At 72.6% G+C, this 57,671-nt stretch carries 48 protein-coding genes and 1 riboswitch (1 of these 49 cut by a window edge); of the genes, 17 read left to right on the forward strand and 31 right to left on the reverse strand.

Annotation, left to right across the window (positions count from 1 at the left end; translation table 11 throughout):
* Positions 1 to 244 carry the 5' portion of a hypothetical protein gene (locus QSK22_RS11710; RefSeq protein ID WP_285494115.1) on the reverse strand. 101 nt of this gene lie to the left of the window's left edge, so the window shows 244 of its 345 coding nt (coding positions 1–244); its start codon is at positions 242 to 244; the stop codon falls past the left edge of the window.
* 166 nt (positions 245 to 410) lie between these two features.
* Here QSK22_RS11710 and QSK22_RS11715 point away from each other — a divergent pair, with 166 nt between their 5' ends.
* Both QSK22_RS11715 and QSK22_RS11720 read left to right on the forward strand, forming a co-directional pair.
* Complete coding sequence (locus QSK22_RS11715; protein ID WP_285494116.1) at positions 411 to 908, forward strand: GntR family transcriptional regulator; 498 nt, start codon at positions 411 to 413, stop codon at positions 906 to 908.
* A gap of 82 nt (positions 909 to 990) precedes the next feature.
* The gene (locus QSK22_RS11720; protein ID WP_285494117.1) at positions 991 to 1,569 is read left to right on the forward strand and encodes a helix-turn-helix domain-containing protein; all 579 of its coding nucleotides are present in this window, start codon (positions 991 to 993) and stop codon (positions 1,567 to 1,569) included.
* Between the two features lie 178 nt (positions 1,570 to 1,747).
* On the opposite strand, the gene QSK22_RS11725 is transcribed toward QSK22_RS11720, so the two are convergent.
* The 3 genes from QSK22_RS11725 to QSK22_RS11735 all read right to left on the reverse strand — a co-directional run bounded on the left by QSK22_RS11725 (position 1,748) and on the right by QSK22_RS11735 (position 3,873).
* Positions 1,748 to 2,086, reverse strand: coding sequence for a hypothetical protein (locus tag QSK22_RS11725; RefSeq protein WP_285494118.1), 339 nt, complete (start codon positions 2,084 to 2,086; stop codon positions 1,748 to 1,750).
* Complete coding sequence (locus tag QSK22_RS11730; protein WP_285494119.1) at positions 2,083 to 3,255, reverse strand: Shedu anti-phage system protein SduA domain-containing protein; 1,173 nt, start codon at positions 3,253 to 3,255, stop codon at positions 2,083 to 2,085. The genes QSK22_RS11725 and QSK22_RS11730 overlap by 4 nt, the downstream gene beginning before the upstream one ends.
* Positions 3,256 to 3,345: 90 nt before the next feature.
* On the reverse strand, positions 3,346 to 3,873 hold the full coding sequence (locus QSK22_RS11735; protein WP_285494120.1) for a hypothetical protein: 528 nt from the start codon (positions 3,871 to 3,873) through the stop codon (positions 3,346 to 3,348).
* A 550-nt stretch (positions 3,874 to 4,423) separates the two neighbouring features.
* Between QSK22_RS11735 and QSK22_RS11740 the strand changes: the two genes are divergently transcribed.
* The 3 genes from QSK22_RS11740 (at position 4,424) to QSK22_RS11750 (ending at position 8,102) form a co-directional block, all read left to right on the forward strand.
* Positions 4,424 to 6,193, forward strand: a complete 1,770-nt coding sequence (locus QSK22_RS11740; RefSeq protein WP_285494121.1) for an acetyl/propionyl/methylcrotonyl-CoA carboxylase subunit alpha — start codon at positions 4,424 to 4,426, stop codon at positions 6,191 to 6,193.
* A 181-nt stretch (positions 6,194 to 6,374) separates the two neighbouring features.
* Positions 6,375 to 7,694 (forward strand): hypothetical protein, encoded by a 1,320-nt coding sequence (locus QSK22_RS11745; RefSeq protein WP_285494122.1) that lies wholly within the window; start codon positions 6,375 to 6,377, stop codon positions 7,692 to 7,694.
* A gap of 90 nt (positions 7,695 to 7,784) precedes the next feature.
* Positions 7,785 to 8,102 (forward strand): DUF5313 family protein, encoded by a 318-nt coding sequence (locus QSK22_RS11750; protein ID WP_285494123.1) that lies wholly within the window; start codon positions 7,785 to 7,787, stop codon positions 8,100 to 8,102.
* A gap of 25 nt (positions 8,103 to 8,127) precedes the next feature.
* Here QSK22_RS11750 and QSK22_RS11755 read toward each other — a convergent pair whose 3' ends face one another.
* Positions 8,128 to 9,513 carry an NAD(P)H-quinone dehydrogenase gene (locus tag QSK22_RS11755; RefSeq protein WP_285494124.1) on the reverse strand — a complete coding sequence of 462 codons (1,386 nt, stop codon included), beginning with the start codon at positions 9,511 to 9,513 and terminating at the stop codon, positions 8,128 to 8,130.
* A gap of 81 nt (positions 9,514 to 9,594) precedes the next feature.
* Between QSK22_RS11755 and QSK22_RS11760 the strand changes: the two genes are divergently transcribed.
* The 3 genes from QSK22_RS11760 (at position 9,595) to QSK22_RS11770 (ending at position 12,596) form a co-directional block, all read left to right on the forward strand.
* The gene (locus QSK22_RS11760; protein ID WP_285494125.1) at positions 9,595 to 10,047 is read left to right on the forward strand and encodes a gamma-glutamylcyclotransferase family protein; all 453 of its coding nucleotides are present in this window, start codon (positions 9,595 to 9,597) and stop codon (positions 10,045 to 10,047) included.
* A 64-nt stretch (positions 10,048 to 10,111) separates the two neighbouring features.
* On the forward strand, positions 10,112 to 10,912 hold the full coding sequence (locus QSK22_RS11765; RefSeq protein ID WP_285494126.1) for a purine-nucleoside phosphorylase: 801 nt from the start codon (positions 10,112 to 10,114) through the stop codon (positions 10,910 to 10,912).
* Positions 10,913 to 10,931: 19 nt separating this feature from the next.
* Positions 10,932 to 12,596 carry a phospho-sugar mutase gene (locus tag QSK22_RS11770; RefSeq protein WP_285494127.1) on the forward strand — a complete coding sequence of 555 codons (1,665 nt, stop codon included), beginning with the start codon at positions 10,932 to 10,934 and terminating at the stop codon, positions 12,594 to 12,596.
* Here QSK22_RS11770 and QSK22_RS11775 read toward each other — a convergent pair.
* Genes QSK22_RS11775 through QSK22_RS11795 form a run of 5 tightly spaced genes read right to left on the reverse strand, consistent with a single transcriptional unit; the run spans position 12,589 to position 19,194 of the window.
* On the reverse strand, positions 12,589 to 13,212 hold the full coding sequence (locus QSK22_RS11775) for a PH domain-containing protein (RefSeq protein WP_285494128.1): 624 nt from the start codon (positions 13,210 to 13,212) through the stop codon (positions 12,589 to 12,591). The two genes, QSK22_RS11770 and QSK22_RS11775, sit on opposite strands and share 8 nt — an antisense overlap.
* Positions 13,209 to 14,303: an adenosine deaminase gene (locus QSK22_RS11780; protein WP_285494129.1), complete on the reverse strand. Its 1,095-nt coding sequence runs from the start codon at positions 14,301 to 14,303 to the stop codon at positions 13,209 to 13,211. Before QSK22_RS11780 ends, QSK22_RS11775 begins: the two co-directional genes overlap by 4 nt.
* 50 nt (positions 14,304 to 14,353) lie before the next feature.
* Positions 14,354 to 17,233, reverse strand: a complete 2,880-nt coding sequence (locus QSK22_RS11785; RefSeq protein ID WP_285494130.1) for a hypothetical protein — start codon at positions 17,231 to 17,233, stop codon at positions 14,354 to 14,356.
* A gap of 32 nt (positions 17,234 to 17,265) precedes the next feature.
* On the reverse strand, positions 17,266 to 17,496 hold the full coding sequence (locus QSK22_RS11790) for a hypothetical protein (protein WP_285494131.1): 231 nt from the start codon (positions 17,494 to 17,496) through the stop codon (positions 17,266 to 17,268).
* Between the two features lie 24 nt (positions 17,497 to 17,520).
* Positions 17,521 to 19,194, reverse strand: coding sequence for an FAD-binding dehydrogenase (locus tag QSK22_RS11795; protein ID WP_285494132.1), 1,674 nt, complete (start codon positions 19,192 to 19,194; stop codon positions 17,521 to 17,523).
* Positions 19,195 to 19,558: 364 nt separating this feature from the next.
* Between QSK22_RS11795 and QSK22_RS11800 the strand changes: the two genes are divergently transcribed.
* The 5 genes from QSK22_RS11800 (at position 19,559) to QSK22_RS11820 (ending at position 25,012) form a co-directional block, all read left to right on the forward strand.
* Complete coding sequence (locus tag QSK22_RS11800) at positions 19,559 to 20,236, forward strand: TetR/AcrR family transcriptional regulator (RefSeq protein WP_285494133.1); 678 nt, start codon at positions 19,559 to 19,561, stop codon at positions 20,234 to 20,236.
* A 518-nt stretch (positions 20,237 to 20,754) separates the two neighbouring features.
* The gene (locus QSK22_RS11805; protein ID WP_285494134.1) at positions 20,755 to 20,973 is read left to right on the forward strand and encodes a hypothetical protein; all 219 of its coding nucleotides are present in this window, start codon (positions 20,755 to 20,757) and stop codon (positions 20,971 to 20,973) included.
* 47 nt (positions 20,974 to 21,020) lie between these two features.
* The gene (locus tag QSK22_RS11810; RefSeq protein WP_285494135.1) at positions 21,021 to 22,166 is read left to right on the forward strand and encodes a C2 family cysteine protease; all 1,146 of its coding nucleotides are present in this window, start codon (positions 21,021 to 21,023) and stop codon (positions 22,164 to 22,166) included.
* Between the two features lie 111 nt (positions 22,167 to 22,277).
* A complete protein-coding gene (locus QSK22_RS11815; RefSeq protein ID WP_285494136.1) occupies positions 22,278 to 22,625 on the forward strand; it encodes a hypothetical protein in 348 nt (115 codons plus the stop codon).
* Between the two features lie 167 nt (positions 22,626 to 22,792).
* Entirely contained in the window at positions 22,793 to 25,012 is a 2,220-nt protein-coding gene (locus QSK22_RS11820) for a serine/threonine-protein kinase (protein ID WP_285494137.1), read from the forward strand.
* A 54-nt stretch (positions 25,013 to 25,066) separates the two neighbouring features.
* On the opposite strand, the gene QSK22_RS11825 is transcribed toward QSK22_RS11820, so the two are convergent.
* The 9 genes from QSK22_RS11825 to QSK22_RS11865 form a co-directional block, all read right to left on the reverse strand.
* Positions 25,067 to 27,520, reverse strand: coding sequence for a M16 family metallopeptidase (locus QSK22_RS11825; protein ID WP_285494138.1), 2,454 nt, complete (start codon positions 27,518 to 27,520; stop codon positions 25,067 to 25,069).
* A gap of 289 nt (positions 27,521 to 27,809) precedes the next feature.
* Positions 27,810 to 29,087: a thymidine phosphorylase gene (locus tag QSK22_RS11830; RefSeq protein ID WP_285494140.1), complete on the reverse strand. Its 1,278-nt coding sequence runs from the start codon at positions 29,085 to 29,087 to the stop codon at positions 27,810 to 27,812.
* A 26-nt stretch (positions 29,088 to 29,113) separates the two neighbouring features.
* Positions 29,114 to 29,515, reverse strand: a complete 402-nt coding sequence (locus tag QSK22_RS11835) for a cytidine deaminase (protein ID WP_285494141.1) — start codon at positions 29,513 to 29,515, stop codon at positions 29,114 to 29,116.
* The gene (locus QSK22_RS11840) at positions 29,512 to 30,831 is read right to left on the reverse strand and encodes an ABC transporter permease (protein ID WP_502872296.1); all 1,320 of its coding nucleotides are present in this window, start codon (positions 30,829 to 30,831) and stop codon (positions 29,512 to 29,514) included. The genes QSK22_RS11835 and QSK22_RS11840 overlap by 4 nt, the downstream gene beginning before the upstream one ends.
* A complete protein-coding gene (locus tag QSK22_RS11845) occupies positions 30,828 to 31,940 on the reverse strand; it encodes an ABC transporter permease (protein ID WP_502872297.1) in 1,113 nt (370 codons plus the stop codon). The genes QSK22_RS11840 and QSK22_RS11845 overlap by 4 nt, the downstream gene beginning before the upstream one ends.
* Positions 31,937 to 33,490 (reverse strand): ABC transporter ATP-binding protein, encoded by a 1,554-nt coding sequence (locus tag QSK22_RS11850; RefSeq protein WP_285494142.1) that lies wholly within the window; start codon positions 33,488 to 33,490, stop codon positions 31,937 to 31,939. Before QSK22_RS11850 ends, QSK22_RS11845 begins: the two co-directional genes overlap by 4 nt.
* 69 nt (positions 33,491 to 33,559) lie before the next feature.
* The gene (locus QSK22_RS11855) at positions 33,560 to 34,606 is read right to left on the reverse strand and encodes a BMP family lipoprotein (RefSeq protein WP_285494143.1); all 1,047 of its coding nucleotides are present in this window, start codon (positions 34,604 to 34,606) and stop codon (positions 33,560 to 33,562) included.
* A gap of 260 nt (positions 34,607 to 34,866) precedes the next feature.
* On the reverse strand, positions 34,867 to 36,108 hold the full coding sequence (locus tag QSK22_RS11860) for a M20 family metallopeptidase (RefSeq protein ID WP_285494351.1): 1,242 nt from the start codon (positions 36,106 to 36,108) through the stop codon (positions 34,867 to 34,869).
* Between the two features lie 352 nt (positions 36,109 to 36,460).
* Complete coding sequence (locus QSK22_RS11865; RefSeq protein ID WP_285494144.1) at positions 36,461 to 37,627, reverse strand: glutamate--cysteine ligase; 1,167 nt, start codon at positions 37,625 to 37,627, stop codon at positions 36,461 to 36,463.
* A 533-nt stretch (positions 37,628 to 38,160) separates the two neighbouring features.
* On the opposite strand from QSK22_RS11865, the gene QSK22_RS11870 reads away from it, so the two are divergent.
* Positions 38,161 to 39,369, forward strand: coding sequence for a D-alanyl-D-alanine carboxypeptidase family protein (locus tag QSK22_RS11870; protein WP_285494145.1), 1,209 nt, complete (start codon positions 38,161 to 38,163; stop codon positions 39,367 to 39,369).
* 17 nt (positions 39,370 to 39,386) lie between these two features.
* Here the strand turns inward: QSK22_RS11870 and QSK22_RS11875 are convergent, their stop codons facing one another.
* From QSK22_RS11875 to QSK22_RS11885, 3 genes are read right to left on the reverse strand one after another with little or no spacing between them, the layout of a single operon-like run.
* Complete coding sequence (locus QSK22_RS11875) at positions 39,387 to 40,034, reverse strand: 2'-5' RNA ligase family protein (protein WP_285494146.1); 648 nt, start codon at positions 40,032 to 40,034, stop codon at positions 39,387 to 39,389.
* On the reverse strand, positions 40,024 to 41,106 hold the full coding sequence (gene trpS / locus QSK22_RS11880) for a tryptophan--tRNA ligase (protein ID WP_285494352.1): 1,083 nt from the start codon (positions 41,104 to 41,106) through the stop codon (positions 40,024 to 40,026). Before trpS ends, QSK22_RS11875 begins: the two co-directional genes overlap by 11 nt.
* 18 nt (positions 41,107 to 41,124) lie before the next feature.
* Entirely contained in the window at positions 41,125 to 42,288 is a 1,164-nt protein-coding gene (locus tag QSK22_RS11885) for a hemolysin family protein (RefSeq protein ID WP_285494147.1), read from the reverse strand.
* 200 nt (positions 42,289 to 42,488) lie between these two features.
* Between QSK22_RS11885 and galE the strand changes: the two genes are divergently transcribed.
* Both galE and galK read left to right on the forward strand, forming a co-directional pair.
* Complete coding sequence (gene galE / locus QSK22_RS11890; RefSeq protein ID WP_285494149.1) at positions 42,489 to 43,457, forward strand: UDP-glucose 4-epimerase GalE; 969 nt, start codon at positions 42,489 to 42,491, stop codon at positions 43,455 to 43,457.
* Entirely contained in the window at positions 43,454 to 44,656 is a 1,203-nt protein-coding gene (gene galK, locus QSK22_RS11895; protein WP_285494353.1) for a galactokinase, read from the forward strand. The genes galE and galK overlap by 4 nt, the downstream gene beginning before the upstream one ends.
* On the opposite strand, the gene QSK22_RS11900 is transcribed toward galK, so the two are convergent.
* The 5 genes from QSK22_RS11900 to QSK22_RS11920 all read right to left on the reverse strand — a co-directional run bounded on the left by QSK22_RS11900 (position 44,653) and on the right by QSK22_RS11920 (position 52,343).
* Complete coding sequence (locus tag QSK22_RS11900) at positions 44,653 to 47,319, reverse strand: hypothetical protein (RefSeq protein WP_285494150.1); 2,667 nt, start codon at positions 47,317 to 47,319, stop codon at positions 44,653 to 44,655. The genes galK and QSK22_RS11900 overlap by 4 nt on opposite strands.
* On the reverse strand, positions 47,316 to 49,088 hold the full coding sequence (locus QSK22_RS11905) for an HSP90 family protein (RefSeq protein ID WP_285494152.1): 1,773 nt from the start codon (positions 49,086 to 49,088) through the stop codon (positions 47,316 to 47,318). The genes QSK22_RS11900 and QSK22_RS11905 overlap by 4 nt, the downstream gene beginning before the upstream one ends.
* A 214-nt stretch (positions 49,089 to 49,302) precedes the next feature.
* Complete coding sequence (locus QSK22_RS11910; protein ID WP_285494153.1) at positions 49,303 to 50,292, reverse strand: malate dehydrogenase; 990 nt, start codon at positions 50,290 to 50,292, stop codon at positions 49,303 to 49,305.
* A gap of 256 nt (positions 50,293 to 50,548) precedes the next feature.
* Positions 50,549 to 51,763 (reverse strand): NADP-dependent isocitrate dehydrogenase, encoded by a 1,215-nt coding sequence (locus tag QSK22_RS11915; protein WP_285494154.1) that lies wholly within the window; start codon positions 51,761 to 51,763, stop codon positions 50,549 to 50,551.
* 112 nt (positions 51,764 to 51,875) lie between these two features.
* Positions 51,876 to 52,343, reverse strand: a complete 468-nt coding sequence (locus QSK22_RS11920; protein WP_285494155.1) for a DUF3017 domain-containing protein — start codon at positions 52,341 to 52,343, stop codon at positions 51,876 to 51,878.
* A 312-nt stretch (positions 52,344 to 52,655) separates the two neighbouring features.
* Here QSK22_RS11920 and QSK22_RS11925 point away from each other — a divergent pair, with 312 nt between their 5' ends.
* On the forward strand, positions 52,656 to 53,381 hold the full coding sequence (locus tag QSK22_RS11925; RefSeq protein WP_285494156.1) for an FHA domain-containing protein: 726 nt from the start codon (positions 52,656 to 52,658) through the stop codon (positions 53,379 to 53,381).
* 507 nt (positions 53,382 to 53,888) lie between these two features.
* On the opposite strand, the gene QSK22_RS11930 is transcribed toward QSK22_RS11925, so the two are convergent.
* The 4 genes from QSK22_RS11930 to purN form a co-directional block, all read right to left on the reverse strand.
* Positions 53,889 to 54,740 (reverse strand): bifunctional methylenetetrahydrofolate dehydrogenase/methenyltetrahydrofolate cyclohydrolase, encoded by an 852-nt coding sequence (locus tag QSK22_RS11930; protein ID WP_285494157.1) that lies wholly within the window; start codon positions 54,738 to 54,740, stop codon positions 53,889 to 53,891.
* Between the two features lie 71 nt (positions 54,741 to 54,811).
* A riboswitch (ZMP/ZTP riboswitch) is annotated at positions 54,812 to 54,897 on the reverse strand.
* 36 nt (positions 54,898 to 54,933) lie between these two features.
* Positions 54,934 to 55,113, reverse strand: coding sequence for a hypothetical protein (locus QSK22_RS11935; protein WP_285494158.1), 180 nt, complete (start codon positions 55,111 to 55,113; stop codon positions 54,934 to 54,936).
* Positions 55,114 to 55,316: 203 nt separating this feature from the next.
* Positions 55,317 to 56,897 carry a bifunctional phosphoribosylaminoimidazolecarboxamide formyltransferase/IMP cyclohydrolase gene (purH, locus tag QSK22_RS11940; protein WP_502872298.1) on the reverse strand — a complete coding sequence of 527 codons (1,581 nt, stop codon included), beginning with the start codon at positions 56,895 to 56,897 and terminating at the stop codon, positions 55,317 to 55,319.
* The gene (purN, locus tag QSK22_RS11945; protein WP_285494160.1) at positions 56,860 to 57,537 is read right to left on the reverse strand and encodes a phosphoribosylglycinamide formyltransferase; all 678 of its coding nucleotides are present in this window, start codon (positions 57,535 to 57,537) and stop codon (positions 56,860 to 56,862) included. The genes purH and purN overlap by 38 nt, the downstream gene beginning before the upstream one ends.
* Between the last annotated feature and the right edge of the window lie 134 nt (positions 57,538 to 57,671).

A 57,671-nucleotide genomic window follows, 5' to 3' on the forward strand; every position in this document is an offset into this window, starting at 1 on the left:
ACGCCTGGCAGCCGACCCGCATCTGCTCCGCGCCGAGCGGCCCCCGCGTCGCCCACCACCGCCCGCGGTCGCTCACGAACACGCGCCAGCCCGGGTACGCCCGCCTGATCACCTCCAAGCACGACGCCCGGGCGCTCTCACTCAGCTCGTTCGTGTCCCCGTCGGGCCACCACACCGGCCCGCGCCCCAGCTCACTCGGGACGATCTCCCGGCCAACACGCACCTCTCCGATCCGAGACCCCACGCCTCCTCCTCTCACGACGTTCGCCGGCATCGACCGGCGTCGAGGGACGGCCAAGGAAAGCTCTGCCGAGGATAGTGGCCATGTATTAATCACGTCTAGTAATTCCACGTATTTAATACGTACCTGTACGTCCGGATACGTATCTATACGTCTACAGTTCAAGATCGTGGATCCCGATCATGAACTCGTCGCGCCGATCTACCAGCAGATCGGAAAGATCATCAGGCACCGGATCGAGTCCGGGGAGTTGCGCCCTGGGCAGCCGATTCCCAGCGAGCAGGCGCTGGTGAAAGAGTTCGGCGTCGCACGCGAAACCGTGCGACGCGCCGTGGCCTGGCTGCGAGAACAGGGAATCGTCCACACGGTGCCGCAACGCGGGAGCTTTGTGACGGTGGACGGAGCCGCCGTGGACCCGCCGGTCTGGTCGACCGGTGATGAGGCACCCGCGTATTTGCGCATAGCCACTCACGTCAAGAAGCGCATCGACGCGGGGCTGCTCAAGCCGGGACGGCCGATCCCCAGCGAAAAGCAGCTGTGTCAGGAGTTCGAGGTATCGCGAGTCACCGCGCGCAAGGCCGTGGAGTACCTGCGCGAGCTCGGCCTCGTCCATACCGTTCCGCGACGCGGGTCGTACGTCGCACCGCGCCAGGACGAGACAGGCTGATCTATCCCCGTCCCGCTGACCCCCGGCGAGCTGGACGCCCGCACGGCTGACGACCGGGCCGACCACCCGGCTGATCGACCGGTTGGAGGCGGCGGATTACGTCCGGCGGGTGCCCGAGCCGGGCGACCGGCGCAAGGTGCTCGTCGAGCCGATCGGCAGGCCCGCCGGGCTAAACGAGGCCATGGCGCCCGCGCGGCAGCGGATCAAAGGAGATTTTCGCCGGGTACTCGCCCGAGCAGCTCGACGTCCTGTGCGACTACTTCACCAGGGCCGCGCAGGCGTACCAGCAGGCCGCCGACCGGCTGCGGGAGTGAGCGTCAGCGTCCAACGACACCTGGCAGTCCGCCCCACATCCGCGCCCCCGTGTCGCCGACCATCGCCTGCGAGTCGCTCACAAGAGACACGCCGGGGTGGGCACTCCCGATTGAGCCTCACTCACAGCGGCCGGGCGCTCCATCTCGGTTCGTTTCCCGTCGGGCTCCGGCTCCCTCGGACGTTCTTTCTGCCGGCACGCACCGCACCGATCCGAGTCCTTGGGCCTCCTCCTCGCTCGGTGTCGACCGGCCTCGATGGACGGCCATTGGAAGCCCCGTCAGGGAGCCCTGCCCGGCTTCAGGGTGCCGATCTGTCCAGCTTCGGCGACCCGTTCGCCGGCACCTGACCGGGTCGTCGGGGCTGCAGGAAGCTGGTCGTCGGCAGCGACGCCCGCACACTCATCAGCGACACGTCGGGCTATCCGACGCTGTGCGTCTATGTCGGCGTCGGGTTGGAGCACCCGCTCACCGTTCGGGTCTGGAGCGGATCGACGGTTTCGGACTGGTTGGGTAGCTCTCTCGCGGTCAGCCGGGGGTCGCTCGACCGCGGGCGGGGCGCAGGTGGCGGGAAGCGGCCAGGCAGGCGGACAACCATGTCGCCTCCTGACGATTGATGGTCAGGTCGGCGACAGTGATCAGTCCGGCCATCGGGCCGTCGAGGCGTATCGAATAGTCATCGACGCGGAACATTCGCCAGTTCACGTCGCTGTGCCACAGCCGGGCGGTCTTCTCGCCCCGGCGCTGGGCGAAGACGAGCTCTTCCCCGTACTCGTTCCGGAAGTATCCGACGTAGTCTTGTGCGGTGACCTCGCCTCCGCAGAGACGGGCCAGAAGCGGTTCGATCGCAGCGCGGGTTTCGTTCATGCTCCGGCTTCTTCCTCCAAGTCGCAGTCCTGCCGTGCCGACGACAGGGCCAGCATCCGAGTGGCCGACTCCAGCAGCGTCTCGTAGGTGATCACTTCTATCCGCGCCATGTGCGCATTGTAGGTGCGCAGTGTTTCCGTGATTTCCTGGCGCGTGATGCTCTTGTTCACGTACTGCGGATGTCCGATCACAACCGTCGCCGAGGCCCTGCGGGTGTCGACGCCGTAGTTCGCAAGGATGGTCTGGCGGTTTTCGTCCAGGGTCCGCAGGTAGTTCTGCACCTGGGATACCGCGCGATGCACCGGGGCACCCAGCATGAGGTGGCCGCTGCGCCGGATGACCAGATCACCGATGTTGGCGCGTTTGAGTTCGACCACGTTCAGGGATCCGTCACCACGCAGGAGCGGAATGTCGAGAATGGTGTCCGGCGTGTATTGGCGACGGGCCAACTCAGCCACATAGACCCCGCCGAAGATCCACTCCTGATCCTTCAAACAGTCGTGCAGGGCGCCTTCGGAGCTGTCCGGGTCATCCACCGCAGCGCGCAGGGCGTCGAGGCCGATCCGCCTGGCCTTCAGTTCAAGCACCTGCGCCAGCAGCCCCGCGTCACCGCCCTCCAGGACATCACCTATCAGCCGCGCGGCCTCGGCGGAGGCCGGTCGGGGCAGGTTCTTGAGAACCAACTCCATGCGTCCGAACTGCTGAAGCAGCCTCAGCTCCCGAACGGGCAGCCGGGTTCCGCCTTCACCCGCTCCGATGCTCAGATAGTCGACAGACCGCGCGATCCCGCGGAACAGATCACGGGCATCGGCAGCGGTCGCATCGGGCTTGTCACGGCATAGGACGTCAAGCGCGGCGACCGCCCGCTCGGCCCCCATGGCGGCCAATCGCCGCATCAATCGCTCGTGATGTTGCCGCGCCCTTTCGTCATAGAGATTCTCCAGAACATCGAGATACAGGTCCCCTCGGGCGTAGCCGGCGAAATGCTGGAAGCGTCGAGCGAGATCGAAGTCTTCGTGGAGGATCGCTTCTTGGGCTACGTCCTCCAAGGCGTCGACGAGCGGCCTGCCCTTGCCGTAAGCGCCGCCTAATCCAATGATGCGCAACACCGCATCGACACGCTCCCGCACACGCGCGTGATCAGTGAGCTCCCGCGCCTCTTTCACCATGCGTAAGAGAGTGAAGCTTGACCGGAACCCCATGCGGGCCACCTTAGGAGCAGGCCCTGACAATCCCCTCTGAGGTGATGCTCGGTGGGGTCAGCGCTCGGGGCGGGGGTCGTTGAGGGGGCGGGCCTGCGGGTCGCGGACGTGTTCGGCGACGAGGGTGAACTGGGGGCCGTCGACGGTGAAGTCGAAGCGGCGGCGCACCGACTGGGTGACCTTGCCCGTGTCGTAGCGGACCTCGGTGTGCTCGGTGGCGTCCAGGGTGATGCGGTCGCCGGTGCGGACGGCGCGCTCGGGCTCCAGGCTGGTGCGGGCGCCGGTGTACGGGGGACCGCCCTCGACCGGGGCGCGGCTGCGGTTCTGCAGTTCGCGGGCGGCCCGGTGCTGCTGGCGGGCGATGTCCGGGGAGATCCGCACGCCCAGCACCTCGGTCGGCATTTCTTCCGGGCGGGCGCTCTGCACGAGGGCCTCGGTGCGGTACTCGAGCATCGCCCGGGCGGCGACGGTGAGCTGGTGCGTGATGTCGGCGTCCACGAACGGGCGGTCGTCGACGACGGCGGACGAGGGCAGCGTCACGCACGCGGCCAGCACGGCCGTCGCAAGACCCAGACGGCGAACCATCAGTCTCCCTGGGAACCAGCCGAAAACAGAGCGAAGATACACCCCGTGCGGCGGGCCCGGGAGTGCACTCGGACATCGCCCGGCGGTCAGCCCGGGACGGCGGCGAAGGGCCCCGGCCGCGCCATTACCCGTCGGTGAGCAGGCCCGCCGCGGACTCGATCCGCCGGGCCCGGCGGCGGCCGTCCAACCGAGCAATCCGGAAGGCAGCGGATCCACCCGAATTTCGGCTGGTCGTGTGCCGTGACCGGGGCGTCGATGTCGTGTTCGTCACATGGTCCGCGAGCGTCGCCGGCCGAGCGGTCGGGTGGCCGGGCCGCAGCGCATATCCGCTGGTCAGCGCGGTGGATCGCCCGTTCGGCCGCGGCCCTCGGACGCCACCGGCGCAGTGAAAGGGTCGAACCGCCGCCACACGCGGTGGACACGCCGGGTGGGACGCGGTCCGCGGCGTCCCGATTCGGATGGGCGCGGGGCCGCTATAAGGAGGGCCTTACGAAGTCGGCCGAGAGTGATTATCTAGACTGCGTGCGTTGGTTGAGGGAGGAGACCCAACGTGCGCAAGGTCCTGATCGCCAACCGCGGCGAGATCGCGGTCCGCATCGCCCGCGCCTGTCGTGACGCCGGCCTGGCCAGTGTGGCGGTGTACGCCGAGCCGGATCTGGACGCGCTGCACGTTCGGGTGGCCGACGAGGCGTACGCCCTGGGCGGGCAGACCGCCGCCGACAGCTACCTGGACTTCGAGAAGATACTGAAGATCGCCGACATGGCGGGCGCCGACGCGGTGCATCCCGGCTACGGGTTCCTGGCCGAGAACGCCGACTTCGCCGCCGCCGTGGAGGCCGCCGGGCTGACCTGGATCGGCCCTCCGCCGGCCGCGATCACCGCGCTCGGTGACAAGGTGCAGGCCCGGCACATCGCGCAGAAGGTCGGCGCGCCGCTGGTGGCGGGCACCAAGGACCCGGTCTCGGGCGCCGACGAGGTGGTCGCGTTCGCGCGCGAGCACGGGCTGCCGATCGCGATCAAGGCCGCGTACGGCGGCGGCGGGCGCGGCCTGAAGGTGGCGCGCACGCTGGAGGAGGTCCCCGAGCTGTACGAGTCGGCGGTGCGCGAGGCCGTGTCCGCCTTCGGCCGCGGCGAGTGCTTCGTCGAGCGCTACCTCGACCGGCCCCGGCACGTCGAGACGCAGTGCCTGGCCGACCGGCACGGCAACGTGGTGGTCGTGTCCACCCGCGACTGCTCGCTGCAGCGCCGCCACCAGAAGCTGGTCGAGGAGGCGCCCGCGCCGTTCCTGACCGACGAGCAGGTGCAGGTGCTGTACGGCTCGTCCAAGGCCATCCTCAAGAAGGCCGGGTACGTGGGCGCCGGGACGTGCGAGTTCCTGGTCGGCCAGGACGGCACGATCTCGTTCCTGGAGGTCAACACCCGGCTGCAGGTGGAGCACCCGGTCACCGAGGAGGTGGCCGGCATCGACCTGGTGCGGGAGATGTTCCGCATCGCCGCCGGCGAGGAACTGGGCTACGACGACCCGCCGCTGCGCGGCCACTCGATCGAGTTCCGGATCAACGCCGAGGACCCGGGCCGCAACTTCCTGCCCGCCGTCGGCACGCTGACGACCTGGCGTCCGCCGTCCGGTCCGGGCGTGCGGCTGGACTCCGGCTACGTCGAGGGCCAGACGGTGCCGCAGGCGTTCGACTCCCTGGTCGCCAAGCTGATCGTGACCGGCGCGACGCGGCGGCAGGCGGTGGAGCGGGCCCGGCGGGCGCTGGCGGAGTTCGAGATCGCGGGCATGCCGACCGTGCTGCCCTTCCACCGGGCGGTGCTGGACGACCCCGCGTTCGTCCCCGAGGCCGACGACCAGGCGTTCACCGTGCACACCCGGTGGATCGAGACCGAGTTCGACAACCGGATCGCGCCCTACGACGGGGCGCCCGAGGCCGCCGAGCCGGGCGAACGCGAGCGGGTGACGGTCGAGGTCGGCGGCAAGCGGCTGGAGGTCGTGCTGCCCGCCGGGCTGGGCGCCGCGGCGTCCGGCGGTGCCGCCGCGGGCTCGGCCGCCCCCGCGCGCCGGCGCGGCGGCAAGAAGGGCGGCGCGGCTCAGGCGTCCGGGGACGCGCTGGTCAGCCCCATGCAGGGCACCATCGTCAAGGTCGTCGCCGAGGAGGGGGCGAGCGTCGCGGCCGGGGACACCATCGTGGTGCTGGAGGCCATGAAGATGGAGCAGCCGCTGACCGCGCACAAGGCGGGCACGGTGTCCGGATTGTCCGCCGAGGTGGGCGCGACGGTTTCGTCCGGCGCGGTGATCTGCGAGATCAAGGACGCCTGAGCGTAAGAGCAAGGCGACACCCCCACCCCGGCGGGGGTGTCGTGCTCTCCCACCGGGTATTGCCTCCAGGGCACACCGACGCACGACTTCGGGATGATCGCGGCGAAACGCCCACCCGGCACGGAACGGAGCGCGCCGCCCGCTCGTCGTACAAGGTGACGTGAGGAGGCACACTGTCATCATGACATCGCAGCTTCGGCGAGGGAGCGCGGGCCAGGGGCGAGGCGTCCGCCGCGGCGCCCTTGCGGCCGTTGCCGCCGCGGTGTTCCTGTTGCTGTTCGGTTTCGCCGTCCCCGCCCAGGCGGACGACGTCTCGCAGATCGCCAACGGGCTCACCGGGTCCCGCCTGTATGTGACCACTGACGCCCGCGCGGCGGTACCGGAGGCCGACCAGGCCGCCATCCGCGCCGCCCTCGACCGCAATGGGGACGCCGACGTGCGCGCCGTCGTCGTGCAGAGCGGGGTGGGCAAGAGCCGGCTCGGCCCGATGCTGGAGGCGGTCGCCCAGCGCGTCGGCGAGGGCAAGACGTACGTCGCCATCACCGCCGACGGCAAGATGATGGGGATCTCCAAGGAGCTGTCCGGCCAGGAGATCAACCAGCTGATCGCCCGGACCGCCGGCGGCGACATCAAGACGCGGCTGATCGGGTTCGCCGACCGGGCCGAGGCCAAGGCCGACGAGAAGTCCCGCTCCAGCATGGTCGGCGCGTTCGTGACGCTGGGTCTGCTGATCTTCGTGGTGGCCGGGGCGTCGGGCGTGTTCCTGGTCGCGCGCAGGCGGCGCCGCGAGCGGCTGGCCCGCGAGATGGCCGAGCTCAAGCGGGGCGTGGAGGAGGACGTCACGCTGCTCGGCGAGGACATCGCCCGCCTGGACCTCAACGTCATGGACCCCGATCTCGACCCCGCCGCGCGCGAGGACTACGAGAAGGCCATGAACTCCTACGACCGGGCCAAGACCGCCACCGAGCGGGCCGCCCGTCCGGAGGACATGCGCGCCGTCACCGAGGCGCTGGAGGACGGCCGCTACCACATGACGGCGGTGCGGGCGCGGCTGGCGGGCGAGCCGGTGCCGGAACGGCGCGCGCCGTGCTTCTTCAACCCGCAGCACGGGCCGTCGGTGCAGGACGTCACCTGGGCGCCGCCCGGCGGGGTCGCCCGGTCCGTCCCGGCGTGCGCGGCCGACGCGCAGCGGGTGCTGAACGGCGAGACGCCCGACGTGCGCATGGTGCCCTACGGCGACGGGCGCCGCCCCTACTGGGACGCCGGGCCGGCCTACGCCCCCTACGCGGGCGGCTACTACGCCTCCTACGGCGGCATGGACCTGCTCAGCGGCATGATGATCGGCACCATGCTCGGCTCGATGATGTCCGGCGGCTTCGGGGGAGGCTTCGCCGGCGCCGACATCGGCGGCTTCAGCGGTGACGCCGGTGATATCGGCGGCGGCTGGGACTTCGGCGGCGGCGACTTCGGAGGCGGAGGCGACTTCGGCGGAGGCTTCTGATCCCTCGCCGCCTCGATGCCGCACCGTCCGGGCGCGTTCCCTCGGGGACGCGCCCGGCGCGCGTTTTCACGCAGGTCGCCGGGGGAGGGCATGACGATGACGCGGTTGCCGGGAGATCCGGGCCCGCTGCGGCGCGTCCGCTACGCGCTGGGGTTCCGGCTGCCGCCGGAGAACCGCGAATGGGTGCGGCACGACCTCACCGACGCGGGCTGGCGCGGCCGTATGCTGCGCCGCCATGTGGTGCTGATGGTCCCGGTCTGCCTGGTGTTCATGCTGCTGCCCGGCGCGTGGTGGTTCGGCGCGGCGGCGGGGCTGCTGGCGCTGGCCGCCAGCGCGCTGACCGTGGTGATCGGCGCGGAGGACCTGCGCCGCTCCCGGCTGCACCGGCACGGCCTGCCCGAGCCCTGACGGCGCCTGAACGGCGGCGCGGCGGCTAGAAGGCGTGCTCGGCCATCAGGCGGCGCGCCGCCTCGGTGATGCTGCCCGACAGCGACGGGTAGACCGCGAAGGTGTGCGCGACCTGGTCGACGGTCAGGTGCTGCTGGACGGCCATCGACACGCCGAGGATCAGCTCGCTGGCGCGCGGCGCGACGATCACGCCGCCGAGCACGATACTGGTGGCCGGGCGGCAGAACAGCTTGACGAACCCGTCCTGGAACCCCTGCATCTTGGCGCGCGCGTTGCTGAACAGCGGCAGCATGACCGTGCGGGCGTCGACCTCGCCGGAGTCGACCATGGACTGGGTGACGCCGACGGAGGCGACCTCCGGCTCGGTGAAGATGTTGGAGGCCACCCAGCCGAGCTTGAGGGGCTGCACGGCCTCGCCGAGGGCGTGCCACATGGCGATGCGGCCCTGCATGCCCGCCACCGAGGCCAGCATGAGGACGCCGGTGCAGTCGCCGGCGGCGTAGATGTGCGGGACGCTCGTCCGCGACACCTTGTCGACCTTGACGAACCCGCGCCGGTCGAGCTCGACGCCGACCTCCTCCAGGCCGATGCCGCGGGTGTTGGGCACCATGCCGACCGTCATCAGGCAGTGCGAGCCCTCGACCTTGCCGCCGTCCTCCAGGGTGACGATCACCCGGTCGCCGGAACGCTCCACCCCGGCGGCCCGCGACCGCGACATGACCTTCATGCCGCGCCGCAGGAACACCTCCTGCAGCACGGACGCGGCGTCGGCGTCCTCGGTGGGCAGGATGCGGTCGCGCGAGGACACCAGGGTGACCCGCGACCCGAGCGACAGGTACGCCCCGGCCAGCTCCACGCCGGTGACGCCGGAGCCGACCACGATCAGCTCCTCGGGCAGCTCGGGCAGGTCGTACAGCTGCCGCCAGTTGAGGATGCGCTCGCCGTCCGGCTCGGCCCCGGGCAGCACGCGCGGGGTGGCGCCGGTGGCCACCAGGACGATGTCGGCCCTGATGTGCCGGTCGCCGACCGCGACGACGTGCGGCTCAACCAGCCGCCCCTCGCCGCGCACGATCTTGACCTCCTCGTAGGCGAGCCGTTCGGCGATGTCGAACGACTGCGCCCGGGCCAGGTCCTTGACCCGTTTGTTGACGGTGGCCATGTCGGCCTCCAGGGCGCCGACCACCCCGTCCGGGCCGCCGTTGTAGCGCAGCCCCAGGTCGGCGGACTCGGACATGACCGCCATGCGGACCGAGGTGGCGATCAACGTCTTGGACGGCACGCAGTCGGTCAGCACGCACGCGCCGCCGGGACCGTCGCGCTCCACCACGGTCACGTCGGCGCCGAGCTGCGCCGCGACGAGAGCGGCCTCGTAGCCGCCGGGGCCTCCACCGAGGATCACGATGCGGGTCACGTATCCCATTGTTTCGCATAACGGGCAGTGACCTGTCCCGACCCGGAGTCGGCGGCCGCATGCTGGGTACGCTTGGCTGCCGTGGCACTGTACGCGGCGTACGCCTCCAACATGGACCCCGACCAGATGGCCGAGCGGGCCCCGCACTCGCCGATGCGCGGCACCGGCTGGCTGGCGGACTGGCGGTTGACGTTCGGCGGGCAGGACGTCGGCTGGGAAGGCGCTCTGGCGACGGTCGTCGAGGAGCCCGGCGAGCAGGTGTTCGTCGTGCTCTACGACGTGCCCGCCTGGGACGAGAAGGAGCTGGACGCGTGGGAGGGCGCCGCGCTCGGCGTCTACCGCAAGATCCGGGTCCGGGTGCAGACGCTGGACGGCGACGTGCTGGCCTGGATGTACGTGCTCGACGACTACGAGGGCGGCCTGCCGTCCGCCCGCTACCTCGGCATCCTGGCCGACGCGGCGGAGAAGGCGGGGGCGCCCGACGACTATGTCAAGGACCTGCGCAACCGGCCGTGCAAGTCGCTCGGCGACTGACCGGCGCCCGGCCGGCGGCCGACCGGAGTCGCCCGCGGGCTGACCTCCAAGGTAGCGTCGCGGCGTGAGCAATGACGCTTTCGATCTGGCCCGGGCGGCGGCCGAGCGGCTGCGCGCCCGGACGTGCCTGGACTCCTTCGACGTCGCCCTGGTGATGGGTTCGGGGTGGGTGCCGGCCGCCGACGCCCTGGGCGAGCCGGTGGCCGAGCTGGCGGTCACCGAGCTGCCCGGGTTCGCGCCGCCCGCCGTGGAGGGCCACGCGGGCCGGATCCGCGCGGTGGAGGTCGCCGGGCGCCGCGCCCTGGTGTTCCTGGGCCGCACCCACCTGTACGAGGGACGCGGCGTGGAGCCCGTGGTGCACGGCGTGCGCACCGCGCTGGCCGCCGGGGTGGGCACGGTGGTGCTGACGAACGCGGCGGGCGGGCTGCGGCCCGAGCACCAGCGGGTCGGCGACCCGGTGCTGATCGCCGACCATCTCAACCTCACCGGCGCCAACCCGCTGACGGGCGCGGCGTTCCTGGACATGACCGAGGCGTACTCGGCGCGGCTGCGGGCCCTGGCCCGCGAGGTGGATCCGACGCTCGGCGAGGGCGTGTACGCGGCGCTGCGCGGCCCGACGTACGAGACCCCGGCGGAGATCCGCATGCTGCGGACGCTGGGCGCCGACATGGTGGGCATGTCCACGGTGCTGGAGGCGATCGCGGCGCGCGAGGGCGGCGCGGAGGTGCTGGGGATCTCCCTGGTCACCAATATCGCGGCCGGGCTGACCGACGAGCCGCTGGACCACGAGGAGGTGCTGGCGGCCGGCCGGGCCGCCGCCGCCCGCATGGGCGCGCTGCTGGGCACCGTGCTGTCGAAGCTGTGACAAGCTGCAAGAGGCCAGCATGAGCGACTACCGCCGCCGGGCCGAGGACTGGCTGGCCCAGGACCCCGACCCGGCCACCCGCGCCGAGCTGCGCGCGATCCTGGACGCCGGCGACGAGGCGGCGCTGGCCGACCGGTTCGGGGCGCGGCTGGAGTTCGGCACCGCCGGGCTGCGCGGCGAGCTGGGCGCGGGCCCCAATCGGATGAACCGGGTCACGGTCATGCGCGCCGCCGCCGGGATCGCCGCCCGGCTGCGGCAGGACCCGCCGCCCGACGACGAGGGCGCGGGCGTGGTGATCGGGTACGACGCGCGGCACGGTTCGCAGCAGTTCGCCCTGGACAGCGCCGCGGTGCTGACCGGGGCGGGGCTGCGGGTGCAGCTGCTGCCGCGTCCGCTGCCGACACCGGTGCTGGCGTTCGCCGTCCGGCACCTGGGCGCCGCGGCGGGGATCATGGTGACGGCCAGCCACAACCCGCCGCGCGACAACGGCTACAAGGTGTACTGGGGCGACGGCGTGCAGATCACGCCGCCGGTGGACGCGCAGATCTCGGCGGCGATCGACGCGGTCGGCCGGGTCGACGAGCTGCCGCTGGGCGAGGGCTGGACGGTGCTCGGCGACGAGATCGTCGAGGCGTACCTGCACGCCCTGTCGCATCTGCCGCTCGGCGACGCCCGCGAGGTGTCGGTGGCCTACACGCCGCTGCACGGCGTCGGGCGGGAGGTGCTGGAGCGCGCCTTCGCCTGGACGGGCTTCCCCGCGCCCGCCGTCGTGCCCGAGCAGGCCGACCCGGACCCCGACTTCCCCACCGTCGCGTTCCCCAACCCCGAGGAGCCGGGGGTGATGGACCGGGTGATCGCCCTGGCGGCGTCCTCGGGCGCCGACCTGGTGATCGCCAACGACCCGGACGCGGACCGCTGCGCCGTGGCCGTGCCGGGCCGCGACGGGGGCTGGCGGACGCTGACCGGCGACGAGATCGGCGGGCTGCTGGCCGAGCACGTGCTGCGCCACACCGCGGGCCGGGACCGGCTGGTCGTCACCACGATCGTGTCGTCGTCCCTGCTCGGCGCGCTGGCCCGCGAGCACGGGGTGCGGTTCGCCGAGACCCTCACCGGATTCAAGTGGATCATGAAGGCGGAGCGGCCCGGCGACCGGCTCGTCTACGGGTACGAGGAGGCGTTCGGCTACAGCGCGGGCGGCGACGACGGCGTGGTCGTGCTCGACAAGGACGGCATCGGCGCGGCGCTCACCGCGGCGGCGCTGGCCGCCGAGGCCGCGCGCGACGGCCGCACGCTGCTGGACCTGCTGGACGACCAGGCCCGCCGGCACGGCGTGTACGCCACCGCCCCGCTCACGATCCGCGTCACCGACCTGGATCTGATCGGCGCGGCGATGGCCCGGCTGCGCGCGGCTCCCCCGTCCCGGCTGGGCGGCCGCGACGTGGCGGCCGTCGAGGACCTGTCGGAGGGGGCCGGGGGGCTGCCGCCGACGGACGCGCTGCGGTTCCGGCTGGGGTCGGCACGGGTGGTGGTCCGCCCGTCGGGCACCGAGCCGAAGCTCAAGTGCTACCTGCAGGTGGTGCACCCGGTCGCGGACGGCGAGGACGTGGACGCCGTGCGCGCCCGCGCGGCCGCCGACCTGGACCGGCTGCGCGACGACCTGGCGGCCGCCATCGGCCTCAGCTGAGCCAGGCGGCCAGGATCAGCGCGGCGAACGCCGCCGCGGGCACGGCCACGCTCGCCACGGCGGGCCACGCCCAGCCCACCGCCTCCCCGGCCGCCCGTTCGCCGGTCTGCGGGCCGCTCTGCGTGCCGCGGTGGCGGGTCCTCAGCTCGTTGAGCTGCTGCGCCACGAACATCGTCGGCGTCCGCCCGGCGGCGTCGGGCAGTTTGCCGGCTCCGCCGCCGGACTGCACGCGCCGGGCGGCGCGCTCGGCCTTGGCCTGGGCGCGCGGCGAGGTCTGCAGGGCCCAGGCGCGGACGGTGCGCTCGGCTCCGCCGTCGCCGGTGTACGTGATCGTCACGGCGGTGGCCGCCTCGATCTTCTTGATCGCGGGCCACGGCATCCGGGTGTCGCGCAGCGGGTTGCGGACGGTGACGCCCCGCTCGTCGGCGACGATCACGGGCCGCAGCCCCACCACGTAGGCGATGCCGCAGCCCAGCAGCAGCACGGCGGCCGTCGCCGCCGACGCCAGGTCGCGGCCGCGCAGCGCGATGTCCGCCAGGTTCAGCGCGGCGAACGCCATCCACAGCCAGGCGCCGACCTGCGCGGGCGTGGAGCGGAACCGTTGCGGAGCGGTCATGCCAGCGGACGGGTGCCGCGCCACTTGAGCTGCGCGAACCCCGGCTTGATCACACCGTTGATCAGTTCCAGCCGCTCACCGAACCCGATGAACGCCGACTTCATCGCGTTGACGGTGAACCACTGCAGGTCGTCCCAGCCGTAGTCGAACGCCTCCACCAGCTTGTGGAACTCGGCGGACAGGCTGGTGCCGCTCATCAGCCGGTTGTCGGTGTTGACCGTCACCCGAAAGTGCAGCCGGCGCAGCAGCCCGATCGGGTGCTCGGCGATCGACTTGGCCGCGCCGGTCTGGATGTTGGACGTCGGGCACATCTCCAGCGGGATCCGCTTGTCGCGCACGTAGGCGGCCAGCCGGCCCAGCTCCGGGGCGTCGTCGCCGGCCGTGTCGATGTCGTCGATGATCCGCACGCCGTGGCCGAGCCGGTCTGCGCCGCACCACTGGATCGCCTGCCAGATCGACGGCAGCCCGAACGCCTCGCCCGCATGGATGGTGAAGTGGGCGTTCTCCCGCTGCAGGTACTCGAAGGCGTCCAGGTGGCGGGTGGGCGGGTACCCGGCCTCGGCGCCGGCGATGTCGAACCCGACCACGCCCTCGTCGCGGTACCGGACGGCCAGTTCGGCGATCTCCATGCTGCGCGCCTGGTGCCGCATCGCCGTCACCAGGGTGCCGATGCGGATGCCGTGGTCGCGCTCCCCCGCTCTGAAGCCCTCCAGGACCGCCTCGACGACCTGCGGCAGCGTCAGCCCGTTGCGGAGGTGCTGCTCGGGGGCGTACCGCACCTCCGCGTACACCACGCCGTCGGCGGCCAGGTCCTCGGCGCACTCGTAGGCCACCCGGGTCAGCGCCTCGGCCGACTGCATGACCCCGACGGTGTGGGAGAAGGTCTCCAGGTACCGCTCCAGCGACCCGGAGTCGGACGCCTCCTCGAACCAGGTCCGCAGGTTGTCGGGGTCCGTGGTGGGCAGCGCGTCGTACCCCCCGTCGCGGGCCAGGTCCACGATGGTCTCCGGGCGCAGCCCGCCGTCGAGGTGGTCGTGCAGCAGCACCTTCGGCGCACGCCGGATCGCGTCAAGAGTCGGCCGATCGTCCATGACGGCCAACCTACCCCCAGGTTTGCGCGGAGCTCTTCGTCAACTGCCGCCTATACCGGCGCGTCGCGCAGCTCCAGGTAACGGGCGGCGGCGCGGGCGATGTCCGGGCCGTGCCCCCACAGGTCGGCGGGGTCGTCCGGCATGAGGCACTCGGTGACGGCGTCCTGCAGCGAGTAGGGCACCTCATGCCGGCCGCCCTCGGGGTAGAAGGCGAGGATCTCGGCGGGGAACGCCTCGCGCGGGAGGTAGTGGGTGAAGGTGTAGTAGCGGATCCCGAAAACGATCATGGCGGCGTCGGTCGTGCGCATGCCGGTGCGTTCGGCCAGCTCGTGCACCCAGGCGGGGTCGGGGTGGAGGGGGCCGCGTTCGCCGAGCAGCCGCCGCAGGGCCGAGACGCGGTCGGCGCCGCCCCACCCCTGCGGCACGGGCGTCCGCAGCTCGCGCCATCCCGGCAGTTCCACGGGGTCGAACACGCCGTCGGGCGCGTACTCCCACACGCCCATCATTTTGTCGTGGCGGCTGTAGTGGCCGAAGAACAGGACGCCGCGCGGCGTCCGCCACACCTCGCCGGACGCGTCCTCCCGGTGCATTCCGTCCTCGGGGGTGAGACGCAGCAGCCGCCAGCGTCCCGACCCGTCGCCGCGCATGGTGTTCGCCCACGCGTTGAGGCCCTCCAGCACGGGCCTGCGGGTGCGTTCGGTCTTCCACGGCCAGACGGTGTCCAGCGCGGCCACACCCGTCGCGCCGAACGACACCGACAGCCCGGGAAGCGGGTCGGGAAGAGGCACGACACGCACCGGACGGGGCTCGGACGGCGCCGGGATCTCCATGGCGTCCCGCACGACGCCCTCCACCCACCGCAGGGCCGGCAGGGCAGCCAGCGCGCCGCCGGCGGGCAGGTCGGGGCGCGTCCGCAGCGGCGTCGGCGGCTGCGCGGGCTGCGGCAGGCCGAGCCGTTCGCGCAGGCGCACGATGTTCAGCACGCACTGGGCGGCGTCGCGGGCGTGCCCGATCACGCCGTCGCGCAGGGCGGGCTCGGAGATCTCGGGTACCGGCTTCGGCCACGCGTCGCGGGCCGGACCGCGCCCGGCGAGCGCCGCCTCCACCAGCCGCTCGGCCCGCTCGCGGTCGAGGTCGCGCAGCGCGGCCGAGCCGTCGGGGTCGACCGGCCGCAGGTGGGGCCACCAGCCGGGCGGGTAGACCGGTGCGGGCCGCTCGGGGGTCAGCTTCTGGCGCAGCTGGTACGGCAGCCGGGCGGTGACGGTGCCTCCGGGAGCGATCACGCTGATCACGCCGTCGCGGAACACGACGCGCGACGGTTCGTCCGCCCCCGGGAAGGTGACCTCGGACTCGGTGGGGCCGTCCGGACGCCGGTTCCGCGTCGCGGGGTCGAAGGTCAGGACGAGCCGGGGACCGTCGATCCGCGCGTGGAACGTCACCAGGGAGCCGCGCACGCGCAGCGAGTCGAGGAACTCCTCGCCGTCGTACCACAGCACGAAGTCCTCGGAGCCCTTCACCATGCGCAGGTCGGGGATCTGCCCGTCGGGGGTGTACACCCTGGCCCAGTGCCGGCCGACGACGGCCGTCAGATAGTCGCCGTGCTGGACGAGCTCCACGGTGCCGCGGGCTCGGGGGCCCCACGTGGCGTGCGGGAAGTGCAGCTCCTCCGGGATGCCGCGGCGCAGGGCGGTGCGCAGGGCGTCCACCGGGTCGGCGGGCTGCAGGCCGTCGGTGAACGCGGGGTCCAGCTCGGCGTAGTCGTGGTCGGCCAGCCGCAGCAGGCGGTGCACGGCTCGGGAGACGACGGGCAGCGACGGCGAGGCGGCCTCGGCCTTCCAGGCGGCGGCCTTTTCGCGCAGCGCGTTCCGGATCGCCGGTTCCTGCCACATCCTGTGCAGTGCGGCCGAGTAGTCGATGTTGGCGTAGTGGCCGAGGTCGACGACGAAGGCGTCCAGGAGCCGGGCGAACTCGGCCGGGTCCCGCTCCGCGAAGGCGGCGAGATCGGCCGTGTCGACGATCGAGGTAGCCCACAAGCTCGGGTCCTGCAGCCCGTGGGCCCGGCCGCCGCCCGGCCGGGCGTCGGACAGCAGGTCCGCGGCCGGACCGGTCTCGGCCCGCCCGTCCGGCACCAGCCGTACGCCCGCCTGCCCGGTCAGACGGGCCAGCACGCTCGGACGGCACCGGCCCGCGTACTCGACGAACCACTCCTCGGTCAGGTGGACACCCGCCTGCGCCCTGACCAGCGCATCCAGCCACATCCGCTGGATCTCCTCGGCGAGGTGAGGATCGTCCTCGGCGTCGGTGTCCGGCGCGGCCGCGATCAGCAGGCGCTGGAATTCCTCGTCGCCTTCGGTCAGCCGCGCCAGGGAGTCGTGGGCGGCGTTCCACACCGCGTGCGAGGCGTACCGCAGCGCCCCCGTGCGCAGCAGCCGCGCGGTGAGGTCGTCCTCGGCCCGGGCCTTCTTGATCTTCGCCGCCCGCGCCAGTTTCCGCGCGTCGGGATAGATCCGCGCGTACGGGACGAGGCCCACGGCGAACGCGGCGTCCAGGATCTCGTTGTACCTGCGGTACGCCTCCTCGGGCGCCAGCCGCTCGCCCATCAGCGCGACGTGGTTGCGCAGCGCCGTCGGCGCGACCACGCCCATGGGGGTGAACTCCAGGAAGACCTGGTGCAGCCGGTCCATGTCCACCAGCGACGGGTGGTTCTTGTCCGCCTTGCGCGCCTGGGTGAACGCCCACGTCGCCAGCTCATTTGCAGCTGCGGCGGCGAACCGGCGGCACGCCCGCTCGAAGAACGGCGCCAGCTTCTCGGCGGGCAGGGGCCGCGCGAGCCTGGTCACCCCCGCCCTGGCCTTGCGGGGCTCGTCCGCCGCCATCTCGACCAGCTCGGCCAACCGCGTGTCCCGCTCGGCCAACTGCGTGTCACTCACTCGCACACCCTCGGAAGCTCGACGACACTCCCTCAGACTCCCGAGGAAACGATCTGGTTCAGCCGGGCGCCGACCGGCTGCTCAGGGGGCGAGGAGGGCGTCGCCGACCGGCGCCGGCGGGGCATCGCGGACCGGCCGGGCTCGATGCCGATCGCCTGGACGGCGACGTGGTCGGCGACCGCCGTCAGATGCGCGTCGAGCTTGTCGACGACGGTGTCAAGGGCGATCGCGCGGGCCCTGCCGGGGTCGGTCTCGAACAGCACCGCGTGCTCGACGCCGCCGACGTGTCAGGACAGGTCGCGGGCCAAGGCGCGGCCGGCGGCGCGGCCGGAGAACAGGCAGCCGCCGAGGAAGGTGCCTTCGAGGGCGTTGTAGCCGTGCAGTCCGCCGCCGCCGAATCCGGCGACCTCGCCGGCCGCGTACAGCCCGTCGACGGGGCGCCCGTCCAGCCCGAGGGCGCGCGACTCCAGGTCGGTCTGGATGCCGCCGAGGGTCTTGCGGGTGAGGATGTGCAGCTTGACACCGATGAGCGGGCCGGCGGCCGGGTCCAGGATGCGGTGCGGGGCGGCGACGCGGCTGATCCGGTCGCCCAGGTAGCGGCGCGCGTTGTGGATGCCCTGGACCTGGGCGTCCTTGCTGTAGGGGTTGGCGATCTGCAGGTCTCGGGCCTCGATCTGGCGGCGCAGCAGCGCGGCGTCCAGTAGCGGCTCGTCGGTGAGGGCGTTCATCTTGTCCACCAGCTCCTCCAGGGTGGCGGCCACGACGAAGTCGGCGCCGTGGCGGACGAACGCCTCCACCGGGCCGGGCGCGCCCTTGGACAGCACCCGTTCGCGCAGCACCGCCTTGCGGTCGCCGCTGGTGATGTCGGGGTTCTGCTCCGACCCCGACAGCGCGAACTCCTTCTCGATGATCTGCCGGGTGAGGACGAACCAGGAGTGGTCGTACCCGGTCAGGTCGGGGGTGGTGCGCAGATACCGCAGGGTGGACAGGGTGTCGTAGCCGGGCAGGCAGGGGTCGGGCAGCCGCCGCCCGAGCGCGTCGAACCACATCGACGACGGGCCGGGCAGGATGCGGATGGCGTGGCCCGGCCAGATGGGGTCCCAGTTGCGCACGCCCTCGGTGTAGTGCCACATCCGGTCCCGGTTGACCAGCCGGGCCCCGGCCTTGGCGCTGATGTCGAGCATCCGCCCGTCGACGTAGGCGGGCACGCCGGTGATCATCTTGGCGGGGGCGGGGCCGAGCCGCTCGGGCCAGTACCGGCGCACCAGGTCGTGGTTGCCGCCGATCCCTCCGGTGGTGAGCACGACCGCCTGGGCCGTCAGCTCGAACTCGCCCACGGCCCGGCGGTTGGACGCCGCGCCGCGCGGGGCGTCGTCGGGGGCCAGCAGCGTGCCGCGCACTCCGGTGACGGCTCCGCCGTCCACGATGAGCTCGTCGACCCGGTGGCGGTGGTGGAAGGTCAGCAGCCCCTCCTCGGCGGCCCGCTGAGCGCTGCGCACGAACGGCCCGACCACGCCGGTGCCGGTGCCCCACGCCACGTGGAAGCGCGGCACCGAGTTGCCGTGCCCGTCGGCGCGCAGGCTGCCGCGTTCGGCCCATCCGACGATGGGGGTCAGCTTGATGCCGTGCTCGAGCAGCCAGGAGCGCTTCTCCCCGGCGGCGAACTCGACGTAGGCGCGGGCCCAGCGCACCGCCCAGGAGTCCTCGTCGTCCAGCCGGTCGAACTGGGCGCTGTTCTGCCAGTCGCTCCAGGCCAGTTCGAAGGAGTCGCGCACCCGCAGGCGGCGCTGCTCGGGCGAGTCGACCAGGAACAGGCCGCCGAACGACCAGTACGCCTGCCCGCCGAGGTTGGCGGCGTTCTCCTGGTCCAGCAGCGCCACCTTCCGGCCGCGGCGGGTCAGCTCGTGCGCCGCCACCAGACCGGCCAGCCCCGCCCCGACGATGATCACATCGGCGTCCATACCGTCTCCCTCTCCGACCGCCGCCGGGCCTCGCGCGGCGTCCCGGCGGGCGTGCCGGGCGCCTGGTCGCCGGCTCCCGCTTCTGGACACGCCGGTGATCACATGCTCCGCAGCCGACGGGCCGGGACGCGGGGCGTCTCCCCAGCGGCCGCGGAGCAGGGGTCTTCACCGACGCGCAAAGGCCGGAGCCTGCATTTCCGGCAAGTCTGAATACGACGATATTCAGACTTGCCGCTCGATGGTAGGCACATGCCACCCCGGCCACAAGACCCGATCGGCCGCACGGCCGTCCGCCGGAATCCACGGCGGTGCCGGAGCGGAGCCGATGGGCGACAATCGGTGCGGCACGAAAGCGGAGGACACGGTGGCGGGCAGGATCACACCGGCGGCGGGCCGGTACGCAGGCAGGTCGGCGGCCGAACGGCAGGCCGAACGCCGCAGACGCTTCCTGGAGGCGGGCCTGGACCTGTTCGGCGCGGGCCCCGGCTACCGCGCCACCAGGCTCACCGACGTGTGCCGGGCCGCCGGGCTGTCCACCCGCCAGTTCTACGAGGAGTTCCGCACCCTGGAGGACCTGCTCGCCGAGCTGCACCTGCACGTCAACGACGTCGCCGAGCGGGCCGTGCTGGCCGCGCTGCCGCAGGTGCGGCACCTGCCCGCCGCCGAGCGGTACGCGCAGCTGTTCCGCGCCTACGCCGCCGGAGCCACCGGCGACCCCCGCCACACCCGCATCGCCTACGTGGAGATCATCGGGGTGAGCCCCCGCCTGGACCGCCAGCGCCTGGACCGCCGCGCCCGCTGGATCGACTTCATCCACCGGCAGGCCCGGGAGGCCGTCGCCCGCGGCGAGATCCCCGACCGCGACTACCGGGTCACCGCGACGGCGTTCATCGGTGCCGTCAACGGCCTCATGCACGACTGGGCGGTCGGCTGGGTCGACGCCACCCTCGACGAGGTCGTCGAGGAGCTCGTGCAGATCCTGCTGAGCCGCCTGCACCTCGCCCCGCCGCCCCCGGCCGGCCCGCCCGCGCCGAACCGATAGCGCCGGACGCCCCGAGGGCTCACCGGACCTCGGCGCCACCGGGGTGGGACGGGGTGGCCGAAGTCACCATCCGTCCGCCCGCGACGAGCGCAACCTTCGACCGCCGCACCGCGTCAAAAGCGTCACCGCACGGTTCCGGGCCGACCGGAATCAGCCACTTTTCGAAATGTCATGCGAACCACTCCGACGACTGCTCACGTCAGCTGGAACACAGGCATGCGCAATTCACGGGCACCGTACCCGATTGCACGGCAAAGGGACTCCGCACGGGGCAAGGGCGACCATCTGGAGGTTAACAGACTCGCGCACACCGAGGGCGGTAATCCGCGGACTCCGGAAGATCGACTATTCGTTCTGCACTCTCCTGCACACACATGTTCGAGGCCCAGTATTTGAGCCCGGATTGGGGCCTGAGGGCCCATGCTCTCGCGACCGCCTGGCTGTTTGATAGGGCCCCTTCGCATGGTAGGAGGGCGTGAACTGTGAAGGGACGGAGACCGGACACCGGCGAAGGCCCGGTGTCCTACATCGCCGTTGCCCTGCTGATCGCCGCGATCGCCGGGGCGGTCACGCTCTCGGGTGTGGGGTCCGGTGTGGCCGGCGATATCCGGGCCGCTGTCTGCAAGATCGGCGACAACGACTGTGGGAACGAACGCAGGGTCCACTCGGCCAAACCGCCGAGCCAGCAGGAGTGGGGCAACCGGCCCACCGACCCGGGCAAGGCTCCTCCGCGCTGATCGCCGCGATCGCCGGGGCGGTCACGCTCTCGGGTGTGGGGTCCGGTGTGGCCGGCGATATCCGGGCCGCTGTCTGCAAGATCGGCGACAACGACTGTGGGAACGAACGCAGGGTCCACTCGGCCAAACCGCCGAGCCAGCAGGAGTGGGGCAACCGGCCCACCGACCCGGGCAAGGCTCCTCCGCCCCCCACCGACGACGAGCGGAAGACCGGCAAGCGGGCCGCGGACCACATCCGCGACTATCTCAACGGCTGCGAATGGTGGCGCTTCTGGAGCTGCTGGAGCAAGCAGCCGCCCAAAGACATCCTGGCCTCAATGTCGCCGGGCGAGATCCAGGCCCTGTTCGACGAGCTCAGCGACGACGAGATCCGCCGGCTCCTGCGGCAGCCCGGCGTGGTGGACGTCCTCCGGTTCCGCGCCGACCCCTGGCTGCTGCACCAGCTCGAACGCATCGCGCCGGGAAGCATCGAGCCGAACTTCACCGAGTACTACAAAGACGAGAAGAACGACAACCCCGCCATCGCATGGGGCCCCGTGCAGAACGCGCGGGTGTGGGGCGACAGCGGGCTGCCGTCCCTTGAGGACCTCAACCAGGGCGGCCTCGGCGACTGCTGGTGGCTGTCCAGCATGGGCGCGCTCGCCCAGACCCCGGAGGGCCGCCGTCGGCTCCGCAACATGATCCGGCAGAACCCGAACGGGACGTACACGGTGACGTTCCCGGACGGCGACCAGGTCACCGTCACCCCCTACTTCCCCATCAACAGGGACGGGAACCTGTCCTTCTCCCAGCCGGAGGGCCAGCCCCCGACGATCTGGCCGCTCATCCTGGAGAAGGCGTTCGCGCAGAAGGAAGGCGGCTTCGACGAGATCAACGGCGGCGACCCGGCGCGGGGCATGGAGGTGCTCACCGGCCACGACAGCGACAGCGAGGACGCCGACGACGTGACCCGGCAGGACCTGGAGAACTGGCTCAACAGCGGCCGGCCCGTCGTCGTGAGCACCAAGGACGACGTCGACGGCAAGGAGATCTACCAGCAGCGGCTCCACGCCGATCACGCCTACGTCGTCAAAGGCATCACCAAGGATGGCAAGGTGGAATTGTTCAACCCGTGGGGCTACGACCACGCCACCCTGACGATGGAAGAGTTCAACCGCTACCTCGCCGAGGTCGACATCGGTTCGTTCGAGTGAGGAAGGATCACCATGTCCCAGCGTGCACACCGACGCACGGTGCCGATTCTTCTCACCGGCGTACTGATGTTCGCGGCCGTCGGCTGCGGCTCCTCCGAGGAGACCAGACCCATGACGAAGTCATCCCCGCAATCGATTCCCGCCGCCAGGCTCAGCCCGCCGGCCAACCCGCAGAAGGAGACGAACACGCTCGCACGCGGCACCACCAGCTGGGTCGGCGGGCTGCGCCTGGGCGTCGCCAGCGCCCAGAGCGACTCGGGGACCGTCGTCGTCCTCGACGGGTACGGCGTGCCCCGCGAGAACAACTGGCGGGTGACGGGCAAGGCCGGGCACAGCGAAAAGCTCGCCAACGGCTACACGATCAGCATCGACAAGGTCGTCAACGCCAAGAAGCTCGAGAAGGGCATGATCGGCTCCGGTGGGGGGTCCGTGACCGTCACCGTCACGCCGCCGAAGTAGTCCCGCTCCGGCGGCCTTGACCGCACCGCCACGCCCTGCTCCTTCCGCAAGGAGGCCGCCTCGTCCCCGTCCGCCGCGACGGGGGACGAGGCGGCGCCGTACCGGTCCATGTGACGGGTGGCGTACATCGTCTGTCACATAGCGGAGCGCCCGGTTACGGTGATCGCATGAGAGCTGGGGACCTGCTGGCGGACCGTTACCGGCTGGAGCGGCTGCGGGGCCGCGGCGGGATGGGCGAGGTGTGGGAGGGCTTCGACCAGCGCCTGCGCCGCCGGGTGGCGGTCAAGGTGCTGTCGGCCGACCTGCTCGCCGACCCGAGAGCCGCCGACCAGGTGCTGGCGCGGTTCCACCGGGAGGGCGAGGCGGCCGCGCGGCTGAGCCAGCGCAACATCGCCGCCGTCCACGACCTGGGCGAACACCCAGACGACGGCACCGGGCGGACCCGCCCGTTCCTGGTGCTGGAGTACCTCGACGGCCGCGACCTCGACACCGTTCTGCAAGAACACCCCGGCGGGCTCGCGGTGGAACAGGCCGTCGAGTACGGAGTGCAGATCTGCGAGGGCCTGGCCGTCGCGCACGCCGCGGGGATCGTGCACCGCGACATCAAGCCCGCCAACCTGATGGTCCTGGACGACGGCACCGTCAAGATCTGCGACTTCGGCATCGCCCGCCTCCAGGACGCCACCGCGGGCCTGACCCGGGAGGGGTTTCAACCGGGCACCCCCGCCTACATGGCGCCCGAGCAGCTCGACGGCGGACCGGTCGACCACCGCGCCGACCTGTACGCCCTGGGCGCCACCCTGTACCACCTGCTCACCGGCCGCACCGTCTTCCCCGCCGACAACCTGCGCGCCCTCATCGCGATGCACCTGACCAAGACCCCCGAGCCGCCCAGCACCCACCGCCCGGACATTCCCCACCACATCGACACCGCCATCACCGCGCTCCTCGCCAAAGACCCCGCCCAACGCCCCGCCTCAGCCGAGCAAGCGGCGACCAGCCTGACAACCGCCCCCACCCCGCCGAAACCCCACCTGGCCGAGGCCCAACGCATCGCGCTATCCATCACCGACTCCTTCCACCAGATGGACGCGTTGCTGGAGATCGTGCGCGCGGTGATCGTGCACGACCCGGAGGAAGCCGAACGCATCGTTCGATCCGCCCCCGATCCCGCCCGGCTGTGGGCGTTAAGGCATGTCGCGAAGGTGGTGGCGGCGCACGATCCGGCAAGGGCCGCGCGCATCGCCCGCCTCCTCACCGACCCTGACCAGCAAGCACGGGCATTGAGCGACGTCGCGAAGGTGGTGGCGGCGCACGATCCGGCGAGCGCTCATCCCCTGCTGGTCCAAGCCGAACACCTCGCCCGTTCCCTCACCGCCCCCGACAGGCAGGCGGCGGTGTTGGCAGAGGTCGCGGATGCGGTCGCCGTACAGGACCCGGCCGCCGCCCGAACCCTACTGGCCCAGGCCGAACGCATCGCCCACTCCACTACCGACCCAGACGACCGGGCACGGACGCTGAACATCGTCGCGACAACGGTCGCCAAGCATGACCCGGCCGAAGCCGAACGCATCGCCCGCTCCATCATCGACCTCCGCTTCCAGATGTGGGTGTTGAGGGATGTCGCGGCAATGGCCGCCACGCACGACCCGGCAGAGGCCGAGCGCATCGCCCGCTCCATCACAGACCTCGACGAGCAGGCAACGGCGCTGACGAAAATCGCGGACACCGTAGCCGCACACGACCCGGTCGGTGCCCGGAACCTAGTGGCGAAGGCCGAGCGTATCGTCCGCTCCATCGCTGACCCCAAAGACCGGGCACAAGCGTTGAGCGACGTGGCGAAGGCGGTCGCCGAACACGATGCGGCCGAAGCCGAACGCATCGCCCGCTCGATCGCCGAGCCCTACGACCAGGCGCAGGCGTTGAAAAAGGTCGCAGAAGCGGTGGCCTCCCGTGATCCCGCCGACGCCGAACGCATCGCCCGCTCCATCCCCCGCGCCGGCTTCTTTCACAAGATGGCGTTGAGGAACGTCGCGGCGGCGGTGGCCGCGCACGACCCGGCGGAGGCCGAGCGCATCGCACGCTCCATTACCCATCCCGACTACCAGGCAACGGCGCTGACGAAAATCGCGGGTGCCGTGGCCGCACACGATCCGGTGCGCGCCCAGAGCCTGCTGGCTGAGGCCCAACGCATCGCACGCTCCGCCCTCGACCCCGACGATCACTCGTGGGCGCTGGCGAAGATCGCGGGTGCGGTGGCCGCGCACAATCCGGCCGGTGCCCAGAACCTGCTGGCCCAAGCCGAACGCATCGCCCGCTCGATCACCGAACAACGCAGGCAGGACTGGGCGTTGCGGGACGTCGCAATAGCGGTGGCGGGCGGTTAGGGGTTCGGAGGGCGCGGCACGCCGTTGTGCGGGCGCCCCCGGAAGCGGCGCGGGTCAGCGGATGCCGACGGCGCGGCGGGCCTCCTTGTAGGCGCGGGCGGGGCGGGGCCAGTAGCCCCAAGGCAGTCCGTCGGTGAGGGTCTTGCCCGCCTGGGAGAGGTGATGGCGGGCCCGGTCGTAGTCGCCCGCGTAATAAAACGCGGCGCCGAACAGGTGGTGGGCCTCGCGGGTGCGGGGGTGCTCCGCCATATGGGTCAGCCACTTGTCGGCCGCCGCGCCCAGGGCGGCGTGAGTTTCGGGACGGGAAGAAAGGTACGCTTCCACGCCGCCCTCGGACCCGATGCCGTTCTCCAGAAGGGCGACGGGCAGCATTGCCGTCAGCGGGTCGCCCGGTTTGGCGGCCTCGACCGTCGATTCGGCGAATTCGAGGACTTCGGCGTCCGAGCCCCACCACTTGTCGCACAATGCCTGCGCCCGTGTGTAGTGGCCGCAGTACAGGCCGTCATGCCGGTCCTTCAGTTCCCGCCAGATCCGGTCGAGTTCCAACCGGCCCAGTTGGAGGCCCATGGCGTGCCATTGCAGGCAGTCCCAGGGAACCGGGTCCTCGGGCAGCAGTTCGGCGGCGCGGTACAGCGGTTCTCCGGCGCCCGCGAGGATCAGCCAGAACTGGGCGAACTGTTCATCCGGAACGTCGTCGGCTCGGGCGCTGCCGCGGACGTTCCAGGCCTCGCGGATGAGCGTGCCGCCCAGCCACAGATGGACGTCCGGGTCGTCCGGCCGGGCGGCGGCCAGGGTGTCGAGCCGGTCGCTGTGGCCGGCCGCGGCCCGGGAGAGCCGGTCGAGATAGAAACCGCGAAGTTCGGGCAGCGGCCGCGAGCGCGACAGCAGCTCCAGGCCCGCGTCGAGCCTGCCGGAGCCGACCTGGGGCAGCACGGCGGCGAGGCCGGGGTCGTCCCAGGCCGTGCCGCTGCGCAGGCCGAAAGGCAGGCGGAAACGCGGCCCGCTGCGGCGCCTGCCGGGCTTCGGGGGCGCGGCGGCGGTCTCGGGACGCTCGGGGATGTCCTCGTCGGAGCGGGCCGGCATGGGGACGACCCGGTCGGCGGGGGCCATCCGGTCGATCCGCGCGGGCAGGTCGTCGGCGCCGATCCACCGGTTCGGTTCGATGTGGACGGTGATGCCGTCCAGCCCGATGAGGGCGCGGGCGCCGTCCGGCCAGGCGAGGACGGCGGCGCAGGAGTCGTAGCGGACGGTCCCCAGGTTCGGCCCGGTCATGCTGGTCACGCCGGTGGGGCCGACGATGAGGTGCAGGTGGCCCGCCTCGGGGTCGGCGCGGGTGAAGCTCTGCCCGCGCACCGCCACGACCGAGCAGCCGGGCGCCGGGACGTAGCGGTCGACGTGGGGTTCCTGGCCGTCGGGGACCATCAGCAGAGCCGAATCGCGCACGGTGCGCGCCACCTCCTGCACGTCGCCTGGCGTCAGCTCGTCCAGGTGGCGCAGGATCTCCTCGTACGTGCGGTCCGGGGCGCCCATCAGCTCGTTCCAGCAGGACGACATCGTCAGCGCGCCCGCTGCCTCGGGCTGGTCCAGGCGTGCGCGGTGGATCGACACCGCCTCCCGCAGTTCGGCGTCCGGCACGGGCTCGTCGGCGATCCGCTCGATCTCATCGACGAACTCTCGGGTCAGCCGGGGGTGGGACTCGGCGAGCCCGTCGGCGAACGCGACGATGTGGGCCATCTCCCCATCGCGGGGCGCGTAGCCGACCTGCGCGCTGTAGCTGAGCGCGTCGTCGAGCCGCAGCGCCTTGAGCAGCCGCCGCTGCAGCAGCGTGGCGAACACGTTGCCGGCGGTTGCGCGGGGCACGACCGCGCTGAGGCCGACGCCGTTGACCTGCGAGTTGAAGTAGGCGGGGGTCTGCGGCAGAGCGCTGGTCGGTGCGGGCGGGGGCATGCGTTCGCCGTCGGGCAGGTCCAGGCGCAACCCGGCTGGCGGCGGGCCGCCGACGACGGCCAAGGCGGCGTTGGCGCGAGTGAACCAGCGGGCGGCCCACGCGGTGACGTCCTCGCCGGTGTGGGCGGGCAGCCCGAGCTCGTCATAGCCCTGCAGGCCGTAGCCGGCGGCGCCGTACCGCCACAGCAGCAGCCGGCCGGCGACCCCCGGGGAGCGGCCGGCGGCCTCGGTCCGCAGGATCTGCTTCTCCGCCTCCAGCCGGTCGAGCGGGGGTTCGCGCAGGGCACCGCAGACGGTGCGCAGGAAACGGACCACCTCGTCGCCGTCGCCTTCGGTGAAGAACGCCGTCGTCACCGAATCGACGGTGCCGTTGTAGTGGTGTTCGGGCTGGCCTACGCGGTGCAGCGCCAGATGCTCCACCAGATGGGTGATTCCGCTGCGCGCAAGCGTTTCGTCGGACTGGCCGACACGGAACAGCAGGGCGACGCGATAGCCGTCGGTGTTGCCCCCGGAAGCCCAGAAGGTCGGCACCCCGTCGATTTCCGTCCGCGTGACCTTCACGCAGTCCTCCCCGTTTCTCAGGTCGCGTCATCATACGATCCCGACGCGCCGGAAACGACGGAAAATCGGCGCTGCGGACCGCGTCCGGACACCGTTGCCGGTTTTATCCGCATAACATCGGTTGGACGCCCGCAATTGTGTTCGCGGCGGTACTGCTCGTCATCGGGGACGGGTGCGACGCGCGGCGATGCCCGCTGGAACCGCCACGTCCGCAATGGCGCGCAGGGACCGAAAACGGCGGGCGGCGGTTTTCGGCGGCACGGCCCGCGAGATGCGCCGGCGCGGCCCGTCAGGCGATGCGGTCGATGACGAGCGGCAGCAGGTCGGGGGTGGCGTCGGCGGCCACCTCGACGGCGCCGTCCAGGGCCTCCAGGGCGCGGGGGATGCGGTCCGGGTCGTCGGTGTGGAGGGTGAGCAGGGGCCGGCCGGCGGTGACGCGGTCGCCCGGCTTGGCGTGGCAGACGACCCCTGCGGCGGCCGAGACCGGGTCCTCCTTGCGGGCGCGGCCCGCGCCGAGGCGCCAGGCCGCCACGCCGACCGCATAGGCGTCCAGGCGGGTCAGGACCCCCGTGGCGGGCGCCGCGACGTCGTGGGTCTCCTCGGCCGACGGCAGCGGCGCGTCGGGGTCGCCGCCCTGGGCGGAGACCATGCGGCGCCACACGTCCATGGCCGAGCCGTCGGCGAGCGCGTCGGCCGGGTCCTTGGCGGACGAAAGGCCCGCGGCCGTCAGCATCTCCCGGGCCAGCGTCACGGTCAGCTCGACGACGTCGGACGGGCCGCCGCCCGCGAGCACCTCGACCGACTCGGCGACCTCGACGGCGTTGCCGACCGCCCGGCCGAGCGGCCGGTCCATCGCGGTGAGCAGCGCCACGGTGCGCACGCCGTGGTCGGCGCCGATGCCCACCATGGTCTCGGCCAGTTCCCGGGCCTGCCCGATGGTCTTCATGAACGCGCCCGAGCCGACCTTGACGTCCAGCACCAGGGCCCCGGTGCCCTCGGCGATCTTCTTGGACATGATCGACGAGGCGATCAGCGGGATCGACTCGACGGTGCCGGTCACATCGCGCAGCGCGTACAGGCGGCGGTCGGCGGGCGCCAGGCCCGAGCCCGCCGCGCACACCACGGCCCCGGTGTCGGCCAGCACCGCGAGCATCTCCTCGGGCGTCAGCGACGCCCGCCAGCCGGGGATCGACTCCAGCTTGTCCAGTGTGCCGCCGGTGTGGCCGAGACCCCGGCCCGACAGCTGCGGGACGGCCGCGCCGCACGCCGCCACCAGCGGCGCCAGCGGCAGGGTGATCTTGTCGCCGACGCCGCCGGTGGAGTGCTTGTCGGTGGTGGGCCGGTCCAGCCGCGACCAGTCCATCCGCTCCCCGGAGCGGATCATCGCCTCGGTCCAGCGGGCCACCTCGGCCCGGGTCATGCCGTTGAGCAGGACGGCCATGGCCAGCGCCGCCATCTGCTCCTCGGCGACGACGCCGCGGGTGTAGGCGTCGATCACCCAGTCGATCTGCTCGGGGGTCAGCGTGCCGCTGTCCCGCTTGGTGCGGATGACGTCGATCGCGTCCACGTCGGTGGGCTCCTTCGCGGAGGTTCTCAGGAGGTCAGGTCGTCGGGGCCGAACGCGTCGGGCAGCACCTCCGCCAGAGGGCGCACGCCGCGCTTGGTCTCCAGCAGCATGCCCGGGCCGCCGTGCTCCCACAGCAGCTGGCGGCAGCGGCCGCACGGCATCAGCGGCTCGCCGTCGCCGCCGACCACCGCCACCGCCACCAGGCGGGGACGGCCGGTCGCGCCCGGCCCGAACAGGGCGCCGACGAGGCTGCACTCGGCGCACAGGCCCACGCCGTAGGAGGCGTTCTCCACGTTGCAGCCGGTGACCACGCGGCCGTCGTCCACCAGCGCGGCCGCGCCGACCGGGAAGTTCGAGTACGGCGCGTACGCGCGCCGCATCGCCTCGCGGGCGGCGGTCCGCAGTGCCTCCCAGTCGATGTCGCTCACCGGGCCTCCCCCTTGCGGTAGCGCAGGCCGTCCGCCGCGGGCATCCGCAGCCGCTGGGACGCCAGCGACAGCACCAGCAGCGTCGTGATGTGCGGGCTGTAGGTGACGATCTCCTTCGGCAGTTCGTCGGTGAGCAGGTACCACACCAGCAGCAGCACGCCGGCGAGGAACGCGGCGGCCGCCTGGTAGATCCGGCGGCGGCGGTGGTCGTCGCCCGTCTCCGCGGGCGTCGCCGGCGTGCGGCGCAGCGTCCACAGCCGCCAGGCGGCGAACGCGAACAGCGCCACCGCGACGACCAGCAGCAGGGAGTGCACCGCCCCGGTGGCGCCGCGCTGCTGGAGCGCGTCGGTGTAGCCGAACAGCCCGGTGCCGACCGCCAGCCCGCCGGGACGCCAATTCCCGAAGATCATGGCGGCCAGGCCGATGAAGCCGCGGCCTCCGGTCTGGTTCTCCTGGTACTGGTGCGTTCCCACCATGGCCAGGAACACACCGGCCAGCCCGGCCAGCGCACCAGAAACGGTGACCGCCACGTACTTCATCGTGTAGACGCGGACGCCGAGGGACTCGGCCGCGTACGGGTTCTCCCCGCACGACCGCAGCCGCAACCCGAACGCCGTGCGCCACAGCAGCACGTAGGTCAGCGGGATCAGGGCCAGCCCGATGATGGTCAGCGCGGACAGGTCGGTGGTCAGGCCGCGCACCAGCCCGGCCAGATCGGACAGCAAAAACCAGTGCCGGTCCTCCAGGTCGCGCAGCGGCCCGGCGACGCCCGGCACGCTGACGGTCGGGAACTCCGGCAGCGGCGGCGACTGGGTGGCGCCGCCGCCCTCCTCGCCCAGGAAGAACATGGTGGACAGGTAGCGGGCCACCCCCGGCGCCAGGATGTTGATCGCCACGCCGGAGACGATGTGGTCCACGCCGAACGTGACGGTGGCCACGGCGTGCAGCAGCCCGCCGAGGGCGCCCATCAGCAGGCCCATCAGCAGCCCCAGCCAGGGGTTGCCGGAGAAGTAGGCGCCGAACGCCCCGCCCCACGTCCCGAAGATCATCATGCCTTCGAGGCCGATGTTGACCACGCCCGCCCGCTCGGACCACAGGCCGCCGAGCGCGGCCATGCCGATCGGCAGGCCCAGGGCCAGGGTGGTGCTCACCGTCCCCCCGGAGGTGATGGTGTTCTCCCCGGTGATGGCGCGCAGCACCACCAACACGCCGAACACGGCCGCGAGGGCCGCCAGGACCCGCACCAGCGGGCGGCGCGCCCGGCGGGCGGGCGCGGGCTCCGCCGCCGGCATCGCCTCGGCCAGGGTCGAGCTCACGCGGCCACCTCCTTCGGGGACGGGTCACGGTCGGCCAGTTCCGCGGCGACCGCCTGCTGCTGCCAGCGCAGCCCGAGCCGCCGCACCACCTCGTACACGACCACCACCGACAGCAGCACCGCCGCCTGCGTGATCGCCACGATCTCCTTGGGGATCTCGTTGAACTCCAGGATCTGCGACGACTGGTCCAGGAACGACCACAGCAGCGCGGCGAACACGATCCCGACCGGTTTGTTGCGGCCCAGCAGCGCGATGCCGATGCCGACGAAGCCGAGGCCGCTGGGGAAGTCCAGCCCGTAGGAGTAGGACGAGCCGAGCAGCTGCGGCATGCCGATCAGCCCGGCCGCCGCGCCCGACAGCAGCATGGCCACCACGACCATCCGCTTGGCGTCGACGCCGCTGGCCACGGCCGCGCTCGGGGACAGCCCGGTGGCGCGCAGGTCGAACCCGAACCGGGTGCGCTCCACCACGATGTGGAAGGCCACGCCCATCGCCACCGCCAGCAGCACCAGGCCGAAGATCTTCAGGTCGGCCCCGGGGTAGGGGATGCCGCCCACCCGCCCGGACGAGGCGATCGGCTCGGTGCCGATGTTGTCGCTGCCCGCCACCTGCGTGCCGAGCCTGCCGTTCTGCAGCAGGTAGGCGATGATCCCGGTGGCGATGAAGTTCAGCATGATCGTGGCGATCACCTCGCTGACGCCCCGGGTGACCTTCAGCAGCCCGGCGATGCCCGCCCACAGCGCGCCCACCAGCATGGCGACCAGGATGATCACGGCCTGGTGCAGCACCGGCGGCAGCGCCACGGCGCCGCCCACCGCGGCGGCCAGCATCGCCGCCAGCCGGTACTGGCCGTCCACGCCGATGTTGAACAGGCCCATCCGGAACCCGATCGCCACCGCCACCGCGGCCAGGTAGTACGTGGACGCCCGGTTGACGATGTTGACGACGCTGTCCGGCTCCAGGCCGAATTCGATCATCGCCTGGAACGTCGACGGCGGGTTGAAGCCGCTCAGCGACAGCACGATCGAGGTGACGGCGGCGGAGAACGCCAGCGCGATCACCGCCGCCAGGATGGTCAGCGCCAGCGGCGAGTTCTTCAGCCGGTTCACTGTTCCCCTTCCAGCGGCGCCCCGGTCATCGCCGAGCCGAGCCGTTCGGGCGTCACGTCGGCCGGATCGACCTCGCCGACCATTCGGCCGCGCAGGATCACCCGCAGCGTGTCGGACATGCCGATGAGCTCGTCCAGGTCGGCGGAGATCAGCAGCACCGCCAAGCCTTCGGCGCGGGCCTTGCGCAGGTGCTCCCAGATCGCGGCCTGCGCGCCGACGTCCACGCCCCGGGTCGGATGCGCGGCGATCAGCAGCTTCGGCTCGCCCGACATCTCCCGGCCGACGATCAGCTTCTGCTGGTTGCCGCCCGACAGCGCCCCGGCGTCCACGTCGATGCCGGGCGTGCGCACGTCGTAGGCCTCCACGATGCGGCGGGTGTCGGCGCGGGCGCCGGCCCGGTCGATCCACGGGCCCTTGACGTTGGGCCGCCGCGTCTGGTGCCCGAGGATGCGGTTCTCCCACAGCGGGGACTCCAGCAGCAGCCCGTGCCGGTGCCGGTCCTCGGGGACGAAGCCGATGCCCTGCTCGCGGCGCCGCCGGGTCGGCCAGCCGGTGATGTCCTCGCCGTCCAGCAGGATCGTCCCGGCGTCCGGGGCGCGCATGCCCATGATCGCCTCGACCAGCTCGGCCTGCCCGTTGCCCTCCACCCCGGCGATGCCGAGGATCTCGCCGGCGTGGATGGTGAAGGAGACGCCGTCGACGACGGCGCGGCCGGTACCGTCCCGCACGGTCAGCCCCCGAAGCTGCAGGACGGGCCGGTCGGTCACCGTGGACTCGCGCAGCTCGGGGACGGGCAGCTCGCTGCCGACCATCATCCGGGCCAGCTCCCGGGAGGTGGTCGCGGCCGGGTCCAGGCCGGTCGCCACCGTGGTGCCGCGGCGGATCACGGTGATCTCGTCGGCGACCGCCAGCACCTCGTCCAGCTTGTGCGAGATGAACAGGACGGTGAGCCCCTCGCGGCGCAGTTCGCGCAGGTTGGCAAACAGCTCGTCGACCTCCTGCGGCACCAGCACGGCGGTGGGCTCGTCCAGGATCAGGATGCGGGCGCCCCGGTAGAGCACCTTGAGGATCTCGACCCGCTGCCGGTCGCCGACGCCGAGCTCCTCCACCAGCCGGCCGGTGTCGACGCGCATGCCGTACCGTCCGGCCAGTTCCTCGACGCGCCGCCGCGCCTTGGCGCCGATACCGTGCAGGCGCTCGGCGCCCAGCACGATGTTCTCCAGGACGGTGAGGTTGTCGGCGAGCATGAAGTGCTGGTGCACCATGCCGATGCCGCGGGCGATGGCGTCCGCCGGCGAGTGGAAGACGACCTCCTGGCCGCCGACCTTGATGGTCCCCTCGTCGGCGCGCTGCATGCCGTAGAGGATCTTCATCAGGGTGGACTTGCCCGCGCCGTTCTCCCCGACGATGGCGTGCACGGTCCCGGCGGTGACGGTGAGGTCGATGTCGCGGTTGGCGACCACGCCGGGGAAGCGCTTGGTGATGCCGCGCAGTTCGAACGCGGGCGGGGCGGCTGCGCCGGTGCCGGACGGCCGCTCGGTGGTGGACATCCCTGGTTCTCCTACACCAGAGCCCGGGAGGAGGCCGGTGGCCGCCCTCCCGGGCCGGGGGCGTTCAGCTCACTTGGTGGGGACGGTGATGGCGCCGCTGATGATCTGCTGCTTGTACTCGTCCAGCTTGGCCTGCACGTCCTTGATCTCCGCGGCGTTGGCGGTGGAGTAGCCGACGCCGTCGTTCTTCAGATCGAAGGTGACCGGCCCGGACTTGGCCGTGCCCTCGCCCGCGGCCTTGACGAACTCGAACACCGCGGTGTCCACCCGCTTGAGCATCGAGGTGATGATGAGCGGCTTCTGCGCCGCCTCGGCGGTCTGGTACTGGTCGGAGTCGACGCCGATGGCGTACTTCTTCTTGGCGGCGGCGGCCTGGAACAGGCCGACGCCCGACAGGCCGGCCGCGTGGTAGATCACGTCGGCGCCGCCGTCGTACTGCCCCTCGGCGATGGTCTTGCCCTTGGCCGGGTCGCTGAAGCCGGAAGTGTCGGTGCCGCGGGAGATGTACTTGACGTCGATCTTGATGTCCGGCTTGGCGTGCTTGGCGCCGGCGGTGTAGCCCGCTTCGAACTTCTTGATCAGCGGGGTGTCCACGCCGCCGATAAAGCCGATCTTGCCGGTCTTGGACTTCAGCGCCGCCGCCGCGCCCACCAGGAAGGAGCCCTGCTCCTCGGCGAACACCAGGTTGGTGACGTTCGGTCCGGTGACCGAGCTGTCGTCGACGATCGCGAACTTGGTGTTCGGGTGGTTCTTGGCGACCTTGCCCAGCGGGCCCGCGTAGGCGAACCCGACCGCGATCACCGGGTTGTAGCCGGACTTGGCCAGCAGCTCCAGCCGCTGCACCTTGTCGTTGTCGCTTTCGCCCTTGGTCGCCTCGATGTCCTTGACCTCGAGGTTGAGCGTCGACTTCACCTTCTGCAGCCCGGCGTAGGCGGCGTCGTTGAACGACTTGTCGCCCCGCCCGCCGATGTCGTACGCCAGCCCGACCTTGACGGTCTTCTTGCCGTCGCCCGCGTCCCCGCCGGTGGTGGCCTTCTTGCCGCCGCACGCCGAAGCGGCGAGCGTGAGCGCTGCGCCCGTCAGCGTGACAAGCGAAATTCTGAGTCCACGGCGCACGTTTGGCGCTCCTTCCGTTCCCCGCCCGCGAAACGGCGACCGGCACGGTCGGCCGCCGAAATCGATCGGACGTTACCCGGAGAACAGACCGAAACGCCCTCGGTGCGCTGATTCGCAACGGGTCCGTTACCAAGGTGTAGGCATATCGCCACAGGTCAGGCCGCTTGTGCACGGCCCGCACACCGTCCGGTGCGGACAGGGAGCGCCGCCCCGGGCGCGGCCGGGGCGGACGGTGAGAACATCGTCGCCGCCGTGACGGCTCAGGCCGCGGCGGCGCCCTCCACCTGCTCGGGGTCGCCGGGGCGGCCGCCGTCCCACAGCGCGGTCAGCGCGGTGGCGGTCAGCACCCGGACGCCGACGGCGATGCAGCGCTCGTCCACGTCGAAGTCGCCGCGGTGCAGGTCGTACTCGCCCGGCGAACCGGGGGTGCGCACGCCGAGCCGGGCCAGCGCGCCCGGGACCGACTCCAGATACCAGCCGAAGTCCTCGCCGCCCAGGCTCTGCGGCGTGGACACCGCCGCGTCGTCGCCGAGCACCTGCGCGGCCGCGTCCCGGAACATCTGCACGCTGGCCGCCTCGTTCACGGTGGGCGGGACGCCGCGCACGTACTCCAGCGACGCCTCCACGTCGTAGGCGGCGGCGACCGATTCCAGCAGCGCCTTCATCATCTCCGGCGCCCGGTGCCAGGCCTCGTCGTCCAGGCACCGCACGGTGCCCTCGGCGATGCCGTCGTCGGGGATGGCGTTGGCCACCGACCCGGCCGACACCCGGCCCCACACCAGCGACAGGCTGGATCGCGGGTCGACCCGGCGGGACAGCGCGGCGGGCAGCTCGGTGACGATCTTGGCCAGCGCGTACACCAGGTCGGCGGTCAGATGCGGCCGGGCGGTGTGCCCGCCGGGCCCGGTGACCTTGACGTAGACCTTGTCGCAGGCCGCGGTGATCGGCCCGGTGCGCAGGCCCAGCTGGCCGACCTCGATGCGCGGGTCGCAGTGCAGCGCGAACGCCCGGTCGACCCCGCACAGGCCGCCGGCGGCGATGACGTCCAGCGCCCCGCCCGGGACCTCCTCGGCGGGCTGGAACAGCAGCCGCACCCGGCCCGGCAGCAGCCCCGCCGCGGCCTGCTGCGCCAGGAACAGCCCGGCGCCCAGCACCATGGTGGTGTGCACGTCGTGGCCGCAGGCGTGCGCGACGCCCGGCACCGTGGACCGGTACGGCACGTCCTCCTTCTCGTCCTGCAGCGGCAGCGCGTCGATGTCGGCGCGCAGCGCGACCGTCGGGCCGTCGGCCGGGCCGACGTCGCAGAACAGGCCGGTGCCCTTGGGCAGAACCGTGGGGGTCAGCCCGGCGGCGGTGAGCCGCCGAACGATCCGCCCGGTGGTGCGGTGCTCGGTGTATCCGAGCTCCGGATGCCGGTGCAGATCGCGGCGGAATTCGATCAGCTCGGCCTCGTGGCGGGCCAGGAACGAGTCCAGCTGCAGCTGCAGCGCCTCGCCGCCCAGCGCCCGGCCGCCCGCCGGCGAGCCGTGCGCCGCCTCGCCGGCACCGCCGGTCGCGACGCCGCGCGGTGCGGCCCCGGCCGCCCCCGGCGGCGCGGTCCGCGCCTGTTCGGCGTCGCCCGCGCCCGCCGCCCCCGCGGCGGCCGCTGGTTCAAGACCGGGCATCACCCCGGGTCCCGGTTGAGTCATGTGCGCCCCCTGCGCGATGGCGGAGCCGAACGGCGTCCGCCCGGTGTTCTGTCCGGTGTTGGGTGGGCCCGCTCCGGGCGCGCGGCGCGCCCGCGAGACCCCGCGGTCCGGGTCGTGGCCGGTCGCTGCGTCGGGTCCGGCGCGGTCCGCCGGATCGGCGGGCCCCTCAGTTCCCGACATGTGCAACCTCCCCGAATGTGACGAACCTGTCCTCGGCGAACTCGACGATCGCGGCGTCGACGACGTTCTCCAGGGTGCCGCCCTCGGCGCGGATCGCGCGCTGGCGCTCGTACGACGCCCCGTTCTCCAGGACATCCGACGCGACCTTGAGCTCCTCCGTGCAGCCCAGCCGGTCGGCGACGGGTTCCAGTTCGCGTACCAGTTCGTAGAGATCGTCACGAAGCGGCGCGGTGTTCCCGGTGTCATCGGTGATGACGATGGCGTCCAGACCGTGGCGGGTGGCGCGCCACTTGTTGTCGCGCACCACCCAGGCCGCCGGGCGCGGCAGTGTGTAGCCGCGGTCCAGCTGCTGGTCGAACAGCGTCACCAGGCACTGGCAGAGCGCGGCCGCCATGCCCACTTCCCGCAGGGTGGGGATGCCGTCGAACATCCGGATCTCGACCGTGCCGAAGTTCGGATGCGGCCGGATGTCCCACCACACCTCTTTGATGCTGCGGATCGTACCGGCCCGCAGCAGCGTCGCCATGTAATCCTCGAACGCCGCCCAGTCGTCCAGCAGATGCGGAGGTCCGGCCGTGGGAAGCTGGCCGAAGACCACCGCGCGGCTGGACGCCAGCCCGGTGTCGTGGCCGCTCCAGAAGGGGCTGGAGGCGGTGAGGGCGAGGAAGTGCGGCAGATAGGCCGACAGGGCGTTGACGATCGGGATCACCCTGTTGACGTCGCTGACGCCGACGTGGACGTGCACGCCGAAGGTCTGGATCCGGCGGGCCAGCCACTGCATCTGCTCGATGAGGTCGGCGTAGCGCTGCATCGGGGCCATGACCGCGTCCCGCCAGTCGCTGATCGGATGCGTCCCCGTGCAGGCCAGCGTGATGCCGCGGTCGGCGGCCGCCGACCGCAGCGCGGCCACCGTGGCGGCCAGGTCGTCCTTGGCCTCCCCCACGGTGTAGCACACGTCCGTCACGACCTCGACGGTCGACTCCATCAGCTCGTGCCGGACCTTGTGGATGTCGCCGCCCTCGCTGAGCGACGGCAGCGCGGCCAGCACCTCACGCGCGTCCTGCCGCAGGTGCCTGGTCTCCGCGTCCACGAGCTGGATCTCCCACTCGACACCCAGCGTCGGGCCGCGGGACGGGTTGAAGTCAATGGCCACGGCCAACCTCCGTCCACAATCCTTGCAGGTCGATGCGTGGCACGTGGCGCAATTCGGCCAGCGGGTCACTAAGCCTGGACAAACGCCGATCCGGGCGTCGGTCCAGGCCGGGACTGCCCTCCATCATGACGCCGGGTGCCGAAGAGCCGCAGGGCTCCGTGCCCGGCGCCGATCATTTGATCCGAGAAGACGACAACCGGACACGATCTGTGACTCATTTCGGTCATGTCAGTTCGAGCGAGCACCCTCCGAACGAACTAGTCCAACCTTTAATCTACCTGGTAACGATTCGTGATCGTCCGCGTCAGGGCGGCCCGGCCGGCGGCGCGGCGGGCGGTCCGGCGGGCCGCCGGGCGAACGTCCGTATCACGTCACTGTGAGCACGCGTGCGACGACGGTAATCATCTTCCCGGACAGGCCGCGCAATCGTGGCTTAATCTTCGTGAAGTCACCGGGGACCGCCTCCCGGGACCGCAGGAGCGCCGTCCACGGACACGCCGACCGTGCCCGGACACGAACGCCATCGGGGAGCCATGAGAAGACCACCGCGCGCCGTCACCGCGATCGCCGTGCCGCCCGTTGCGGCCTCGCTCCTGCTCGTCCCCGCCCTGGCCGCGGCCCCGGCCGCCGCCGAGCCCGTGTCGCCCCCCGTGCAGGCCGGCTCGGTGACGGCCTCCCCCTCGGGGCCGCTGGGCGGGGCGCAGCTCGGCGGCAAGGGCACGATCGTCAACCAGGCCGCGGGCGTACCGGCGGCGCCGAAGATCAAGGCGGCGTCGTACCTGATCGCCGACGGCGACACCGGCGAGGTGCTGGCCGCCAAGAACCCGCACGGCCGGTTCCTGCCCGCCAGCACCCTCAAGACCCTCACCGCGCTGACGCTGATCCCCAAGTTCAAGGCGGACCAGACCGTGCGGCCCTCGCAGGAGGCGTGCGACGTCGAGGGCACCAAGGTCGGCATGACGCCGAAGATGAGCTACAAGGTGTCCGACCTGTTCTACGCGCTGATGATGATGTCGGCCAACGACGCGGCGGTGGCGCTGGCCGAGGCCAACGGCGGGCTGAAGCAGACCGTGGCCGACATGAACGCCGAGGCCAAGCGGATCAACGCCCGCGACACCCTGGCCGGCTCCCCCAACGGCCTCGACCGCGACCTCGGCCTCACCGTCAAGACGCAGCACACCTCCGCCTACGACCTGGTGCTGATCCTGCGCGAGGCGATGCGCAACGCCGACTTCCGCCGCTACGTCCAGACCATCGACCACTTCTTCCCCGCGCCGGCGACCAAGAAGGAGCGCAAGAAGGGCAAGAAGGTCGGCGGCTACCCGATCCACACCCACAACCGGATGCTGCCGGGCCAGTCGCACGCCTACCGGGGCATGCTCGGCGGCAAGAACGGCTACACCATCGCCGCCAAGCAGACGTTCGTGGCGGCGGCCCGCCGCGACGGCCACACGATCTACATCTCGCTGATGGGGGCCGACCAGCCGCCGTCCGACTACGCCGCCGAGCTGCTGGACTGGGGTTTCAAGGCGCGCGGCAAGGTCAAGCCGGTGGGCGAGCTGGTGCCGCCGGGCGACCTGACGCCGAAGAAGGCCGACGCCGGCAGCGGCGGCATGCTCGCCGACGCGCCGCTGGGCGGCAACGGCTCGGCGGGCGGCTGGGGCATGATGGCGGGCACCGCCGGCGGCGCCCTGCTGGCGGCCGGGCTGGTGTTCGTGGCCGTCCGGCGCCGGCGCGGCTAGCGCCTCCCGTTTCGCGGCTAGGCGTCCCGTCCCGGCGGGGTGGTCACGGCCCCGGTGCCGAACAAGAAGCCCCGGCGGGGCCGCCACACCCCGTCGGCCCCGTGCTCGTACAGCGAGAACCCCCACACCTGGAAGGCGGCCTCGTAGTCGGCCATCTCCTTGTAGGCGCGGTCCATCTGCTCGTCGGACAGGTGGTGCGCGACGGTGACATGCGGGTGGTAGGGGAACTGCGGCCGCTGCCCCGGCGGGCCCGCCAGCACCTTCGCGTGCAGGCGCGCGCAGCCGTCCTTTCCTTCGGCCAGCGCCACGAAAACGACCGGTGAGACGGGTCGGAACGTTCCCGTACCGTGCAAGCGGATCCTGAACGGCCGCTCGGTGCGCGCCACCTCCGCCAGGTGGCGCTCGATGGCGCCGAGTTCGGCGGCGTCGATCTGCGAGGGCGGCAGCAGCGTGATGTGGGTGGGGATGCCGGCCGCCAGGCGGTCGCCGAACGATTCGCGGACACGCTGCAGCTCGCGCCCGTAGGGGTCGGGAATCGGGATCGCGACCCCTATCGTGCGCGTGCCGTGCGTCTCGTGGCTCCCGGTGCCCTGTGTTCTCCCTGCGGGGGGACCGCCCCCGGCGCGACCCCCCGCGCCCCCCGCCGGCTGGGAGCTAGTGGTCACGTCCCACGAATCCAACGCGGTCGCGCACGACCTCCATCGTGCGCATGGCGGCCTCGCGGGCGCGGGCGGCGCCGTCGGCCAGAATGCGGTCGAGCCCGTCCTCGTCGGACAGCAGCTTGTGGGTGCGCTCGCGGATCGGGGTGAAGGTGTCCACCACGAGCTGGGCGAGGTCCTTTTTGAACTGGCCGTAGCCGCTGCCCGCGTACCGCTGCTCCAGCTCGGGCACGGCGGTGCCGGACAGCGCGGAGTAGATCCGCAGCAGGTTGGTGATGCCGGCCTTGTTCTCCTCGTCGTAGCGCACCTCGGTGCCGGTGTCGGTGACCGCGCGCATGATCTTCTTGCGCATCGGGCCCGGCTCCTCCAGCACGTCGATGATCCCCTGCGGGGAGGACGCCGACTTGCTCATCTTGGCGGTCGGCTCCTGAAGGTCGGTGATCTTGGCGGCGCCCTCGGGGATGTAGGCCTCGGGGATGGCGAACGTCTCGCCGAACCGCTGGTTGAAGCGCTGCGCCAGGGTGCGGGTCAGCTCCAGGTGCTGGCGCTGGTCCTCGCCGACGGGCACCCGCAGCACCCGCCCGGCCGCGCCCTCGCCGGGGCCGGGGGTGTACAGCAGGATGTCGGCGGCCTGCAGCACCGGGTAGGTGAACAGCCCGACCGAGGTGCCCGCGGTGCCCTGCTTGGCGGACTTGTCCTTGAACTGGGTCATCCGCCCGGCCTCGCCGAACCCGGTGAGGCAGCCCAGGATCCAGCCCAGCTCGGCGTGCTCGGGCACCTGGCTCTGCACGAACAGGGTGGCTCGCTCCGGATCGACGCCCATGGCCAGCAGCTGGGCGGCCGCGACCTTGGTGCGGCGGCGCAGCAGCGCCGGGTCGTGCCGGACCGTGATGGCGTGCAGATCGACCACGCAGTAGAAGGTCTGGTGGGTGTCCTGCATCGCCACCCACTGCCGCAGCGCCCCCAGATAGTTGCCGAGGTGGAACGAGTCGGCGGTGGGCTGGATGCCGGACAGCACGCGCGGGACCGCCGGGGCGGACGCGGCCCCGGTGCCTTCGGAAGTGGGCGCTACGGACATATGCACAGACCGATTCTCTCAGACCCGGCCCGGAGGGTCGTCGACACCGGGGGCGGCCGCGGGGGTTTCACGATCGTCCGGACGTGCGGGACGGTCCGGAACCCCTTCGGGGTCGCCCGCGGGCGGGACGCCCCCGCGCACGGGGGTGTGCGGAGCTGACGGGACCGCCGGCGCCGCGGGGGCCGCCGGCGTGACGCGCACGCGGGCCACCCGGCGGCCGTCCATGCGGGCGACCGCGAGCCGGTGACCGGCGGCCTCCACCGCGTCGCCCTCGGCGGGCACGCGGCCCAGGACCGCCATGATGTGGCCCGCGACCGTCTCATAGGGGCCCGCGGGCAGCCGGATGCCGGTCGCCGCGGCGAACTGGTCCAGGTTGAGCAGGCCGTCCACCTCGACCACCCCGCCGTGGAGCCGGCGCGCCTGCGCGTCCTGCACATCATATTCATCGCGAATGTCCCCGATGAGCTCCTCGACCAGGTCCTCCAGGGTGACGATCCCGGCGGTGCCGCCGTACTCGTCCACCACGATCGCCAGGTGGTGGCCCTCGCGGCGCATCTCCGACAGCACCGGCAGCACCCGTTGCGAGGCGGGCACGAACTTCACCGGCCGCACCAGCTCCCCCACCGGCACCGAGCGGTCGGCGGTCTCCGGCACCAGCAGGTCGCGCAGGTGGACGAACCCGATCACCTCGTCGTGGGAGTCGCGGCACACCGGGAACCGCGAGTGCGGGCTGGCCGCCGCGACCTCGGCCGCGCTCGCCAGCGGCAGCGCCGCGTCCAGGAACACCACCTCCGTGCGCGGCACCAGCATCTCGCGCAGCGGCCGCTCCCCCGCGACGAACACCTCCTCGATCAGCGTCCGCTCGTCGTCGGTGAGCTCGGTGGCGGCCGCCACCAGGGCCCGCATCCGGTCGGCGGTGATCTCCTCGCGGACGGCGTCCGGATCGCCCCCCGCCAGCCTGACCACCAGGTCGGTGGAGCGCGACAGCAGCCACACCAGGGGGCGGGCCGGCTTGCGCGGCTGCCGCGGACGGTCCGCCACGGACGCGCCGCGCGGCCCGGCGGCTTCAGGCGGCCGGAGCGGGCCGGGCAGACCGGGCAGGTCGGGTTCGGCGCGCGGACGCGGGTCCGAGCGGCCGGAACGGCCCCCGCGCGGCGGCGGGGCGCTGCTGCGATCGTTCATGTCGGTGGTCCGTCCGCCCTTCGAGCCGGAGATCCTTCCGCAGGACGTACCCGCGGCGAAGGTCCATCACCGGCCCGCATCCGCAGGCTATCGTTGCGACTTCTCAGGTTCGGTTCATGCGGCGCGGATAGCGTGGGCAGTCGATCACTCGCGTCGGCGACCGGCCGGGGCGGAACCGTCGGACTTGGAGGTAACGACACGTGAAGCTGCTCGTCACGGGGGGCGCCGGCTACGTGGGCGGGGTCGTCGCCGCCCAGCTGCTGGACGCCGGGCACGAGGTCGTCGTGCTGGACGACCTGTCCACCGGGCACGCCGACGCCGTCCCCGAGGGGGCCCGGCTGGTGCGCGGCACGCTGCGCGAGGCCGCCTTCGGCGTGCTGGACGGCGCCGGCTTCGACGCGGTGCTGCACTTCGCGGCCCGGTCGCTGGTCGGCGAGTCGGTGGAGAAGCCCGGCCTGTACTGGGACAACAACCTGGGCGAGTCGCTGGCGCTGCTGGACGCGATGCGCCGCGCCGGGGTGAACCGGATCGTGTTCTCCTCCACCGCCGCCACCTACGGCGAGCCGGAGTCGACGCCGATCCTGGAGACCGACCCGACCCGACCGACCAACCCCTACGGGGCGTCCAAGCTGGCCATCGACACCGCGCTGGCCGAGTACGCGCGGCTGCACGGCCTCGGCGGGGTCTCGCTGCGGTACTTCAACGTCGCGGGCGCGCTGCTCGACGGCGGCCGGGTGCAGGGCGAGCGGCACACCGTCGAGACGCACCTGATCCCGAACGTGCTGAAGGTCGCGCTCGGCGAGCGCGAGAAGGTCATGGTGTTCGGCGAGGACTACCCCACGCCCGACGGCACCTGCGTGCGCGACTACATCCACGTGGTCGACCTGGGCGTGGCGCACCTGCTGGCGCTGGAGGCATGCGAGCCGGGCGTGCACCAGATCTTCAACCTGGGCAACGGCAACGGGTTCTCGGTCCGCGAGGTGATCGAGGTGTGCCGGGAGGTCACCGGCCACCCGATCCCGGCCGAGTCGCATCCGCGCCGGCCCGGCGACCCCGCCGTGCTGGTGGCCTCGTCGGACAAGATCAGGTCGGCGCTGGGCTGGAAGCCCGAGCGGGACCTGCGGGCCATGGTCGCCGACGCGTGGGCGTTCGCCCAGCGGGCTCGATGACGGCGTCCGACCCGCGCGCGCTGGCCGCCGCGTTCACCGAGGCGTACCGGCGCGCACCGGAAGGCGTGTGGCGCGCCCCCGGCCGCGTCAACGTGATCGGCGAGCACACCGACTACAACGACGGGTTCGTGCTGCCGTTCGCGCTGCCCCAGGGCGTGTCGGTGGCGGCGGCGCGCCGCGACGACGGCGTGCTGGAGGTGCGGTCCCTGCAGGCCGCCGAGTCCGGCGTCGCCGTGCCGGTGGACCCGCACGCGCCCGAGGCGCGCCGCTGGCGCGACACGGCGCCGCAGCGGGAGCGGTGGGCCGCCTACCCCGCCGGGACGGCCTGGGTGCTGCGCGAGCACGCGGCCGGCGCGCCGATCGGCGGGGCGTCCCTGCTGATCGACGCGGACCTGCCGCAGGGCGCGGGCCTGTCGTCGTCGGCGGCGCTGGAGTGCGCCACCGCGCTGGCGCTGTGCGAGCTGTACGGCGCGGACGAGCTGCTGACCCCGGCGGGGCGGCGCGAGCTGGCCCGGCTGGCGCAGCGGGCCGAGCACGAGTACGTCGGCATGCCCTGCGGGATCATGGACCAGTCGGCGTCCCTGCTGTGCACGGCGGGCCACGCGCTGATGCTCGACTGCCGCAGCGGCCTGTCCACGCAGGTGCCGCTGCCCCTGGAAGACGCCGGCCTGGCCCTGCTCGTCGTCGACACCCGCATGCACCACGAGCTGGTCGACGGCGACTACGGCAACCGCCGCGCCGAGTGCGAGCGGGCCGCCGAGCTGCTCGGCGTGGCCGCGCTGCGCGACGTCAAGGACCTGCCCGCCGCGCTGAACGCCCTGGACGATCCCGTGCTGCGCCGCCGCGTCCAGCACGTGGTGACCGAGAACCACCGCGTGGAGGCGGCCGCGGGGCTGCTGCGGGCGGGCGCGACGGCCGAGCTCGGCGCCATGCTCACCGCCTCCCATCTGTCGCTGCGCGACCAGTTCGAGGTGTCCTGGCCGGGCGCCGACGTCGCGGTCGAGGAGGCGCAGCGGGCGGGTGCGCGCGGCGGGCGCATGGTCGGCGGCGGGTTCGGCGGCTCGGCCATCGTGCTCACCCCGGCCGACCGCGCCGACCGGGTGAGCGAGGCCGTCCGCGCCGCCTACGCGCGGCGCGGATGGCAGGAGCCGCGGTTCCTCACCGCCGTCCCCGCCGACGGAGCCCGCCGCATCCTCTAGAGCCGCCCGCGGATGTCGTCGCGCAGGGCGGCGGCGGCCTGCGCGGCGTCGTCCGCGCCGACCGCGGCGAACCCGTCGACGGCCCGGCTCGCCGGCTCCACGGCGTCGGCGAGCCGGCCGAGGGTGGCCAGCATGCGGGCCTCGTCGTAGTCCAGCGCCGCCGCCTCCCAGGCCGCCTCGGCCCCGTGCTCCTGCGCGGGCAGCTCGCCGAGGGCCCGGCGGGCGTCCTGCATCTCCGCCAGGGCGCGGTCTCCGCCGCCGCCCCACGCGCGGCACAGCGCGCCGCGGCGGCGGCAGCGCACCTCGCCGAACGGGTCGCCGGCCTTGGCGAACGCCTCCGCGGCCCGCAGGAACCCGTCGGCGGCCAGGGCGTCCTTGTCGAGGCCGGTGAGCACGTCGGCGGCCGTCTCCAGCAGCTGTGCGGCCGCGACGGGGTCGTCCTCGTCCTCGGCCAGCGAGGTGAAGACCTCCGCGGCCTGCTCCTCGCCGAGTTCGCGCTGGGCGTGCGCCAGGATGAACCGGCAGCGGCGTTCGGCGCCCGGGTCGTCCAGCTCGGCCAGCACGGGCATGGCCTCCTCGGCGACCTCCGCCGCCTCGAAGGGCCGCCCCGTGGACAGGTACGCGGCGGCCAGGTCGAGACGGGCGTAGGCGGCCTGCGGCCGGTGGCCGAGCGCGGTGAACCCGGCCACCGCCTCCACCATGTCGGCGACGGCGTCGGCGGCGCGGTCGCACGCCAGCAGTAGGGAGCCGCGTTCGGCGTGCGCGGCCGGGGTCAGCCCGGGCGGGCCCGCGGCCGCGTTGGCGACGGCCTCGTCGTAGGCCTCCAGTGCGGCGTCCGGGTCCTGGGCCTCGCCGTAGGCCAGCATCCGGCCCAGCAGGAACGCCGCCTCGGCCAGCCGATCGGGCCGCCCGGCCTCGCGGAACGCGGTGCAGGCCCGGCGCAGCACGGCGGTGGCCTCGGCGTCGCGGCCGAGGTCGCCGAGACCGCGGCCCCGGTACAGCTCCACCTCGCCGAGGTCCCCCGGACGGGACGGCGCCAGGCCGTCCAGCACGGCCAGGCCCTCCTCCGGGCGTTCGCCGCGCAGCAGGGCGTCGGCCAGGCGCATGCGGGCGTCGAACGCGCGCGGCGCCCCCGCGTCGTGCTCGTCGAGGACGGCGACGGCGGCCCGCATCAGCGCGATGCCCTCCTCCGGCTCGCCCGTCGCGAACAGCAGCGCGCCGATGCGGCTCAGCCCGCTCTGCTCGCGCACCCGGTCGCCCGCCTCGGCGAACAGCTCCACCGCCCGCCGCCACTCCGCCAGCGCCGCCCCGTATTCGCCGCCGGTCAGCAGTTCCACGCCGCGGCCGTCGGCGCGCCGCGCCGTCTGCAGCACGGTGAGCCGGCGGTCGCCCGCCACCTCGTCGAACCGCCGCCACGCGGCCAGCGCGCCGTCCAAGTCGTCCGCCGACCGGGCCTCGTCGGCCGCGTCGAGCAGCGCGTCCAGGTCGGTCACGCCGGACAGGTCGCGGCCCTGCTCGGGCTCCGGCGCAGGCCGGGCCGGAGACGGCGCCGGGGCGGGCCGGCGGCGGTCGTGGGCGGTCAGCGGCAGGTGCTCGACGACCGGCTCGTCGGCGAGCATCCGCTCCACCTTCTCGCCCTGGTAGGAGGTGCCGTTGCGGGCGTCGAAGCGGGCCGCGATCTCGCGGGCGCGCCCGGCCAGCTCCGCCCGCAGCTCCGCCGCGCTCACCTCGCCGGCCCCGCCGGGACGGCGCACGGCCACGTCCCCGGCGCCCGCCTCCTCCATCCGGCGCAGCAGCAGGGCGCCCGCCGCGGCGAACTCCATGGCGTCGCACGGGCTCGGCGCCCGGTCCAGCCACCCCAGGTGCCGCTGGAGGATCTCGAACCCGCGCGGCTCGTTGCCCGTCACCGCGCAGAACCAGATGTGCTCGCCGACCAGCGACAGGTCCGCCACGCTGGACCGCACCAGCCGGTACGCGCGGCGGTGCGCGTCGCGCGCCTCGTCCAGCCGGCCCGTGCGCAGGTAGACCGGCAGCAGCGCGGTCAGGATGCCGTGCGGCTGCTCGCTGCAGGTCAGCTCGTCGCCCAGCACCGGCGCCGCGACGGCCAGCGCCTCCTCGTCGCGCCCCCGCACCTCCAGGTGCCGCACCATGCCGGTCGGGTCGCAGCCCTCGCAGTCCGACAGCTCGTCGCGCGGCGCCGCATGCCACTTGGCGTACCACTCGTCGGCGGCGTCGAGGTCGCCCACGTGCCGGGCCACGGCGTTGCGGTAGTGGTACACCGCCTGCAGGCTGTACCCGCCGGCCCGGTAGCGGCGCTCCATGTCGTCCATGACCGCGTACGTGCGGTCGAGCGGCACCTCGGCGAACAGCGTCAGCGAGTGGACGATCCACTTGAAGTGCCACAGCAGCCGCCGCTCCGCGTCGTGGCGGCCCGGGTCGCGGTCGTGCTCGGCCAGGCACCGGCTGAACGTGGTGAACGCCTTGGCCGGTTCGCCGCCGTACTGGTAGGCGGTGGTCAGCGACATGCGCACCCGGAACGCCAGCCGGTCGTCGCCGGTCGCCTCGGCGCGGCGCAGCGCGTCCTCCACCAGCACCGTCTTGGCCTCGCCGTAGGGCAGCTCCTCGGCCCGCGCCATCAGCTCGTGGACTTCAGCGGTGCTCACTTTTCGGCCTCCGGGTCGTGCACGGCCCAGTCGAGCAGGCCGAGGAAGGAACGGTTGAGAACGGCGGTGTCGGCGGGGCGCAGCCGGTGCTGCCCGAGCAGCAGCGCCTGCCCGTACAGCGCCTGGACGGCCAGTTCGATCAGGCCCTCCTCGGTCAGTGCCGTGACGCGCCGGGTCAGCGGGTTGCGGTGGTTGAGGACGAGCTGCGGCCGGTCCGCCTCGACGGCGTTGTTCAGCGCGCCCAGCACGTCCGACCACAGGTCGTCGGCCAGCTCCCTGGCCTGCGACAGCTCCTGCTGGTGCTGCGCGGCGCGGCTGGTCAGGTAGAGGGCGGGCAGCGACGCCGGGTCGAAGTCGCGGATCACCACCTCGCAGCCCAGCCGCTCCACGGCGCGCTGCGCAACCGCCAGGAACGGGCGCAGCGCCAGCTCGGCCGCCGGGTCCACCACGCCGAAGCGGGTGGCCAGCTCGGCCGGTTCCAGGCGGCGCGGCTCCGCGTCCGGGTCGATGGCGGGCAGCCGCTCGATGATCTCGACGTCGTGCACGTAACCGCCGTTGACCAGCCCTACGCCCTGCGCGCCCGCCACCGCCGACAGCCGGCGGAACTCCTCCACGCTGCCGGTGTAGAGCAGTTCGGCGTGCCGCCTGCGGAACTCGGCCAGCGTCATCGGGCCCGCCGAGGTCTCGAACTCCAGCCAGCGGTCGACGATCCGCAGCATCTCGTCGTCGTGCAGCGCCATCGCCTTGACGCCCAGCCCGTGCAGCCGCAGGAAGCCGCGCAGCCGCGCCGGATCGGTCTCGGCCAGCCGCACCAGCCACTGGCGCAGCCGCTCGCCCAGCGCCCGCCGGGCCGACTCCAGCAGCTCGTCCTCGTAGAGCGCCTCCCGGCTCGCGGTGGGGCGCAGCTCACCGGCGTCCACCACGCACCGGACGAAGAACGCCCAGTCGGGCAGCAGCCCCTCGACGTTCTCGGCCAGCAGCATCCGCTTCAGGTACACCCGGTGCGCGCCCCGGGCGGACGGCGACACCGCGTGCGGCAGCACGAACGCCACACCGGTCAGGCCCGCCTCCGGCACCTCCAGGTCGATCACGTCGAACGGCTCGAACCCGAACAGGTCGCGGCAGTAGGCGTCCAGCGCGCGGCGGCGCCGCGCCGGATCCGGGTGCGCCGCCAGCCAGGGCGGACCGCCGCCGGTGATCTGCTCGCCGTCGACGGTCACGGTGACCGGCAGCAGCGCCCCGTACGCGCGGGCCAGCTCGGCCACCACCGCCGGCTCCAGCAGCTCGGCCGTCCCGGGGCGGGACCGCAGCGTCACCGTCGTGCCCGGCTCGTCTCGTTCGCCCGGCTCGACGCGGTACCGGCCGTCGGCCAGGCCCGTCCACCGCACCGCCGCCGCACCGGGCGCCGCCGCCGACCGGGTCTCCACCTCGATCTCGTCGGCCACCAGGAACGCCGACAGCAGCCCGATGCCGAACTGCCCGAGGAAGTCGTGGCGCGCGAAGCCCAGCTCGTCCCGCTTGGACGACCGCCCGATCGTGGCCAGCAGCCGGTGCACCTCGTCCTCGGTCAGCCCGACGCCGTCGTCGTGCACGCGCAGCCGCCCGCCGCCGGTCTCGATCCGCACCGCGCCGCCCGCGCCGCCCCGCGCCGTGATCGCGTCCACCGCGTTCTGCAGCAGCTCCCGCAGGTAGACGCGGGGACTGGAGTAGAGGTGGCGGCTGAGCAGGTCGACCACACCCCGAAGATCTACGTGAAAAGCCTGCTCCACCCCGTATGTCCTCCCGCCCCTCGGCCGTCCCACCGCTCGGCCGCCATGTCGTCCATGGCTGATCAGCCACCTTAGCGGTAGGAAAGCACCCTCCTAAGACATTTCTCACCTGCGTCGACGCAGCGAAAAGGCCCCGGACCGGCATTCCGGCCCGGGGCCCAGAGTCTGCCGCGGTCAGACCGCGTCAGATCGGAAAGCGTCGGATCGGGACGCGTCAGATCAGGCCGAGCTTGCGCACGGCGTCCCGCTCCTCGGCCAGCTCGTTGACCGAGGCGTCGATGCGGGCCCGGGAGAAGTCGTCGATCTCCAGCCCCTGGACGATCTCCCAGCGGCCGTCCTTGCAGGTCACCGGGAAGGACGAGATCAGGCCCTCGGGCACCCCGTAGGAGCCGTCCGACGGCACGGCCATGGACGTCCAGTCGCCCTCCGCGGTGCCGTTCACCCACGTGTACACGTGGTCGATGGCCGCGCTGGCCGCGGACGCGGCGCTGGACGCCCCGCGCGCCTCGATGATCGCCGCGCCGCGCTTGGCGACCGTCGGGATGAAGTCGTTCTCCAGCCACTCCCGGTCGTTGACCGTCTCGGCCGCGTTCTTGCCGCCGATCTCGGCGTGGAAGATGTCCGGGTACTGGGTGGCCGAGTGGTTGCCCCAGATCGTCATCTTCTTGATGTCGGCGACGGACACGCCCGCCTTCTTGGCCAGCTGCGCCAGCGCCCGGTTGTGGTCGAGGCGGGTCATCGCGGTGAACCGCTCGGCGGGCACGTCCGGAGCGTTGCGCTGGGCGATCAGCGCGTTGGTGTTGGCCGGGTTGCCGACGACCAGCACCTTGATGTCGTCGGCGGCGCCGGCGTTGATGGCCTGGCCCTGCGGCTTGAAGATGCCGCCGTTGGCCTCCAGCAGGTCGCCGCGCTCCATGCCCTTGGTCCGCGGCCGCGCCCCGACCAGCAGCGCGACGTTGGCGCCGTCGAACGCGGGGGTCGGGTCGTCGAAGATGTCGATGCCGGTCAGCAGCGGGAAGGCGGCGTCCTCCAGCTCCATGGCGGTGCCCTCGGCCGCCTTGACCGCCTGCGGGATCTCCAGCAGCCGCAGGCGTACCGGGACGTCCGCGCCGAGCAGCTGCCCCGACGCGATGCGGAACAGCAGCGCGTAGCCGATCTGGCCCGCGGCGCCGGTGACGGTGACGTTGACTGGGGTCCGAGTCATGCGTTCATCTCCTGCTGTGACCTGACGGGGCCGGTCGGCCTCCGGTGGTTCTCCGGCGCGGACGCCCCGGGGGCGGGCCGCCGCGCGGTTTGTCTCGTTGTCGAGATACCGCCCGCCAGGCTATCGCGCGCCGCCGCGGCGGTTTCCGCCAGGTGTGCCGGCCGTGTACCCCGCAGCGCCGCGGCTACGCCCGGAAAGCGCCGGAGGCCGCCCCGGGGTCGCCGGGGCGGCCTCCGCGACGCCGCGAGGGGTCACCTCACTTGGCGACCTTCTTCTGCAGGTTGACGTCCAGGGCCTCCAGGAACTCCTGCGTGGTGAGCCAGCTGTCGTTGCCGACCAGCAGGGCGAGGTCCTTGGTCATCTGGCCGTTCTCGACGGTCTCGACGCAGACCTCCTCCAGCGCGCGGGCGAACCCGATGACCTCGGGCTGGTTGTCCAGCTTGCCGCGGTGGGCCAGACCCCGCGTCCAGGCGAAGATGGACGCGATCGGGTTGGTGGAGGTCGGCTTGCCCTGCTGGTGCTGCCGGTAGTGCCGGGTGACGGTGCCGTGCGCCGCCTCGGCCTCGACGGTGCGGCCGTCGGGGGTCATCAGCACGGAGGTCATCAGGCCGAGCGAGCCGAAGCCCTGCGCCACCACGTCGGACTGGACGTCGCCGTCGTAGTTCTTGCAGGCCCAGACGAAGCCGCCCTCCCACTTGAGGGCCTGGGCGACCATGTCGTCGATCAGCCGGTGCTCGTAGGTGAGGCCCTTGGCCTCGAATTCGGCCTTGAACTCGGTCTTGTAGATCTCGGCGAACAGGTCCTTGAACCGGCCGTCGTAGGCCTTGAGGATCGTGTTCTTGGTGGACATGTACAGCGGGTAGCCGCGGTCGAGCGCGTAGCGCATGGTCGCGCGGGCGAAGTCCCGGATCGAGTCGTCGAAGTTGTACATGCCCATGGCGACGCCGCCGCCGGGGAACTTGGCGACCTCCATCTCGATGGGCTCGCCGCCGTCCTCGGGGACGTAGGAGATCGTCACCGTGCCGGGGCCGGGGACGACGAAGTCGGAGGCGCGGTACTGGTCGCCGTGCGCATGCCGGCCGATGATGATGGGCTTGGTCCACCCGGGCACCAGACGCGGGATGTTGGACACCACGATCGGCTCGCGGAACACCACGCCGCCCAGGATGTTGCGGATCGTTCCATTGGGCGACCGCCACATCTTCTTGAGGCCGAACTCCTCGACGCGGGCCTCGTCCGGGGTGATGGTCGCGCACTTGACGCCGACGCCGTGCTCGCGGATGGCGTTGGCGGCGTCGACCGTCACCTGGTCGTCGGTGGCGTCCCGGTTCTCGATCCCGAGGTCGTAGTACTTCAGGTCGACGTCCAGGTAGGGCAGGATCAGCTGGTCCTTGATGAATTTCCAGATGATCCGCGTCATCTCGTCGCCGTCGAGTTCGACGACCGGGCCCGCTACTTTGATCTTGGGCATGCTGTTGCTGTCCCTCTTCCTACACCGGCCGGCAGTCCTTGTAAGGCTCAACTGGTTAGGCTAGCCGACCGCCCGTACCGGTCTAGACCTGCCCCTTACCTGACACTTTCCATCACAAGGGATGAACCGGGACGCCCTCGGCATCGCCCGTCCGGCGCCGATGCGCGCCGCGCCGTTCGAAGAACACATACCGCAGCACGCGCAGCAGCCCGGCCAGCCCGACCAGCACGCCGAAGGCGGCGGCCACGGCCAGGCCCGCCTTGTTCATCGGGGGGATGCTGAGGGCCGCGAAGGCGGTCAGCTCGCCGAGGACGACCAGCGTCCAGCAGTCCAGCGAGCGGCTGCGCACCGCCAGCAGCCCGAGCTGGGACTCCGGCAGCAGCGCCCGGGCCAGCGCGCCGAACAGCAGCGCGGCGGCGATCAGCATCGAGCCCTTGCGGAAGTAGGCCATCGAGCACAGCACCAGCCCGCCGGCCACGCCGCACAGCACCAGCAGGTAGGGCAGCCGGCTCAGCCGGCCGGCCCGCGCGCCGCCCGCTCCCGGGACCCGCCTCCGCCGCCGGCCCAGCTCCGCGCTCATCTCTCTCCCACCGACCTCACCGAAAGGTCTGGACACCCCAACCGTAGCGGTTGGGATTCCCGTCCGGGGCGCCCAACGGACCGTGTGGACGCCTTACGGATGTAACGTCTACTGCGAAAGCATTTTCCACCGCTTTGCGGGAGCGCGGTTGAAAATTGACAGCCGTTCGGGCGGTACACCTGGGGTTACGCGAACGCAGTGGGACGCCGGACGCCTTGTGGCGTGGGTCCTACTCACCGGTAGGAGGGTGTGGCGCCAGCGGGTCCGGGTAACTCGGCAGACAGGGGTCGCTAACTAGCTGGGAGGACTGCCGTGGAGGGGCCGTTCATGCGGATCGAGGACAGCGGCCTGGTGATGCCGCTGCGCCCCGACGTCACGACGGTCGGGCGAGGGCGCGGAGTCGACATCCGCCTCGACGACCCGAGTGTGTCCCGATTGCACGCAGAGATCGTTCGGCGCGGCCCGTACGTCTATGTCGTCGACATGGGCCTGTCCCGCAACGGGACCAGGGTCAACGGCCGCCCGATCGCCCGCCGCGTACTGGAGGACGGCGACGTCGTGAGCTTCGGCACGGCGCGCTGCCGGATGGGGGGCATCCCCCGGGAGGAGGTCGATCCGGACGTCGAGCTGCGGCGCGCCGTGGCCCCCGAGCTCACCCGCCGGGAGGTCGACGTGCTGACCTCGCTGTGCCGGCCCGCCCTGTCGGACGAGGCGTTCGTCGCGCCCGCCACCGCCCGCGAGATCGCCGCCGATCTGGTGGTCACCGAGGCCGCGGTCAAGCAGCACCTGCTGCGCCTCTACCAGAAGTTCCGGATCCCCGAGGGCGCCAACCGGCGCACCCGCCTCGCCAACGAGGTCATCGCGATGGGGCTCGTCCGCCCGCTGCCGCCGGTGCACGTGCCGCAGCAGAACCGGACGCCCATGGACACCCGCACCGCGGAGGTCCGCCGCACCGGGCACGCCCCCGGCCACCCACCGGGCCGCATCGGCACGCCGGGCCGGCCCCCGGCGGGCGCGGCGGGGCGCCGGGCGAGCTGACCTGACGCGCTGAGCTTGCGGCCGCCCCCACGGCAGCGCAATCGGGGAGCGGTCCGCAAGGTTCGCCCGTACGGGGCCATGCGCCGAGGGCCACGGCCCCGTACGGGCGAACCCCCGCCATCTCCATCCGCACCGACCGGGCCCGGCCGGGCCGGAGCCCAGGTGGCCACGCCCCACTCGCGGCCACGCCGAAGCTCATCGGCCACGTCGGCACCCACGGTCATGCTGGGGGCCACCCCGGCCACACCAAGACTCAGGCGATCACGCCGGAGATGAGGCGGCCACGTCCGAGCACACCCGGCCATGCCAGAACGCCGGTGCGCACCGCGTGCGCAGGGGACCACCCCCGCCCACCGCCATGCGCCCACCGCCGTACCGGTGAGGCGCCGCCGCGCCGGCTCAGGTGGTCGCACCGGGACTGCGGCCAGGCCGGACCTCACCCGGCCTCGGCGGCAGCCATGCCGGGGCCACCCGGGCGCGCCGCAGGTCGGGCGGTCACGTCGGGGCTCAGGCGGTCGCGGCTTCGGCGGCTTCGACGACGTTGGCCAGGAGCATGGCGCGCGTCATCGGGCCGACGCCGCCGGGGTTGGGGGCGACCCAGCCCGCCACCTCGCGGACGTCCGGGGCGACGTCACCGGTCAGCTTGCCGTCCACGCGGGACACGCCCACGTCCAGCACGGCGGCACCGGGCTTGACCATGTCCGCGGTGATCAGTCCCGGGACCCCGGCGGCGGCCACGACGATGTCGGCCTGGCGGGTGTGCGCGGCCAGGTCGCGGGTGGCGGTGTGGCAGGACGTCACGGTGGCGTTCTCGGAGCGGCGGGTGAGCAGCAGGCCGAGCGAGCGGCCCACGGTCAGGCCGCGGCCGACGACGGTGACCTCGGCGCCGCGCAGCGGGACGTCGTAGCGGCGCAGCAGCTCCAGGATGCCCTTGGGGGTGCACGGCAGCGGGGCGGGCTGCATGAGGACGAGCCGCCCCAGGTTGACCGGGTGCAGGCCGTCGGCGTCCTTGGCCGGGTCGATCAGCTCCAGCACGCGGTGCTCGTCCAGGCCCTTGGGCAGCGGCAGCTGGACGATGTAGCCGGTGCAGGCGGGGTCGGCGTTCAGCTCGGCGACGGCGCGTTCGACGTCCTCCTGGGAGGCGTCGGCGGGCAGGTCGCGGCGGATGCTCTCGATGCCCACCTCGGCGCAGTCGCGGTGCTTCATGTTGACGTAGGCGTGGCTGCCGGGGTCGTCGCCGACCAGCACGGTGCCGAGGCCCACGCGGGCACCGCGTTCGCGCAGCGCGTCGACCCGCTTCTTCAGATCGGCCCTGATCTCCGCGGCCGTGGCCTTGCCGTCCAGGATCCGTGCGGTCATGTGCACCTCCGCGCTGTCGTGGCCGGGACTTTCCGTGTGGACGGGCTCGTCGCGGGTTCCCCGGCCGCCGTCCCGTACACCCAGGCGCGCGGTGTCCGGATGTCGTTCGCTCCCCGGTGGTGACTCCACCTTGTCCGCGCCAGTCGCGTCCCCGCCATGCTATCGGCCGGGGCCGGGCCGCGGCGCGGGCGGATCAGTCCTCGTCGGGGCGGCCGCGCCAGGAGATCAGGCGGTCGGTGCCGTGCCAGCCGAGCTGGGCGGCCAGGATCGCGGCCAGGGCGGCGGCGACCAGGCCGATCAGCTGCCGCGCCTCCAGGAGCAGGGACGTGGTCTGCACGACCATCCCCAGCAGCAGGGACACAACCGAGTCCATCGCGCCTCCAAAGGCTCAACGGTGATCGCCTGCCACGGGCACGGGCCAGGCCTCGGACGCGCCAGACATCACAAGGGGGCGGACGCGACCGACGGCGAGGCTACCAAGCCGCCAGGCATGGAATCGCCCAGACCGGTACAGACGGCCCGCAACAGGAAACGCCGCCGGCCCGGTGCGGCTGCACCGGGCCGGCGGACGCGGCGTCAATGAAAGAAGTGGCGCACGCCGGTGAAGTAGAGCGTCACGCCCGCGTCCTTGGCCGCGGCGATCACTTCCTCGTCGCGGATGGACCCGCCCGGCTCGACGATCGCCCGCACGCCCGCCTCGGCGAGCACCTGCAGGCCGTCGGGGAACGGGAAGTAGGCGTCGGACGCGCCGACCGCCGAGGCGGCCCGGTCGCCCGCCCGCGACACCGCCAGCCGCGCCGAATCCACCCGGTTGACCTGGCCCATGCCGACGCCGACGGTGGCGCCGTCCGCGGCCAGCAGGATCGCGTTGGACTTGACCGAGCGGCACGCCTTCCACGCGAACGCCAGATCGCGCAGCGTGGCCTCGTCGGCGGGGGCGCCGGTCTTCAGCTCCCAGTTCGCCGGGTCGTCGCCGGGGGCGTCCACCTTGTCGACGCTCTGCAGCAGCACGCCGCCGTCGATGCGCCGGTACTCCTCGGTGCTCGCCGGCCCCTCGGGGCAGCGCAGCAGCCGGATGTTCTTCTTGCGGGTGAGGATCCGCAGGGCCTCGTCGTCGAAGCCGGGCGCCACGATGACCTCGGTGAACACGTCGGCGACCTGCTCGGCCATCGCCGCGGTCACCGGGCGGTTGACCGCGATGACGCCGCCGTAGGCCGACACCGGGTCGCAGGCGTGCGCCTTGCGGTGCGCCTCGGCCACGTCCGCGCCGACCGCGATGCCGCACGGGTTGGCGTGCTTGATGATCGCCACGGCGGGCTCGGCGAAGTCGTAGGCGGCGCGGCGGGCGGCGTCGGCGTCGACGTAGTTGTTGTACGACATCTCCTTGCCGTGCAGCTGCTCGGCGCCCGCCAGCCCCGCCGGGCCCCCCTGCGCGGTGTAGAGCGCGGCGCGCTGGTGCGGGTTCTCCCCGTACCGCAGGACGGCCTTGCGCTCCCAGGCGGCGCCGAGGAAGTCCGGCCAGCCCGACTCGGCGGCGTCGGCGTCGGCCGCGTACGGGCCGGCGAACCAGGACGCGACCGCCACGTCGTAGGCGGCGGTGTGCGCGAACGCGCGCGCGGCCAGGCGGCGCCGCTGCTCCAGCGTGAAGCCGCCCGCCGCCACGGCCTCCAGCACCTGGCCGTAGTCGGCCGGGTCGACGACGACGGCGACGCTGGCGTGGTTCTTGGCGGCGGCCCGCACCATCGTGGGGCCGCCGATGTCGATCTGCTCGACGCACTCGTCCGGCTTGGCGCCCGACGCCACGGTGGCGGCGAACGGGTACAGGTTCACCACGGCCAGGTCGAACGGCTCGACGCTCAGGTCCTCCAGCTGCTGGACGTGGTCGTCCTTGCGGCGGTCGGCCAGCAGCCCGGCGTGCACCTTGGGGTGCAGGGTCTTGACCCGCCCGTCCAGGCACTCGGGGAACCCGGTGAGCTTCTCGACCTTCATGACGGGCACCCCGGCGGCGGCGATCCGGCCGGCGGTGGAGCCGGTGGAGACGATCTCCACCCCGGCCTCGTGCAGGCCGCGGGCCAGCTCCTCCAGCCCCGTCTTGTCGTACACGCTGATCAGCGCGCGCTTAATCGTCACCCGACTCACCGGCCGAGCTCCCCTCATCGTCTCCGTCTACGGACGTGTTGCAGATCCTGCACTTCATGGAGACCCGTCTGCCCCGCTGGGTCCAGCCGTCGCGGGCCAGGCGGCCCACGACCTCGACCAGCAGCCGCCGCTCCACCTGCTTGATGCGCTCGTGCAGGGAGTCCTCGTCGTCATGCCAGCCGACCCGGACGGTCTCCTGGGCGATGACGGGTCCGGTGTCCACGCCTTCGTCGACGAAGTGAACGGTACAGCCCGTCACCTTCACCCCGTAGTCCAGGGCTTGGCGGACGGCGTGCGCCCCGGGGAAGGCGGGCAGCAGCGCGGGATGGGTGTTGATGGTGCGGCCGCCGAACCGCTCCAGGAACCGGGGGCCGAAGATCTTCATGAACCCGGCGGAGACGACCAGGTCCGGCTTGTGCTCGGCGACGGCGTCGGCGAGGGCGGCGTCCCACTGCGCGCGGTCGGGGAAATCGGGCAGGCGGACGACGAACGTCGGCAGCCCGGCGCGTTCGGCGCGCGCCACGCCGCCGGTGCCGTCGCGGTCTGCGCCCACGGCCACCACCTGCGCGCCGTAGGCTGGGTCCGAGCACGCGTCGAGCAGTGCCTGCAGGTTGGTCCCCGCACCGGAGACGAGGACGACGAGCCGGGCGGACACCATGACTCCCTGGTGGACGTTGGGGTTGACGGACCTGCGCGGCAGTGTCCGGGGCACTGACCGCCCAGCACGAAGCCTATCGGCCGTGCTCGGCAGGCCCCAAAGCGCATCGACCTCAGCGGCCAGGAGGAACCAAC

Source organism: Actinomadura sp. NBRC 104425 (genome assembly GCF_030269545.1).
GTDB classification, from domain to species: domain Bacteria; phylum Actinomycetota; class Actinomycetes; order Streptosporangiales; family Streptosporangiaceae; genus Spirillospora; species Spirillospora keratinilytica.

What these genes read in the sequence shown, in the direction of transcription:
- QSK22_RS11795 (WP_285494132.1), bottom strand. Translation starts at nt 19,194, where the DNA reads ATGGACGCCGATGTGATCATCGTCGGGGCGGGGCTGGCCGGTCTGGTG.
- QSK22_RS11920 (WP_285494155.1), bottom strand. Translation starts at nt 52,343, where the DNA reads ATGAGCGCGGAGCTGGGCCGGCGGCGGAGGCGGGTCCCGGGAGCGGGC.
- QSK22_RS11775 (WP_285494128.1), bottom strand. Translation starts at nt 13,212, where the DNA reads ATGACCGCTCCGCAACGGTTCCGCTCCACGCCCGCGCAGGTCGGCGCC.
- purN (WP_285494160.1), bottom strand. Translation starts at nt 57,537, where the DNA reads ATGGTGTCCGCCCGGCTCGTCGTCCTCGTCTCCGGTGCGGGGACCAAC.
- QSK22_RS11820 (WP_285494137.1), top strand. Translation starts at nt 22,793, where the DNA reads ATGAGAGCTGGGGACCTGCTGGCGGACCGTTACCGGCTGGAGCGGCTG.
- trpS (WP_285494352.1), bottom strand. Translation starts at nt 41,106, where the DNA reads ATGTCCGTAGCGCCCACTTCCGAAGGCACCGGGGCCGCGTCCGCCCCG.
- QSK22_RS11930 (WP_285494157.1), bottom strand. Translation starts at nt 54,740, where the DNA reads ATGACCGCACGGATCCTGGACGGCAAGGCCACGGCCGCGGAGATCAGG.
- QSK22_RS11915 (WP_285494154.1), bottom strand. Translation starts at nt 51,763, where the DNA reads ATGCCCAAGATCAAAGTAGCGGGCCCGGTCGTCGAACTCGACGGCGAC.
- QSK22_RS11815 (WP_285494136.1), top strand. Translation starts at nt 22,278, where the DNA reads ATGACGAAGTCATCCCCGCAATCGATTCCCGCCGCCAGGCTCAGCCCG.
- QSK22_RS11910 (WP_285494153.1), bottom strand. Translation starts at nt 50,292, where the DNA reads ATGACTCGGACCCCAGTCAACGTCACCGTCACCGGCGCCGCGGGCCAG.
- QSK22_RS11725 (WP_285494118.1), bottom strand. Translation starts at nt 2,086, where the DNA reads ATGAACGAAACCCGCGCTGCGATCGAACCGCTTCTGGCCCGTCTCTGC.
- QSK22_RS11750 (WP_285494123.1), top strand. Translation starts at nt 7,785, where the DNA reads ATGACGATGACGCGGTTGCCGGGAGATCCGGGCCCGCTGCGGCGCGTC.
- QSK22_RS11850 (WP_285494142.1), bottom strand. Translation starts at nt 33,490, where the DNA reads ATGTCCACCACCGAGCGGCCGTCCGGCACCGGCGCAGCCGCCCCGCCC.
- QSK22_RS11780 (WP_285494129.1), bottom strand. Translation starts at nt 14,303, where the DNA reads ATGGACGATCGGCCGACTCTTGACGCGATCCGGCGTGCGCCGAAGGTG.
- QSK22_RS11885 (WP_285494147.1), bottom strand. Translation starts at nt 42,288, where the DNA reads ATGAACGATCGCAGCAGCGCCCCGCCGCCGCGCGGGGGCCGTTCCGGC.
- purH (WP_502872298.1), bottom strand. Translation starts at nt 56,897, where the DNA reads ATGAGGGGAGCTCGGCCGGTGAGTCGGGTGACGATTAAGCGCGCGCTG.
- QSK22_RS11730 (WP_285494119.1), bottom strand. Translation starts at nt 3,255, where the DNA reads ATGGTGAAAGAGGCGCGGGAGCTCACTGATCACGCGCGTGTGCGGGAG.
- galK (WP_285494353.1), top strand. Translation starts at nt 43,454, where the DNA reads ATGACGGCGTCCGACCCGCGCGCGCTGGCCGCCGCGTTCACCGAGGCG.
- QSK22_RS11735 (WP_285494120.1), bottom strand. Translation starts at nt 3,873, where the DNA reads ATGGTTCGCCGTCTGGGTCTTGCGACGGCCGTGCTGGCCGCGTGCGTG.
- QSK22_RS11935 (WP_285494158.1), bottom strand. Translation starts at nt 55,113, where the DNA reads ATGGACTCGGTTGTGTCCCTGCTGCTGGGGATGGTCGTGCAGACCACG.
- QSK22_RS11745 (WP_285494122.1), top strand. Translation starts at nt 6,375, where the DNA reads ATGACATCGCAGCTTCGGCGAGGGAGCGCGGGCCAGGGGCGAGGCGTC.
- QSK22_RS11870 (WP_285494145.1), top strand. Translation starts at nt 38,161, where the DNA reads ATGAGAAGACCACCGCGCGCCGTCACCGCGATCGCCGTGCCGCCCGTT.
- QSK22_RS11770 (WP_285494127.1), top strand. Translation starts at nt 10,932, where the DNA reads ATGAGCGACTACCGCCGCCGGGCCGAGGACTGGCTGGCCCAGGACCCC.